The sequence below is a fragment of the Hominibacterium faecale genome, assembly GCF_020734085.1.
Lineage (GTDB): Bacteria > Bacillota > Clostridia > Peptostreptococcales > Anaerovoracaceae > Hominibacterium > Hominibacterium faecale.
Map to the genome: position 1 here is coordinate 1 of NZ_JAJAGH010000015.1, position 45,701 is coordinate 45,701.

Sequence of the window (45,701 nt, forward strand, 5' to 3'; positions counted from 1 at the left end):
CGGTCCAGGATGAGATTGAGCACGGCGATCAGCGCCTGTTTGCATTCCTCATCTTCCCGGCCATAGACGGCTTTGAACAAAAGATCGTTTTTTAAATTGAGTGCGATATGTAAGTACCCCCTTTCTTAATTGGTATATTTTTACTTTAACATATTTTACATATTTTGTCAATTCACAAATGTAATATATTTCCACTTTTTGCAAACAAAAAGCGGATAACCTCCTGGCTGGGAAAGGAAGGGCTTATTGAAAAGGCGCCGGATACTAGAAAACTGCTTCAAACCGGCAAAGCATCACATCGCGAAAAATCCATGAGACGCCGGATTGCGGGCAACCGCTTCAAGTCCACAAGGGACCAAATTGCGGAAAGCTTTTGGAAAAAACGGCATCATTTTCGCAAAGTTGTAGGTCTGCAGGGTCTGTTTCTGGCAGAAAGCGGCAGTGCAGATCTTTCAAAACGATCATTGCCCATATTTCCTGCGCACCATCAAAAAGGCCCCATAGGTGGATACGGGGCCTTTTGTTAAAACATTTCTTATTGTCTGCAGTCTAGTTTAGTTTCTGCAAAAGCTCCCTCATCTGCTGAATGCCTTCCTCCTGAGAAACAATAATCGCAGTCAGAATCGGCTTTAGCTGGGGGCATATATCAAAGTCAAGGGCATTTCTCGACATCCGCACAGCTCCCATATGGTGGGGAATCATTTCCCGCAGAAAATCGCAGTTGATGCAGTTGTCTGCTCCGGTATTGATCATTTCTGAAAACATCACTTGTATGATGGTGTTCACCTTGCACTGGTATCGGTTTAATTCCGTTCTGCCATTGATCTGTCTGCCGCAGGAACATGCGATGTCCCGCATATCTTCGATGCTCTCCGTCTGGCTTGAAATAATCCCTCTGGCAATCTCTTTCAGTTCTTCATTGTCCGTATATCTGAGAATATTTCTCGACATGGCAATGGCGGCCTGATGATGGGGAATCATCTGCGCGATGAAATTCTCCGATATGCTGTCCGCAGGCCTGACGCCGCTCATGCCCAGCATCATATCAATTAAAATTCCTTCATATGCGCACAGATACATTTCGGCAGCACAGCTCAGCCCTGTTTGTTTATTCATAATGAAACCCTCCTCAGCTTACTATATGCCCGTTTGGGGTCAAAGGTGAGAAGGGCGTTTACCTGGGCTTTCTTTCATGAGAGACCCGTTTTTCTATTTTTCCACCGGATATTTTCCCATCGTTTCTTTGTTCAATTCCAAAGGCGGGCATAGATCATCCGGCAGCTGGCATTCATAATCCTGACCGCCTTTTCGCTCCTTAAATTCCTCCTTGGCCTTTTGGATGAGCTGAGGATCAGACAGCAGGTCAACCGCTGTGCAGGTCAGCAGTTCGACCGCTTTGTCCATGCACTTGACGCCCATGGAGTTGTTGGCGCAATAGGCCACGCCCCAGTTATGCCACCCGATGTTCTCCGGCGCCAGAGTGATCCAGGCCACTGCATACGGCGCATTCCAACTGTACTCGGATGTATCGCAAACGATAGAATATCCGCCGCCAAATGGCTGAATGTCTGTGGCAAGGCCAGTTTCTGAGATGCCGAAATTCTTTTGGATTTCTTTTGCCTGACGCTGTTCCTCTTCTGTAAAGTCCGGCGGTCCAATCTCCTGAAAATTTTTATGCATGACTTCCGCCAGGGTTTTGTTTCGCAGCTTATGATTGGTAAAAGTTATCAGTTCGCTCCTCACTTCTGTCTCTGTAGCCATAGCAGCGCCTTTTGCGCAGTTGGTAATTCGCCGCAGCCCTTCCTTGGCGTCCGCCACCGTTTCATACCGCCCCACATACCAAATCGATGCCCGGTCCGGTACTACGCTGGCAAATTCAGGACCTGTATCTGAAAAGGTATAGTTAAAAGTATTGGCGCCGTCCGGCGGGTTGCCGGGATAAGTATGCTCCCGTAAATATTCACTTGCCGTTCCCATAATCATCGCCGCATCAAGCGCGCTTCTGCCGTGCCACGGCGAATTTCCATGACTGGTCTTACCTTTAAAATGGAATTTGACGTTGAAATATGCCAGACAGCTGTCATAATCAGCCCGGTTACTGGACCAGGGATGCCAATCCAAAATTACATCCATTCCTTTCAAGGCTCCTGCTTTTCCTAAAAAAGGCTTTCCCACGCACATTTCCTCTGCCGGAGCGCCGATCACTTTAATCGTGCCGCTGATCGTTTCCTCCTCCAGCAAATAGCGCAGTGCAACCGCTGTCTTCAGCGCTGCCGTTCCCAGCAAATTGTGTCCGCAGCCTTGGCCAGGGGCACCTTCTGTAATAGGATTTTTGCTGGTTGAGCAGCACGATTGGGACAATCCCGGCAGTGAGTCATATTCACAGTTGATGCCAATCACTGGCTTTCCCGTTCCATAAGAATAGGTTGCCAGGAACGCAGTCGGCATCCCGCCTGTGCCTTCTTCCACTGTAAAGCCCTCCGCTCTGAGTTTGTCTTTGATCAATCCGCTGCAATGAAATTCCTGCATGGAAAGCTCCGGATGATTCCATATATCGTCCGCTATTTTCAAGTATTCTTCAGCATGAGCGCCGGCCCATGCTTTGAGCTGCTGTTTCATTACTAGACTATTCATCATTCCACCTCATTTCTCTGTTGCAATTTGTTAAAAATAGAGCCTGCCGGGCAGGCTCTATCTGATCAATACTAATTGGAAGCTTTATTTAAATGGAATCGCAAAAGGTGTAATCGGCGCTGCCGTAGCTCCCTGCAGCCCGAGTACATTGAGGAAGAAGCCGCATTCGTAAACTTTGTCTCTTGATAGCTCGTTCAGATTCAGAACCTCAATGATGGGAACACCTACTTCTGAGAAAAGATAGGAATGTACCGGGAAGTAGTTCTGGTCATTTTCCGGTGATGGCAGCTGTTCCAGGGCGATATTGTCCGCACCGATGATCATTGCTCCTTCGCCTGCCAGGTATTCGGCCGCATCGACTGTAATGCCCGGTTCCCAAGCTTCATATTTTGCGCAGTCCGGCCATACATTCTGTCTGCCTGTACGGATCATAACCGTATCTCCCTTGCTGATGGAGACGTTCTGTGCTTTCAGGACTTCCTTGATTTCATCCGCTGTAATACCGTATTCATCCGGCAGCACATCTACGCCTTTATATGCGGTAACATCGATCATGACAGCCTTGGAAATGATCAGAGGGAATTTGTCTACGCCGCAGACGGTCCAGCCTCTCGCACCCAGGTACTCTTCTTCTTTATATCCGTTCCAAATTGTACCATTGTAGCCAAAGTGGCTTAACGCGTCGATATGTGTTCCGCAGTGCGTATACATTAGAACCGTATCTCCGGAGTAAGCATTTAGCTGCTTGGCTTCCTCAGTGGCAACCAGCTGATCTTTAATCCGTGTTCCGTTGGGCGTATGGGTCATCCAAATCTGATAATGAACGTCTCCCGCCGCCTTCCATGACGGCATTCCCATAAACCAGTCGTTACAGAGGCTGTAAGTTTTTCTGGGATCGATGGACCTCAAAACATCTTCTCTGCTAACGTCCGTAAGTAAATTCAATCTGCCGATTTCATCGGTTTCACCCCATGGGCTTTTTGCACATTTCAGGTCTCTTGGTTTAAAATTACACATCTTGCTTCTCCTCTCTTTTTCACGATCAATGTATACGATAACGGTTCATATGTTTTAATAGTTGCCAGATCAGCTGCTCTGCTGATCTTCCTCTTTCTGGTCCGCCGGCACCTTTTTAGGAAAGGTCAGGGTCACATTGAGCCAGCCCAGCACCCAGCCGAAATAGCACATGGCAACGGTCCACAGCCAGGATAAGATGATCACCCAGTAGATGTTGTCCAGCGGGCCCACCTGGGGATAACAGCCTGTGCCGTATACTCCCAGAAACAGGCTGAATCCGTTGAAGGTAGCCAGCGTTCCTTCGACCCACGGCTTCCATTTGTTCATGGTAAAGATCAGACCCGGAAGCCAGATCGGCGTTGTCAGAAACATTCCCCAGAAGTTCTGTTCCTGCATCCATACTGGTAAAAATCCTTCCACGACAGCCGCGCAGATGCACCATCCGACTCCCATGGCCGCTCCGAAAGGAATCGACGGAAAAATCAGCTTTGCAGTGGCTGGAGTTGCTCCCAGTACAAAATACTCAGCCCATACAATAAAGGAGATCCATAAGGAAAAATTGTAGGTGCCGAGAAACGATCCGAACGGCAGCGATATCATTACAGTAATGCCAACCGCCCACATCATCGGAATTCGTTCTACCGTCTTTACAGAGTTTTCACTCATTGGGATATCCTCCTTCCTGTCCTCACAACCGGCATCGTCTTTAAATCATGTAATACTCGCCGGTTGCGCGAACGGTGATATCGGAGATGGATACGCCCAAAGGCTGATTGATGCAGTAGATCATGGAATCAACAAGAATATCCGCGCTCAGTACAAAGTATTTCATGCTTTCCGGGTCGCTGTATTCCGATTCCTTGCCTTCGTTAATGCTCTGTTCAATTGCGAAATAATCATCCAAGCTGCTCTCTACCAGAATCCCTTCGATCGCTTTCGGATTTACCACCTGCCCAGTCAGTCCAGTGGGTCGGCATCCGGTCGGCCGTACCGTTGTAACGTTGATCTTGCCTTTGCTTTCCAGTCTGAGAGCATCTGCCAGGAAACCGTTGCCATTCTTCGTCATACCGTATACGGCCGCTCCTCTGGACGGCCAGTTTCCATAAATGGAGTCCAGATTGATAATATGTCCGTGACCCTGCTTGATCATTTGATCATATACTGCACAGATTCCGAACAGAGTTCCTTTTGTGTTGGTGTCAATACATCTTTCCCATTTTTCAATGGCTTTATGGTGATCCTCAAAGAATGCCAGCGGCATAATACCTGCGTTATTTACAAGGACATCTACCGCGCCATAGGTTTTGACTGCAAAATCGATCATGTGTTCAACCTGTTTTCTGTCGCTGACATCAGTAACGACATACTCGGCGGACTGGCCTTTTGCCTTGATTCCGTCCACGATTTCTTTCAGTTTTTCTTCTCTTCTTGCCGCACAGACAACCTTTGCTCCCATTTCCGCTGTTTTCTGCGCAAGCGATCTGCCAAATCCCTCGGACGCGCCTGTGATAACGATTACTTTACCATCCACATAATTCTTCATTAAAGTTACCTCCTGGTTAAATTCACATCGAACAAAAACTGTTTTGTTATTACCTCCTTTCATCGATTCTGGCATGATTTTGAATGTTCAAATAATTTCAAGTACTCATACTCAACGCAACTGCTGTGCCAAACGATTCCTGTTTCTCTGGCCGAAAACGCTTAAAGCGCTCAATTTCAATAAAAAACAGGGATCATCTTTTTTCGATGTCCCTGTCTCTTTTTGATTTGTCCAGCCGTTTAAATTGGAACGGACTGAAATAAGTCATTTGCAACTTAAAAAGGCTTATCCTTTCGTTTTCAATATCTATGAGGCTTTTTAAGTCTAAATCAACTTAACATTGCCTTTACCTGCCAAAGAACTATTTGCAGCAGTATTTTTTGATCAGCCGATAAGCCTTTGATTGGCTGACGCCCAGCTCGGCCGCCACTTTATAGCTGCTGCGATATTTCTCATAAAGTTCTTTGATGACCTTACCTTCCACAACTTCCAAATAGCTTTGCAGTTCATGGAACTTATCGTTTTTGTTGGAATTAAGCAGTTGATCGTAATCGATGGCTTCAAAGTCCATCGCCGCCTGCCCATCCATATGGAGGACTCCATCTTTGGACGTGAGGACAGCCCGCTCGATGTAGTTTTCCAGTTCCCGCATATTCCCCGGCCATTCATAGTTCATAACCGCGTGCATAAATTCTTTCGTACATTCCACCGACCGGTTATACTTCCAGGAAAATTTTTTAATAAAATACGCGACAGCGGCGTCAATATCCTCCTCTCGATCTTTCAACGGCGGGATTTCAATTGGTATCACGTTGAGCCGGTAAAAAAGATCGGCCCGGAACGCACCCTCTTTTACCAGGGCCATTAAATCACGGTTGGTCGCTGCGATGATCCTTACATTTACTTCTTTTGGCACCATGGAACCGATGCGCATGATCTGCTTGTCCTGGATGACTTTCAACAGCTTGACCTGTAAGAGAAGCGGCAGTTCGCCGATTTCATCAAGGAGCAGCGTTCCGCCGTCCGCTGATTCGATCAGCCCTTCCTTTCCGTTGGCGCTGGCCCCTGTGAAGGCTCCGGCAGCGTAGCCGAAAAGCTCGGACTCCAACAGATTGTCCGGTATGGCGCCGCAATTTATTTCCACCATCGGCCTTTTGGATCTGCGGCTGATATTATGGATGTACTTGGCCAGAACGCCTTTCCCCACTCCTGACGGGCCAGTGATCAGGATGGTGGCATCCGTGTCCTTGATTTGTTCAGCGACGATTTTAATGCGTTTCATCGGTTCGCTCTCCATAATGACGTCATCGGAAAAAGCCTGGATTTCCTCTTTTCCCTTTTTCTTTTTCTTGTCCACATAGGCATACAGCCCTTCTATGTCTTCTGCCCGCCGGGCATTGGAAAGCAGCATTTCCGGCTTTCCATCTTTATCAGTTATGGGCACTCCGGTAACAATAATGTATTCCCCGTGCTTGCCAATCTGCAAAACGGAAATGGGCCGGTTTTCTTCTTTCACCAGCCTTAAAACAGAGGGGCGAAAGATGCCTTGCGCTTCCAGCTCGCTCACATTTCTTCCCACCACTTCTTCCGCAGCGGCGCCTACTGTATGTTCAAAGGCTTTATTCACTGCCAGCATCTTTCCATCGGCATCGGCCAGACAAATGCTGTCGGGGGAATAAAAAAAGACGTTGACCAGCCTGGATGAAATGCGAACCAGTTCGTCAACGATCTCCAATACCCCCTCCTCGCCGCTTGGGTTTTCCAAATCAAATTCATAGTTAAACCCGACTCGATCCAAGATTTCCGTAAATTCCTGGATCCGATCAACCAGCTTTGTCCCCATGTCTTTCATGTTCCGCCTCCATAATGCAATTCCATTCAAACAGCAAAATATTCATATATGCCCTCATTATAATCTGCTGTTTGCAGTTTATCCATTACAGGAATTCGAATAGAACATTCAAAAATTTGGGATCTTGCATCGGATCCTGTTGCTATTGATCCGCTTCTTTTTTTGTGGCACAATAGAAAAAAGTTGTTTTAATGGGTATATCGAGGTGAACCCTTATGAAAAAACGTCTGAATTTGGAATATTTGAACACATTTTTGATCGCTGCTGAGACGGGAAAATTAAATGCGACCGCAGAGCTTACTTATCGTTCCCATTCTGCGGTGAGCACACAAATAAAAAAGTTGGAAGAGCAGATCGACGCGCCTTTATTTATCCGCAGCAAGAACACATTGATTCTAACCAAGGCCGGTGAAACCCTTGTCGATTACGCACAGCGCATCTTGGCGCTCAATGATGCCGCTTTCAATTCTATGTCCGATTCGGATTGGGGCGGTGACATGACGCTGGCCATTCCTACCGATTATTCGCGCCTGTTTCTACAATCCTTTTATCCCAAGATACAAGAAAAGCTTCCTCATTTTAATTTTTCTACTGTGTTTTCCAGGAGCAGGGAAATCCGAAAAAAAGTTGATGAAGGGAAGATTCAATTTGCCATTGCAGCCATGGAGCCGGAATATGGCGAAGAGGTGCTTCTTTGGGAAGAAGGGCTCTATTGGGTCTGCAGCAAACAGTTTGAGCATGAACCCGACGCACCAATCCCCATCGCACTGTTTTCCGATGATTGCATTATCAACAACCACTCTCTTTATTGCCTGAAAAAAACCAGACTTGATTTTCAAATACGATTTACAAGCACTGTCATGGACAATATTGCCGATTGCGTCCGGTCCGGACTTGCCGTTTCACTCCTGCCAGAGTCGATGATGACGGATGAATTTCAAGTTCTTTCTCCAGAGTTTTTGCCCTGCGCCTTTACCTTAAAGATGGGATGTATTTGGCAGGAAAAAGCCGATACCAACATTGTCAACACCCTGATCGAATCCATTAAAGCACAGGTTAAGCAGCCGGATTTTATGAACAGCCTGAAAATCCTGTCAACCGGCCGCAGCAACGGGAAAAGCCCCCTAGCTCCGTAGGTCGTCTTTCGGTACATGCATATGTTTCTGCTGTCACTCTTTTTTCTCCAGCCTTCTGGCCTTCTTGTCCTGCTGCTTCCGCTCACGTTCGTTGACATAGTCAATTTTATCCTGCCGCCTGGCAGCCTGCATTTTCAGCACATTTTCCTCCCTGGCCTTTTCCACATCCGGAATCAGCTCAACAAAGATGCTATCAAATTCTTTGGACAGTTCCTCTGTAATCTGTTTGTGGGCCTCCTTTAATTTGGAAACGCTGATCCAATCCTCGTCTAAGACGATATAGACCTCCGCCCAGATCTTTCTTCCAGTCTTGATAATATCGAGAAAGTTAATGTAGTATCCATATTCTTTCAGATGTGCCTCGCAGGTTTCCTTTACTTTATTAACAATGTCCTCTTCCGGTGCAAAGAGCACCAAACTTTTCAAGGAATCAAGGATCATGATCACCGGCTCTTTCAACAGAATCAGCGCCAGAAGAATGGCAATACCCGGATCCACATAAGGCCCTATGATAGACAGAGGTGTATGGTCCAGCACCAGCTTGATGAGGAAGGCGGCTCCAACTCCCAAGGTACTAAGGGCATCCAGCTTCCAGATATAGATTTCCGCCTTAATGGACGGGGACGAATATTTTTTATTGATGCGGCTCAGTATTATGTACATAGCCACACATGCCGCAGAAACCACCAGTTCAAAAATGGCGATGATCGTTGCGTTGACTTCGTTTCCTCCATCGAGAACGAGGTGAACACTGTCGATAATCAGGATGATGTCCACACCCATCAGCAAGGCATACTTAATAATAACAAACAAAGATTCTACTTGGGAAAACCCGTAGGGTCTTTTTTCTGTAACAGGCTTGTACAGCAGCGGCACTAATACCATAAAGGGGCCAATCATGATTAAATCCGCGATATCAAAAACACAATCCATTAAGATTGCATTGGAACCTGTTATGACTGCGAAAAAAATCTCCGCCAGCAGAAATGCAGCGCTTCCTGCAAAGGATAAATTTAGAATCTTTTTTTCCAACTTTAAATTCGTTTCCACGATTTCTACCTCCTAGTGCATGGCCGCATCGACGCTGGAGGAAAACGCGGGAAAGAAATTTTCCCAAACGTCAGTGAAACAATACACTAATAATAAGGTACCACTATCGGAGGAAACTATGTTGCTGTTTTCAGGTGGTTATTTTGCGGATAGAAAGGAATCCCCTGCGGTCAAATATCTTTTGTACGATCTTCGATACACTCCTGCAGCACCTCAAGCAGCTTCTCTATTTCGATCGGCTTGGAAAGATGTCCGTTCATGCCGCTTTCCAAAGACTTTTTGGAATCCTCGTCAAAGGCGTTGGCAGACAGGGCAATGACGGGAATGGTTCTGGCGTCGGGCCTGCCCGAGGTACGGATACGCCGGGTGGCTTCCAGACCGTCCATCACGGGCATACGGATATCCATGAGGATTGCGTCAAATCGGCCCGGCGCTCCATCACGGAACTGGTGAAGGGCCTGCTGCCCGTCGGCTGCACATTCTACAGTGAATCCGTTCATTTCCAGGAGCGTCTGGGCAATCTCCCGGTTGAGCTCATTATCTTCTGCCAGCAGAATGCGCCGGCCGTGGAAATCCCTCCCCAAAGCCGCTTCTTTTATTGCGGGTTTTGGAACCACCTCAGAAACATAATCAAAGGTTAAGGTGAAGAAAAACTCCGAACCTTTTCCCATCTCGCTTTGAACTTCCAGAACGCCTCCCATCATCTGGACCAATCGGTAGGCAATGGACAGCCCCAGTCCCGTGCCGCCCCGGCGAGAAGCCGTGCTGGCTTCCGCCTGTTCGAAAGGATTGAAAATACGAGATAAGACTGCAGGATCGATTCCGATACCGGAATCTCTGACGGAAAAGCGCAGGACGTTCTTGGGCTCGGTCTCCAGCTCCTCCACGCGTACGGACACGCTTCCTTGATCTGTGAACTTAACAGCGTTTCCGATGATATTCACCAAAATCTGGTTGAGCCGCAGGCTGTCTCCCCGAAGCAGTCGATTCTCAACTCGGTTGTCTTTCACGCACAGGGTAATTCCTTTTTCCAAAGCTTGAGCATGAAACAGAGATTCCAGACTGCCCAGCATTTTTGCAAGATTCAGCGTACTCAGGCTCAACTCCAGTTTTCCGCTCTCAATGCGGGACATATCCAGAATATCATTGACCAGGTTTAAAAGATATACGTTGGACGACTCGATCTTTTCCAGGCAATCCAGCAGTTTATCAGGTTCGTTGACAACGCTCTTAGCGATGGTGGTCATGCCGCTGATGGCATTCATCGGTGTGCGTATCTCATGGGACATCCGGGAAAGAAAATCTGTCTTGGCCCTGCTCACTGCATCTGCTTTCGATTTCATAATAAAGGATGGAACAATTTTCACCAACGACTTAAGAAGCTCCCGGTGCGCCTTCGTCCATGTAAATCCTTCCCGATCCACTTCAAAACTCATGGAGCCCGCATACTCGCCGTAATCCCAAATGCCGGCATGGAGGCAGGAGGCGATTTGGGAAATGCCTTCCCGTACATTGTGGTCGGCAAGGCCGTCCTCATCGTACATATTTGAGCAAATATCAAAGTCTTCGTCAGAAACGTAGAAGTCTTCGCCCAGCTGCAGGTCGCTGCGCCGTCTTGCCCATTGATAGGAAAAACGATATGTTAAGTACGCTCGATTGGCTTCGATGATGGAAACTCGATCAAAGCTGCAAGTCTTGCCGATTCGCGCCAGCAGCAGACTGACCGCGTCATCCAGATTTTTCGCTTTTCCCAAAAAATCCAAAGCAAACGACGCCAAATCCTCGCCCGCATAGGCAGAATCAGGCTCGATATCGTTGACGTTGTATTCATCGGTGTATAGCTGTGTCAGCAGCATGCCCGCTTCATGGGAGGTGTCTAAATAGCAAGCCGCCTGCCCCTTTCCATGTTCCTTGACGTACCTGAGCGTACTTTCGGCGCATCGATAAAGGGCGTTGTACTCCCCTGTCACCTGGGTACTGCACATGCCGATGCTGACAGAAACGCGGATATTCCGCTCCGTGTTTGCCAGAATGTTTTGAACAAGCCCGGCGATTCGCGGGCCGATGACAGCAGCGCCGGCCTTATCGCAGCCTTTGAGCAGCAGCATGAATTCATCGCCGCCCAATCGAATCTGGATGTCGTCCGTTCCCGTCTCAGTCAGCAGCAGATCGGCCACTTCTTGAAGAATGACATCTGCAAAGGTATTGCCCTCTTTTTGATTGATGCTTTCAAAGTCGTCCATATCCAGCAGCATCAGTATGCCGTGTTCGTCTGCCGGCCGATTGTTGAGATACTGCTGAACGAGCTGAACTCCTGCTTCCTTGTTGAAAAGGCCGGTCAGACGATCCCGCGATCTGGCTTCATCCAGCTCTTGTTCCATCTCCTTTTGACGGGTGATATCCTCCACAATACCGATGACCAGCTGAGGCGCGCCGCTCTCACTGCTGCGGACGACGGAAAGTGTTTCACGGCACCAGAAAGCCCCGTTCCATCCCCGAAATTCACAGGAAGCGGTGCGCTCTCCCCGGTGAATGCGCTCATACATTTCATAGAATGCGGGGCGGGATTTTTCGTCCACTGCCTCCAGGGCAAAGCTCCCGGGCATATCCGTGTATCGGTTCCGGCAGTGGTAAATGGCGCAGGTTCTCTCCGGCATCGTGCAGATACCGGTCTGTGGATAATAATAAAACTCGCAGGTCGTCGTATGCTCCAAGGCCAAATGAAGGATTTGGTTGCTGACCTCCACTTGTTCGGCCAGAAGCTCGCTTCGCTGTTCTACAAGCTTCCATTCGTTGATGTCCATGAACACGCTCTGAAACACCTGTTCACCGTCTGTGTCTAAAATAATTTCGGCTCTGCCGATGATCCAGCAAGGGGTGCCGTCCTTTTGGATCAACCGGTATTCGAAGGGGTTCATATCGCCCGGATTTTGAAGCCTTCCAATTTCCGCCAATATGCGTGTCCGATCTTCCTCTGCAATCAGGCTGGGAAGATCCCAGTCTTGTTTTGCCCAGAACTCCTCCGGCGTATAGCCAAAGATACGAATTGCCTCCAGGTTGGCATTTTTGAATGTCACTCCGCGATCGTTCACACGATATTGTACAATACCGGTGAGCACGGATTGAAACAGACGGTCATAACGGGCAGCCTGCTTTTCCAGCCGCTCCCGCGCTTCAACCTCAGCCGAAATATCCCGGATAACGCTGATGCAGATTTCCCGCCCGTCCTCGGACAAGTCTTTTTTCCCCACATCATTGACCCAGATATAGCTGCCGTCCTTTTTCAGCATTCGGTACTGAATTTCATAGGGCTTTCCCTCCTGGAACGCCTCATCAACTTGGGCATCGACCTGCGCCCGATCCGCAGGATGCATGCAGTTAATAACCAGTCCATCGATCGCGTCCACAAATTCGTCGTAAGTATATCCCAAATAGTCAAGCATATAGTTGTTCACATAATAAAGTGGAAATCCCGGCTCCAAGTAGCCGCCCATCATGCCGCCGGGGATATTCTGGCCCAGGATATCCAAAGATTTTACACCCATATTGTGTTCCATCTCACGCTGGCCCAGGGGATTTGTCGGAAACATATCCTTTTCATCCTTGCCGCTTCCCGGTGCCAGGCCATTGATAGAGACAATCCGCCATTTTCCGTCCCCATCCTCAATACAAACGGTATATGCTGTAAGGCGGATAGTCCCGGCTCCTTTTGACGGCGGATAGACTGATGCTGTAAGCCGTACTGCTGCGCAGCCATCTGTAATCAAAGTTTCCTCAATATGCTCATATTCAACTCGGCAGGACTCCGGCGCTGATGCAAACTCTGCGCACAGTGCCTGTTCCGCCTGTACACGCCCATCGATCAGTTCTGATTTTCCCATGGCTCCCCATTGTACGCTCTCTGTCAAACAGGCAAGGGTGTCGTCCACGTCCCGCCGCACCAGATAGGCGTCGAAAAATGTACGTGTTATTTGGGCCGCGTTGCTATTCTGCATCTTCTGCACCTCTTTCCATTATTCCCGCCTGGCGGGGGAGCCGCTGATCCGCTTTACTGGGCGGTGGTTATTGTCGTTTTGCCCACTTGAGCAGCTTTTATTATAGTTTATCAAAAGAGGCGGGAAATTCCAAGGTGTTTCTAGCTTTTATACAGTTTGGATGTTTTTCCCATGTGTGGAGGTAGGCTGCTGCTTTGCCTTCTAACCGCTACCGCCACTGATTCTGGGAAACCTCAAGGCGGCCTGCGGAAAATTTCTGTAAAAACCGGCATTTTTTTCGCAAAGTTGTGAGGTCGCGGGGCCTGATCCCAGAAGCTCGCGGCCCGGGCGGCCTCCTGCCAAATTTGAGTGGCCTCTATCGTTGAAAACTGCGTAAATTCTCGCTTCATTTTTCGATTTTTTCCCGAGCAGTTGCCTGGAACTAGCGTCGGGAACTGACACCAGATAACTAGAACCGAGAACTGGCGCTGGCCGCACTGCTACAGCGCGGTCCCCTTCTTAGGCACAAAAAATCCGCTCACATCCACGCCTTCCAATTTCAATAGCTCGATTTTTTTATCGATCCCTCCGGCGTACCCAGTAAAGCTTCCATTGGTGCCCACAACCCTGTGGCATGGAATGATGATCGAAATGGGATTATGGCCTACTGCTCCTCCCACAGCCTGAGCAGACATGGTTTTCTTTCCTGTGCGCTGCGCCACTTTTTTAGCGATTTCGCCGTAGGTTGTCGTCTGGCCGCTGGGGATTTCACAGAGGATCTGCCACACCATTTGCCGGAACTCGCTTCCTGCGGGAGCGAGTGAAAGCTCTTCAATTTCCGGCGTTTCCCCATCAAAATACCGGTCCAGCCAGTCCGCAGCTTTTTTCAAGATTTCCTGGATCTGTGGATTCTGCCCCTCGCTGGCGGAAATAAAGCCTTCGGCTTTTGCTCTGGCCGTAGCTTTGGCATCTCCCATATCCTCAAAATACTTCTGCCCTTCCAGCCAAAGCCCGGCGATCCCCCTTTCATCCGCTGCGATAACGATTTCCCCCAGCGGCGACCTATACTCTGTCGTGTAATACATACAATCCTCCTATGTAAATTATCGTTCAAAATAACGGTTGGAATCCAAAGGAGCTTCATCTCTGGCATCCATGATTACATTTTTCATTATCTTCCAGACTGTTCCACAGCCCCATCACAGCATAACTCCTCCAAGGACTCCATTCCGCCGACATGGCTGCGATTTCCTTTTTCGTATATCCCTCCATCGCTTCTTTCACACCTGCGTCTGTTTCCAAAAAGGCATCCGGATACCCCAGCGCCCGCATGGCGATATAATTGGCGGTCCAGGGTCCGATACCCCGAATCTCCATGAGACGTTTCCTCACTTGATCCGGATCGGCCATAAAGCCCCACTCGATTTCATGTTTCACAAAGATTGACGCGATTTCTTCAATCGCTCTGGCTCTGGAAGCGATGATGCCCAATGGCCCCAGCTGGTCTTCAATGGGCTTTGCCAAACTGGCCATATCCGTTGGAGCTGGAAAAACATACTCCAATCCGCCGATCCCGGTTTCAATCTTTTTTCCGAAGGCGGCAGCAACCCTTTTCGCGAGAGTCCGCGCCGCCTTGACTGTGATCTGCTGTCCCAAAACCGCCCGCAGGCACAGCTCGAATTCATCCATGCAGCCGGGCAGCCTGGTCCCTGGCAAGAAAGCATGCTCCTTTACCTGATTCAGTCCTTTTAGTCGCTCATAGATGACATTGGGATCGCAGTCAAGGTCAAAGAGCATCTTCACCCGGGATAAAACCTGCGATAATACAGGCAGCAGGCTTTCGCTCAGGGTAACGGCAAGAACGCTCTTTTTTTCCACATGCTCAACGCAGATCCAGCCATATAAAGGGCGGCCATCCTTGTCCGTTTGCCGGACAGTCCGATAATATTTCTGATCTTTGACCACTTCCACGCCGTCGATGGCCCTTTCTCCGAGGAAACGCAGGATCCTCTCCCACTGGTATGGAGCCCGGTACCCCAGCCCCACCTTGATTTGCCCGCCGGTGCAGGCAGCGGAATTCTGCTTTTTCCTCAGAGCGGTTGGCGATAATTTGTACTTGTTTCGAAAGGCATCGTTGAGCCGTCTCACGCTTCCAAAGCCGGAAGCCATCGCCGCATCCAGCACAGACAAATCGGTTTCAGTGAGCAGTTTTTTCGCCAAAAGCAAGCGGCAGGTCTGAAGGTATTCGACGGGTGTAACATGATAAGCTTCTTTGAACAGCCTTCTCAAATGCCTGTCCGAACATCCCAGCACAGCAGACAGCTCCCTGACCCCGATCCCCCTGCTGCAATTTTCCTCTATGTATTTAGCGGCGCAAACGGCCGTTTCGTTCAGATTGGCGCAGGAATGATCCGGAGCAAGCTCCGGCCTGCAGACCAGACACGGCCTGTACCCGGCCTGCTCCGCTTCCGCCGCTGTTTTGAAAAAGGTACAGTTTTCAAACTTGGGCATTTTGCCATGGCAAACGGGCCGGCAGTAAATTCCGGTGGATGAAACTGCGACAAAAAACTGTCCGTCAAATCCGGCGTCCTGCGATTTGAACGCTTCATATAATGCTTTTTTCGAATTGATATCCATATCATCACCTCTGTGATTTATTGTAAACGATTGCCGGTCTTATGTCTCGCCATTTTCGGACATGAATACACCGGGCCGCATTACCGTTTCACAAAGGCTATGAAAAAAGCTCCGCCAAAGGAAATGACTGCCATCAGCAGGATGCAGGACATGAGTCCCCAGCTGTCCATGACAAACCCAAGGGCGGCTCCTGCAAAGGATGCTCCCATGTAAGACCAGCCGTTGATAATGCCTACACCCGTGCCGCCAAGCCTGGTTCCAAGGATATCTCCCGGCAGATTAAAAAGCGGCGCCTGAACCCCCTGGATAAAGCCGCCCGCAAGGAACAACAGCAGCGCAAGAAGAACGGTTCCGCCCTGCAGATCAAGAAGCTCATATCCCCAGAAATAAATCGCCAGTAGACTGCCGCCGCTGATCACAAACCCCATTAAGATGGTCTGCCAGCGGCTGCCCTTGAATACTGTGTCAGATAGGTATCCCAGCCCTATGGAAAAGAGCGCTCCGCCCCAATGCATCGAGGAAGCGATGATCGTAGCCAGCACGAGGGCGATTCCAAACCCTCCGTTATCTGCGTCCGCAGTGAGGATTTTGATGATCCAGTTGACCAGGCCCCATCGAACAAACTGGCTGCACACGGCAGACAGGGAAACTAGGATGATCAGTGAGTTCTTTAAAACAGCAGCATAATCTTTCCAGGTTACTGGTTCTTTTAAAAGATCCTCTTCCCACTCCACGGTAAAACCGTACTGCTGGGGCGTGTCCTTTACATATAGGAAGAAAACCACCGTCCATAGAATTAACAGGGCTGCCGGAAGAAGGAAAGCCGCCCGCCAGCTCAGGTAGGATATGGCAAATCCGGCGACCGGATAAATAATGATGCCCCCAAGAAATGCGAAGGCATCAAAAAACCCCATGAAAAGTCCCCACCTTTTTTTCGGTATCCACCGAAACAGTATGCTGCACCCGGGAGACCAGCCCATGGCCAGGGATACGGCGTTGATCGCCCATAAAATGGAAAAGGCGGTCATATTGGAGGAAAGGCCAAAGCCGATGTTGGCGCAGGAGGCTCCTATGGCCCCTATGAACATGAGCATCTTTGGGCTGTATCGATCCCCAAGATATCCGGAAACAAATTGTCCCAAGCCAAAACCAAGGGTAAAAATCGTGAACAGTACCCCGAACTGCGCATTGTTCAGGCTGAAGCTCTGCTGTATTTCGCTGGCAGCAACGCCCAGATTGTTATTGCACGTAAAATAAAAGGTGTACAGGGTTATCATGACGAAGAACACCCTGAGCTGTACAGGGTGAAATTCGTTATCCTTTAAAGTTCGCGATTTTTTTGAAAGCATCTTCTTCTCCTTTAGGGCCTGTCAAATATTATTTCATATTTTTTCAGGATCGCTTTTATCTGATCGTGAGGGATGCCGTAAGATTTGTTGCGATTGCGTCCTTCCATGGTTTCCGCCGCCACCATGGCATTTAAAATCGCCTCCTCAACGGCCTGGGCCACGGCTCTGTAAAAAGGATCAATCTGTTCATCGGAAAGCATCTCCACCTTTACGGTATCCTTGCTGAAAGCTCCGGGGTTTGCAGTGGAAAAGGCCAGGAAGATATCCCCCGATCCGTTCTGGCACCCTGCGCCGAGGCTTCCGATCCCCAGGGGAACTCTTTTGCAAAGCTTGGAAAGCTGCCAAGGCATCAGAGGACCATCGGTGGCAGCTATGACAATGATCGAGCCATCTCCCGGTTTGGGACCAAGGCCCGGTAGTTCCTGTTCAAAGCCTTTTATCTCTTTTCCAAAGGGGATTCCCTTGATACGAAGCTCTTCTCTCGTTCCGTGATTGGCCTGAACCAATACGCCCACCTTGTACACTCTGCCCGGGATATCTGTTATCACACGGGAAGCTGTTCCTGTGCCGCCTTTAAAGCCATGACACCGCATTCCTGTTCCGCCGCCTACATTGCCTTCCTCGATCGCTCCGCCGCGGGCATTTTCAATTGCTGCAAGGGCATGCTCTTCTTTCACCTTAAAGCCGTTAATATTGTTCAGCACGCCGTCAAAAGTTTCTCCCACAACTGGGTAAAAAAAACCAAATCCCGGTACTTCTTCTCCATCATACCACAATGGGAAGAAATAATCATTCTTAATCATCCATTTGGAAGCCGCTTCACGCACGATCCCAACGCTGTGGGTATTGGTGATCATAATGGGACCGTGGAGGAAGCCGGAATCGTCTACCCAATGGGTCCCGGTCAGCTCGCCGTTTCCGTTGAGATCGTGTCTTCCTGCGAATACTGCGCTCCTCTGCTTTCCTCTGGGAAGTATGGCCGTTACCCCGGTCCTGGCAAAATCCGAATCATAAGTTGTATCTTCTGTGGATTCGCCGCTGATAATGGTCGTGTAGCCCACCTCCACTCCGGCGACATCCGTAATCGCGTTGTTTTCACCGCATATCCCATCAAAGGGTATTCCTAAATCTCTTGCTCTCATTGTTCTTCCTCCTTTAAAAAATATCTTCAAAGCCTTCTGTTGAGTATTCTTCACCTTTTTTCTTGCGTTCCAGCGCCGCAAGCAGTTTGCGATGCTTGATACGGTTGATCGGGAAGCGAATCATAAGGATCAGCCCGATCAGCAGGATCACAGCCGGGACAGCCGTCATCAGCGTGTTGATGCCGATGAGGACCTTGCCGGACTGCACTTCTACAGCCGCGTCATATCCTATGATCGTAAGTCCCGCGCCTGCCATCCAGCCGCCGATGGCGTACCCAACTTTCTGACAGAGGGTAAAGAGTCCCACGATTCCGCCGCTTTTGTTCTCGCCGTGCTGAAACTCTACAACTTCCACGCAGTCATATGCTAAGGAATATCCTATGACCCAGAAGCACACATTGGCAAAGGCGAAAATTACCTGGTATCCCACCAGAACGGCGAAGGACGAAATCTGAACAACTGCGAATATCAGCGCAAAGGCGATCATCAGCGCCCACATCAATATAAAGGTGGTCTTTTTGCTGAGCTTGTTGGCAATGAGATTGAGCACAGGCAGCACTGCATAATTCAAAACTGCCGCAATGGTCCAGAACAATGCCTGCATAGCCGAATCCAGGGTCAGGTTATTTGCCATAAGATATACAAAGCCCGTGGCCTTTACTGCAAAGAAGGTATTGTAAACCAGCGCCATAAGACAGATGATCCGTACTGATTTTGTTTTCAGCAAAAGCTTATAGCTGGCATAAACATTTTTGATCGCTTCCCCCAGACCTCTCCGGTTTTCAGGAAGTTCTTCTTTAATTTGGGTTTTTTCCACACCTTTTGTCATAAACCAGCATAAAAATGCCGCAAGCGTTCCAATCAGCCCCATGAACAAAGCCGCATAAAACCAGGTTGTCTTCTCGCTTATGCCCATACCCGCTGTAATGGACTGGATAAATTGGGGTCCTGCCGTAGCGAGCCAAACTCCGAAATAGAGAAAAAAGCCGCAGATTGTCTTCATGTTATTTCTTTCGTTTGTATCCGTTACAATTTCAGCTCCGAAAGAATTGAAGGGGATGCTGTAACAGGTATAGGATGTCCAGAACAGCAGTGTTGCAACTAAATAATAAGGGAACTTCAACCATTCCGGCAGTTCAAACGGCGCAAAGAGCAGCAGCATGCAGAGCAGCACCGGTATTGCCGCTCCTAGAATAAAGGGCCTTCTCTTGCCTCTTCCTCCACGGAGGTTATCCGAAATATACCCGACTGCCGGGTCGGTAATCCCATCCCAGATAACGGCGATAAACAGAATCGTCCCTGCAACAGCCGGATTGAGTCCCGCCATATCCGTCATAAATAGCAGCAAATAGTAATTGATAAAGTTATAAGGTATCCCATCTTGTATTTGCCCTACGGCATACGAAAAATAGGTTTTGAATTTTAATAAGCGCGATCTTGAACCTTCCATGATCCACTCCTCCTTTACGAATCCTGCGATAACCATCGTTTGCAAACTACCAATATCATACGCAAGGTCCATGCCAATCTTCCGATGTCTGAAAAGATTGAAATTTCAGCATCTATTTTATACAGCAAAAATCAGGTGTCAGAAAAAAAGACACCTGATTCTCGCTTTCTATATGTTTCTAATTCTTTTTGAGGTTTTGGCCAGGTGTATTATTTTCTTACACTGCAAGAAAATAGCACACTACTCTAATCCATATTTGTTGATTTTATGGTAGAGATTGCCCCGCGTAATTCCAAGCTGGGCGGCCGCTTTACTTTTATTCCCCTCAAAAAACGCTAACGTCCTCTTAATTGCCTCTCTTTCCGCTTCATCTCTTATGGCCTGAAGGGTCTTTCCTTCGGTGCTCTGCGAGGACTTTATGATCTCAAGGAACAGCTCGTCAAACTCCTTAACCGTAATTTTGTTGTTGACCGACATGGCAAACCCTCGCTCCAGCAGGTTAAATAGTTCCCTGATATTGCCCGGCCAGCTGTAGGCATAGAATAATTCGAAAACAGTCTCGTCCAGCTCCTTCTTGTATCCGGCCTGTCTGTTAAGCCTCTCCAGATGCTCCCTTACTAGCAGCCGGATATCTTCTTTGTGCTCTCTCAGGGGCGGAGACTCAATCTTGATCACATTCAAACGATAGTATAGATCCTCCCGAAAAGCTCTATCGGCTACCATTGCTTTCAGGTCCTTGTTGGTGGCTGCGATCACCCGCACATCCACCGAAACTTTCGCTCCGCCTATGCGGTCCACTTCGCCTTCCTGCAGCACCCGCAGAAGTTTTGGCTGGGCATGGTAAGGGAGCTGATCAATTTCATCCAGAAAGAGAGTTCCCTTGTCTGCCATTTCAAAGAAACCCTTGCTGCCTTCCTTTCGAGCCCCGGTAAAGCTTCCCGGTTCATATCCGAACAGCTCGGATTCGATGAGGGATTCGGGGATCGCGGCACAGTTCACTTCGATCAGTGGTCCGTTGGCCCGCCTGGATAAATGATGGATGGAGTTTGCGATCAGTTCTTTTCCGGTTCCCGTCTCGCCTCGAATCAGAACTTGTGAATCGGAATAGGCGGCTCTGCGTATCTCCTGTTTTAATTCCATCATCCTGGCGCTCTGCCCTATGATCGTATCGATGTTGTATCTTGTTTCTTTCTTCTCAAGGGATTTATTCATCAGCGCCAATAGATTTTCCTGCAGGTTCAATCCGCCGCCTGTCGATGCCTGCTCCGTGCTTTTGATAAACCCCTCCCAATCCTGTGAAGTAAGAAGGTCGTAATCTATGGCCCCGATCAGGTTCCCATCTCTGATCAGAGGCTTGATCCTGGCCATATTCGGCAGTCCGGATGCCATGTAAAATACGATTTCTTCATCCCCGTCTTCTTTCAATGCGCTAGTTATTTTTGTCATCGGGTGAATGGACATAATGTCTGTTCCGATATAATCCGTATCATCCGAAAAAGCGCCGAAACGTTTCAGCCGCTCCTTCATATCCGGGGACAAATATTGGGTACGTCCCTTTTTATCGATCACAACCAATCCCTGTATATGATCCAGAATCAACAGGCAATCTTCAAGTGTAAGGTTTTGTTTTTTATCCATATTCCTGCCGCCTCATGTATAGCTGCTCTTTTCTCTAACGATTATATCTATAGTATATCATATTTGGCGCATTTTTCATAAAAAGGGGCTTGCGGGCGGGAGTATCTGCTTGGGGTTTTGGTTAGAATTCGTCCCCTGGATGCATTAAAAAATTGCACTAATTCTTCAAAAATCGCAGAACTAGTGCAATCGCAGCTGCCGAAAGGCCCTTTGAGGCCTTTCCTTTTTTTCGTAGACGCAGATCGGCTTATTGAATGTTACTTCTTAAAGGCCGTCCGCCTATCCTTCGTAAATCACCTTGCCTTCCGAGATGGTCTGGCACACTTTCACCTTGTAGATATCATCCACCGGCTGGTCAAAGAGGTTCTTCTCGAGAATGACCATATCCGCGCATTTGCCTTCTTCAATGGAGCCTGCAATGTCGTCCAGCCGGCAGGCATAGGCGTTGCCCATGGTAAAGGCCCTCACCAAATCCGCAACAGACACCCGCTCTTCCGGTGCCAAAACCCAATCCATATCCGAAGAATCCTCATCCAGCCCTACTCTCGTAACGCCGATCTGGATGCCGCGCAGCGGTGCCGGTATGGGCGTCACGTTATAATCGCTGGCAGCGCCAAGGCGGATTCCCGCATCCATCAGGCTCTTCATGGGATATTCCCGATACGCCCGTTCTCCCAGATAAGGAACCTCGATGTCCTCGAAGAATCCTCTATATTTAAAGTGCCAGTAAGGGTTGGTCACCGCCGTAACGTTAAGCGCTGCAAGGCGTCTGTAATCCGCCGCATCCACCACCTGCAGGTGTGTCATGACCGGCCGCCGCTCCCGTTTTGGATTATCCTGTTCTATACCTTCCAGAACATCCAGGACCATGGCCGCAGCCGCGTCCCCGATCACATGGAAATGAAGATCCAGACCTAAGGCGTCTGCCTTTTTGCAGAACTCCGCCAGCACATCATAGTCCCAAATGGGATCGCCCCGATATTCCTCTTCGCCAGTGTACGGCTCTTTCAAATACCCGGTCTTTCCTTCGATGACTCCATCGGCCATGATTTTCATCTGATTGAGCTGGAACATATGGGAATCGGCCGCCGCGCTGGTCTTTTCATAGAGATCGATATGTTTATAGGGATCGTTCTCAAAGCTGCGGTATGCGCCTCTCATCTTGCAGATCAGCTCACCGTCTTTGCTCATTTCCAGCAGAGCCGGAATGCTGTTCTCGTCCAAATCCAAAATCGGATCCAGCATGGAAGTGATTCCGTATTGGGCCAAATGCTTCTGCACCCAAGTAATGGCTTGCTTATAGTTTTCTTTTGAAAATACCGGTTTGATCGGATCCACCAGAGCGATGGCCGCGAATTCCCTCAGAGTTCCTTTGGGCGTTCCGTCCGCTTCTCGTTCAATGATATTACCGGCCGGAACCTGGGTATCCTTGTCGATTCCGCACACTTCCATAGCCTTGGTATTGACCCACAGGGAATGCTTGTCGTGGGACCACATCATCATCGGCTTGTCGCTGCAAATTTCATCCAGCAGTTTGCGGGACGGCCCTGTCTTTTCGAACATGGGGTTTTCCCAGCCCGCGCCTTCATATACCGGAAGGTCCGGATGGTCCTCCACAAACTTCCGGATTGCCGCCAGATAATCGTCCGCGCATTCCCCGCCGAACAAGCTTACTTTGAACACCGCATCGATGGATGCCCAGGTCACATGAGCATGGGCCTCGATAAAACCGGGGAGCACCATTTTCCCCTCCAGGTCGACCACCTTTTCGGCCTTTATGGACTGGGCCTCTTCATTGCTGCCGACAAAGGTGAACTGATTGCCCTTGATGGCGACAGCCTGCGCCCAGCTGTCCTTCTCATCCACGGTATAAATCATTCCGTTCTTGAATAAAACATCCTGTACATCATTCTTTGACATCTTTTCACCCCGTTCCTTATCTATATTTTTTATTTAAAACGTTGGCGAAACCTTCGGTATTGTATTCTTTGCCCGCACGTTTATTCTCCAGCTGAGTGTACATCTTCTTGTAAACATCCTGTTTCAGAGGATAGAAGAAGATTACAACACCGCTCAGCACGAAAGCGATTCCCGATACCAGACAGAACATCATCTGAATGGCGTTAAGTACGTTCTCTGGGTTGGCTGCTCCCAGGGTTTCGTCGTAGCCGACGTTGGCCAGCACTGCGCCGATGGCAGCGGCCGCGATGGCGTATCCGGCCTTCTGGCACAGAAGATATACGGAAGTCATGGTTCCTTCTCTTCTCTTTCCGCACTGGAATTCGTCCACTTCGATGGAATCGTACATGATCGGCATGTTCATGGACCAGTATGCGGAAGAACCGATTACATAACAGGTAGCCAGAAGGCATGCGATTCCAATGGAATTGACTTCAACAAAATTGAAAATGATCATGGCGATTCCCGATGCGATGACCAGAACGCAGTACAGCTTGGTCTTATCGATCCGTTCCACCAGTTTCATCAAAATGGCGATAACGATAATTCCGCCGAAGGAAATGATCATGGTGCACATACTCATCTGCATTTCGCTGAGGGCCACTACATAGAGGAAGAAGTAGGCCATCGTTGTCAGGAACAGGCAGTAGCCGATACGGAAAAACAGAGAGGACAGTGTCATCAGCAAGTAAGGCTTTACTTTCAGCACTTCAATATAGTCCTTGAAGAATCCGCTCTTTTCTTCTTCCTCCGCTGTTTCAAACTTGAGCTCGATGCCCTTGGTGGACAGGAATACGATAATCAGGGTCAACACGCACAGCGCGCCTTCGATCCATGCCGTATAATGCCACGCATTGTAGTCGGAGAATCCATATCCCTTGAAAAAGGACACGAACATGGTGGGGGCAACGGTGGAGAAGAAAACGCCCACGTACTGAATAATCTGGGACAACATTCTGATTTTGGTCCGTTCCTCGTTGTCCATGGTCATGGATGCGCCGATGGAATAGTAAGGAATGCAGAAACAGGAATAGGACATCCAGAACAGCAGGGTCATGATCAGGAAATAGATATTGGCCGTTCCGGTACTAAAGCTTTCTATTCTTGTGAATAACAGTAAATAAGAAACAAAAATAGGTATGATTGCGATCAGCAAGAAAGTCCTCTTTTTTCCAAATCTGGTCACCTTTGCCCGGTCGGCCAGGTTCCCGATGATCGGGTCCATAATCATATTCCATACAACGCCGATGGTGATGATGCTTCCGGCCCATACCGGACTCACCCCTGCGAAGTCTGTCAGGAAGAAGAGCAGGAACGCAGCAATAAAGTCATATGCCAGCGTATCCGTCGCGCCTCCCACACTATAGCCGATTTTCTTTCCAAAGGATACTTTTGGAGCGTTTTGTAATTTTTCCATTAAGACACCTCCCAATAATGAACTGTTAAGAAATATTTCATATTCAACTAGTCATACTCATTTTATATAATCTTGCAACTTATTGAAATCATTCACTTGTTATATTTCGTATTTTTCTGACTATTCTCTCTTCTTTTCTCCATATCTTGACCATGTATTATGATGCATTATCGCAACTAAGACCTATTTTTGCGTAAGCTGAAAGGAGAGTACGGAAGTTTCAACTCAAATTTGAAAAATGTTTTCTGTTGTTGACAATAATACGATTTCGTATTATAATTTAGTAATCCGAAATCGTATTATAACAAAAGAGAGGTATGTACTATGAATAATATACGGGAAATGATGCGGAAGTTTACGGTTGCGCTGAATAGTATTGATGAAGCCTACTGTTCCAATACAAAAATAATGGGCGTCAAGGAATCAGAATTGTGGCTCCTTTATGCCCTGGATGACGATGACGCCCATTCTCAAAAGCAGATTTGCGAGGAATGGGGGTTCCCCAAAACAACGTTGAACACGGCCATCAAGCAGGCAGAAGCGGCGGGTCATCTCACCATGACCCATATCCCCGGCAAGCGGCGCGAAATGAATGTATGCCTGACCGAAGAAGGAAAAGCATATGCCAAACAAGTATTAAGCCCCATCTACGCAGCGGAAAAGATGGCGCTGGAGGCAACGATCCGTCGTTATTCCATCGATTTCATAGAGGTTCTCGACTATTTCGGCGCCTGTCTGAAATCCGCTTTGGAAGATAATATGAGAGAACGGAAGGAGCCTGACCGATGAAAGCCTTATTACGATTTCTAAAACCATATAAAGGTATTTGTTTTTTTACCCTGCTGGTGATGCTGGTGGATGTGGCCGGCGCATTGTACATTCCTACCCTGGTTGCTGACATGATTAACATCGGTGTTGGCAGCGCCAATATGAACCTCATGATACAAAAGGGAATTCTGATGCTGGCAGCGGCGCTGATTTCTGGTGCGGGCACACTGCTGGGAAGTTTCCTCTGCGCCCGCCTTTCGGCGAGAATCGGCAGAGACATACGCAACGCCCTTTATGATAAATCCCTTGCCTTTTCCGCCTATGATTTTGAACAGTTCGGCACTGGTTCCATGATCACCCGGACGCTGAACGATGTCAACATTGTTCAGCAGGCTTTCGTATGGACCATCCAGATGGTCCTGCCGGTTCCCATGATGTGCGTCATCGGTGTCATCATGGCTTTTTCCATCGACCGGTTCATGGGATTCCTCTTAATCGCCATGACGGCCGTTGTCATGATTGCCGCAGTCTTTATCACCAGAAAGGCTTCCATGATCTTTGAAAAGCTGCAAGCCTTTCTCGACCGGATCAATGTGGTGCTGCGGGAAAACATCACAGGCGTACGGGTCATCCGGGCCTTTAACAAAGAGCCTTACGAGGAAAAGCGGATGCGCCGCTCCTTTGAAGATTACGCGGAATCGGCCATTCGGGCCAATCGGTTGTTCTTTGCCCTGGAAAGTCTGGCCTTCTTTACTATGAATATTTGTATTGTAAGCATCCTCTGGCTGGGAGGCAATCGGATCGGCGCCGGTATGATGGAAATTGGAGACATCACCGCTCTGACGGAGTACGCTCTGCTGATCCTCTTTTATCTGATCATGGCCCAGATGGTCATTATCCTCTTGCCCCGGGCCAATGTATGTCTAAAGCGGATCCACGCGGTCCTTTCCCACCATCCGGAAATCCGCGACGGCGCCAGGGTGCTCCAGGCGCCGTCCCCTCACCCTACGGAGGTGGTCTGCCGTTTCAGACAAGCCGGCTTTCGTTTTGCCGATGCCGAGGAAGCGACTCTGCAGGGCCTTGATTTTGCTCTGCGCCGCGGCGAAACCACTGCTATTATCGGCAGCACAGGCAGCGGTAAATCCACCATCGCAAAACTGCTGCTGCGCTTTCACGATGTGACGGAGGGCGCTGTGCTGATCAATGAAGAAGATATCCGCAATATGGCCCAGCAGGATCTGCGCCGGCACATCGCATATGTACCCCAGAAAGCATGGCTGTTTTCCGGCACCATCGCAGATAACCTGCGCTATGCAAAGGAACAGGCAACAGAAAAAGAGATGAATCGCGCATTGGAAATCGCACAGGCCGATTTTGTACATCAACTGCCCGACGGCCTGCAGACCCGTGTCTCCCAGGGAGGGGCCAACTTTTCCGGCGGCCAGAAGCAGCGTCTTTCCATTGCACGGGCTCTCATGAAGGAGGCTGACCTTTATATCTTCGACGACAGCTTTTCCGCCCTGGATTTCAAAACAGACGCCAATCTGCGCCGTGCCCTGGCCTCAGCGGTAACAAACAGCGCCGTGCTGATCATCGCCCAGCGTATCAACACCATCGTCAACGCCGACCAGATCCTGGTTCTGGAGAACGGCAGAATCGCGGGCCTGGGACGCCACGATGAATTGCTTCAAAGCTGCCCTATCTACCAGGACATCGCAAAATCTCAGACAAAGGAGGAAGAATCCAATGGAAAACAATCGTGATAACCGGCCGGAGCAAAATAACGACACTCTTTTCGGAGACGGTTTGGATGTGGCAAAGCCCAGCCACGGGCTCCACACCCTGAAACGGCTTATGCATACCGCCAAGGATCAGCGCCTGCGGCTGATTGTGGTGCTGATTTCCGTTGCCCTGAATACAACCCTTTCCATTGCTGCCCCCTGGTACAGCGCCGGTATCGTCAACCTTCTGTGGGAGAATATCAAAGCCTCCCAGGCCATCGGTCAAGCATTTCGCATCACCTGGCAGCAGGGGGGACTGGAAATTTTTCTTTTGTTGCTTATGTATATCGGCGCTTGGGTCTTTTATACCCTGCAATCTTTTTTAATGCTCAGTTTTGCCGAGCGGCTCAGCCTGCGTTTCCGTACGGAACTGAGTAAAAAACTCAACCGGCTGCCCCTGTCTTTTTTCGATACCAATAAAACGGGCGCCATTCTCAGTCGTTTTACCAATGATTTGGATAAAATGTCGGAAGCCCTGCAGACCGGCGTTCTAAAGCTATTTACTTCTGTGGGGCTCATCGGCGGTTCAATCGTGATGATGCTGCGTTACCATATTGGAATGACCCTGATTTTCATTGCTTTCATGGTGCTTTCCATGGTGGTGACCCGCTGGTTTTCCAAATACACCCTCAAATATGCCGGAGCCCGTCAGCAGACCATGAGTACGGTGACCGGGCTGGTAGAAGAGTATTACACCGGGCGGGCCATCATAAAATCCTTTAACCAGGAAGAGGAAAGCGCGAAGCGGATGCACCTGGCCAATGAGGAAATGGCTCAGGCAACGGAAAAAACCGATTTTGCTATGAATGCCATCAATCCGGCTATCCGCATGGTAAATCGGTTCGGTCAGGTGTTGATCGCTGTCTTTGCCGGAAACCTGCTGATCAACGGCATGCTGACCGTGGGCGTGTTCCAGGCGTTTTTCCAGTATCTCAACCAGGCGGCGGAGCCGATGACCGAAGCCTCTTATGTGGTCAACTCCATGCAGTCGGCGCTGGCTTCCGCAGAACGGGTCTACGATATGCTGGATGAATTGGAAATGGAAAAATCCCCGCCAAAGCCGCTAAAAATCACCGATGCACGGGGATTGGTGGAGTTTCGCAATGTGCGTTTCGGATATTCGAGGGGGAAAATTCTGATGGAACATATCAGCTTTACGGCAAAGCCGGGGCAGAAAATCGCCATCGTCGGCACAACGGGAGCAGGAAAAACAACGTTAATCAATCTCTTAATGCGCTTTTACGAAGTCAATGGCGGCAAAATCCTTTTAGATGGAACGGACACGGCGTTCATGACCAGGCAAAATCTGCGCTCCAACTTTGGAATGGTTTTACAGGACACCTGGCTGTTCAGCGGTACCATCGCGGAAAACATTGCTTATGGAAAACCGGACGCGACTATGGATGAGATCGTCGCGGCCGCCAAAGCCGCAAGGGTGGATTTCTTTGTCCATACCATGCCCAAGGGCTATGACACTATCCTGGGCAATGACATGGAAAACATCTCCGCGGGCCAGCGTCAGCTCCTGACCATCGCCCGGGTGGTGCTCTGCGATCCGGCCGTGCTCATTCTGGACGAAGCCACCTCCAGCGTGGATACCCGCACGGAAATCGAGATTGGAAAAGCCATGAGGAATCTGATGCAAAACCGCACCAGTTTTGTCATCGCTCATCGTCTCTCTACCATCATAGATGCTGATTTGATCCTTGTCATGGAGGAGGGAAACATTGTGGAGCAGGGAAATCATCATCAGCTGCTGGCCGCAGGCGGAACCTACGCTGAACTTTATAACAGCCAGTTCGCGGGGTCGTGATTTAGGAGATGGGAGTAAACGCCCAATTTGGGCTTTTGCAACTAAAACGGGCTGAATTTATATGGACATTGGTTTCAAATCACTGCATTTCGAACGGTCGCTGCCCCGGTCGTTTTGAGGGACCAGGCATAGACTGGGGCAAAGCAGCAAGGCCACGGGTTGAATATCGTGAAATGTTCTGCCAATAATGGGGAAAAAGCCATCTGCTGAGGCGAAGTTTGCGTTATAATAAAAAGAAAAAAGGAGTGATCGCATGCTAGAAATCGAATTAAAAGCATCTCTTTCGGGGATCAATACCGGCCAGCTGAGAGATGCGTTAAAAGAAACAGGCTTCACCAAGGGTCTGCGCAAAGAAGAAACCGATTTATACTTCAATGGAAACGACCGGGATTTCCGCAAGACCGACGAGGCTCTCAGGCTGAGGCAGAGTCTTGTTTTGTCTGCGGACAGTCCGGCTGCTAAAACCTTCATTACCTATAAAGGCAGCAAAGTGGACAACCGCTCCCAGACCCGCCCGGAACTGGAAACGGCCGTGGGCGATTTTTCTGTCATGAGAGAGCTTTTGAAAAAACTAGGGTATACGGAGGTCATGACTGTGCGAAAGAAGCGGGAATACTATCACCGCGAAAACATCACCATCTGTCTGGACCAGGTAGACGGTCTTGGCTCTTTTATCGAACTGGAACAGGTAGAAAAAGATGAAACCACAAAAAAAGAAGCGGTCATCGATCAGCTTCTCGATTTACTCGCCTCTTTTCAAATTCCGAAGGAAAACCTTCTGCGGCAATCCTATTTGGAGCTTTTGATGGCCGCCGCCACATCGTAAAAGTCATTCCATGGCGTATACGAAATTCCTTTTTGGTCCAGGATTTCCGCCAGCTTGTCCCTGGCAAAGACCACGTCGGCCTTGGCCGCCATGTTGACATCCGTATAGCTGTCCCCGATGCACATGGCGGTTTTATAGTCGTAAAGGGCCATGACCCTGGTCTTTGCCAGAATTTCCGCGCCCTCTTCATAGTCGGAACGAAGCTGCATATAAGGGCCGGACAAATCCAAATCCACATAATGCATACCCAGCAGCCGATCTTTCAGGTGACCGATCTTCCTCTCAATCATCTGCCGCAGCCCGCCTGAAATAACTACTACAGGGATGCCCCGCTGATCCGCCGTGTCCAAAAGTTCCGTAAAGCCCTTCCTTATTGGCACTGTGTCCAGGTACTCCATAATTGCCGGAAACTTATCCGACGGAATGGATTCAAATCCTTCCCGCACAACCTGGGCCAGCGTCAATTTCCCGGACATCATCTGTCTGGCCCGTTCTTCATACAGCTCCCTCGGCGCCAGTCTCCGGAGAACCCCGTCCAGGGTTTCTTCCGACGTAATGGTCCCATCAAAGTCTATAAACAAAATTTTATCGTACATATGCTCTCCCTTTTTTCAACAAAACGGAAACAAGAATTTCCTTGTTTCCGTTACTATGTGTTGTTCGTTTCTGATTTATACCTTATCTGTGATTGTTTTATGTAGGATCTGCCTTTTACGAAATCCCTTTTTCCTTCTCCTCTTTCCTCTTCTCCAATTTGACTTCTTTTGCGAAGAACATCAGCACAATGTAGAAGATGGTGACCGCAATCATGGCGAACATCAGCATTCTATGGTTTCCGCCGAAGAGAGCCGCTCCGCCGAGGAAGATAACGCCCGCCACATTTCCGGCAAACATCAAAAGTCCTTCCGATGTGCCTTCCGAGGTCGGATAGCAGGACTCCGCAGCAAAGGTCAGGGTCAGCGGCGCGCCTCCTACGATAAAGAATCCATACAGAGCCGCGGCCACAGTCAATCCGCCGAATCCTTTCATAGCCAGGAAAAGGGCGAAGCCGATACATCCTATAATATTGACGATGATCATATAGGGCAGCCTCTTGTGCAGCTTATCTTTATCGGAAATAAGCGAAATGATCAAGCTGCCAATAATGCCGATTCCCAAAATAATGACACCGATGATTCCCACCTGAGTCGCATCTACGCCTTCGTTGGTCAGGCTGCGCAGGATCGGTTCAATCATGGTAAAGAAGGTATTGAAGACGCCGAATACGCAGAAGAACATCAGCAGGGCCAGAATAAAGTTCTTTTTCTTGAGGGCGAAACGAATGCCTTCTTTAAAGTCGGAGCGCACGGCCTCATCCTCAGAGCACGGCGGTGTCGGCGGCTTTTCCTTAACAAAGATGACAAACAGCGCCGCGGCCACGATGCCGACCGCCCCATAAGTGAGCAGCATCTGGCGGATGGTCATACCCGCCTCCAAAAGAAGCGGTGTTAAAAGCAGTCCTACGCACATACCAAAATAGCTGCACAGCAGTCCTACGCTGTTGGCCGTAGCCCGCTCCCGTTCGGGGAACCATTTGCCTGCAACAAGTCCCGGTGAATTGAGCAGGAACGGCTGGGCAATGGCAAAGCCGATGGTCACAGCCAGAACCAAAGCATAGCTTTCTCCGAAGATTCCTCTAAGCAGGGCGCAGATTCCGGTGAGAACGACGCCAAATCCCACCGCTTTTTTAAACCCGAACCGCTCGAAGGCAGCCAGGGACGGGATGGAAATGATGATCATCCCCGCCATAAAGATGATGGACAAGAGACTGATGGCGCTCTCGCCTTTGGTCGCATCGGTAAAACCGTAGTATTTCCATGCGTCTGTGGTGATTGAGAAAAACGTCGTCCACATCAGCTGGATGACGCCGGTACACAATCCGTAAATCGCCAGAACTACCCATCGATAGCCATATACACGGTAATCTTGTTCTTTCATTGTTATTCACTTCCCTCCAGAGGGGTGAGTCCTCACTCCTCTTTTCTGTTCCAATCATAATCCAAGTCTTTCGCAGCCCTGCATAAAGCCTCAAACCTGTTTAAATTTTCAGTTTAATTATACTGTAGTCAAAATTTTGTGTCAAGTACAACATTGGATGTTGTCTCGCTTTTTCATTTGGTGTAAAATAGCTGTAAAAGCAGCGCAGTATTGGGAAGGCTTCGTTTTGTCTCCGGTTGAGATACGGCTGGTTGCAAAGGATTGTGAAGCTGAGGGAAGGGAGGCGCGTCCGCCTATGACAGAGCAATTATCTCGCAGGGCCTTGAACAAGAAAAAGTGCCGTGCGCGGATCCTCCGGGAATCACGCCGGCTGTTCAGCAGCAAAAGTTATGAAAATACAACGATTGAGGATGTGGCTGACCGGGCGGAAGTGTCCAAGGCCACCCTCTATAATTACTTTCCCAGCAAGGAAAGCCTGTTGATCGGAATCGCCGAAGAGGAGCTGGGGCAGATTCGGGATTTGGTTGCCAACGATCTGGCCCATGAAAAAAACGCAGTCGAAAAAATACGCCGCGTTCTGGAGGTGTTTATCCTTGATGCCATCCCCTACATCAGCCTCTCCCGGAAGATCACTTATTTGAATTCCTGCGAAGGAAGCCCCCTGTACGCCACCAGAGTCAATATGATCCGCATCTTCGAGGAGCTGGTCCGGGAGGGCCAGACCCAGGGCTCCCTGAGAAACGATATCGAAACGTCGGACATTGTCGATATCATTATGGGCGTCTACCTGATGTCCCAGTTTGAGTGGTCCAACATCGATCAGTACACGCCTGAATTCTGCCGCAAAAAGCTGAATCGGATTTTGGACGAGGTGCTGGAGCTTCAGATCGCTCAGCCCGGGCACCGTCCATAACCCTTTTTTCATCCACAACCGAGGTCCCGGGGCCGGGAGCAAATCATCGCGATTTGCTCCTGACAGCCTTCCCAGCGATGATTTCTGGCCTTTTTTGCTGCCAATCTGCCTGAAAACAGCTGGAAATTATCGCTTTTCCAGCTGTTTTTCTTTTCCCGCGATGAAAAATCATCGTAAACTTACACCAGAACAAGCTCCAGCGATAATTTTGCTTTTCACCTTTTATGAATCCGAGCCCGCTCCTTCGGGCCCGAATGCTTCGTATTCCCAGCAGTTCACAAAATGGATCATTCTTGCGGCTGTTTTTCCAGAACAAAGGACTCTACCTTCGGCCGCTGGTCCTTAGGGTCGAGCTTTCGATCAAGGATGATCAAAATCACTGCGATGACCGCATATGCGATGGATATCCAAAGGATGCCCTGGGTGATGACTTGATAGGCGTTGGCGAATCCATAGGTTTCCGCATAATATTCAGGGCCCCAGGAGCCTTCATATATCGGCATAAAGAAGTAAGCGATGATGCCCAATACGACGAATACGATGAAAATCAGAGCAATCCTGAACAAGTCGCCGTAGCAGAGCTTGGTTTTGGGATTGATGGGATGCCTTACCGGATCCAGCTTATGCAGCCCTCCGCAAACCCGCTTAATGATGATATAAAGCACTGGCACCAGCGCCAATCCCACCATGCCTCCCAGGAAGTAGTCGGCGCCGTTGATCAGCAGGGAGAATGCAGCGATGAGGATTCCCGGCGTGACCAGACATACAAATGCGGTCGTGTTTCCTGGTACTTTGAAGGGTCTGGGCAGATCTGGCTCTTTGATTCTGAGACGGATTCCCGCGATCCAAATCAGCACATAGTCGACGATGACCAGCGTGACGGTAATGGTGATCAGCATGGTAAAGGAATACTGAACGGAAATCAGGGTAAAGATGGAGATCGTTAAGGTCGCGAATACCGGGATCCCCTTCTTTTTGCTTACTTTGGTCAGTACCTTTGGCGCCAGGCAATCCTCCGCAATGGCGTAAAAGCCTCTTGAAAGGGTCGTCATGGCCGTATTATAAGTAGAAACATTGGCAAGGAAAGCAATGATGGCAAAGCCGATTCCAAAGGCCGGTCCCGCAAACTGGGCGGCCACGGTCATATAGTTGACCCCGTCCGGTCCCCAGTCAGCCCACTGTCCCACGGATCCCAGGGTAGCGATAGTCGGAAGGAAGTATACCGCGGCGATCAAAGGAATCCCGATGAGCAGCCCCTTCCAGACGACACTCTTATCCTTGCAGTCTCCGGCCACCGTGGAAACAGATGTAAATCCGGAATAAATCCACATAGCCACCGCCAATGAACCCGACAGACTCCAGACAAAGCCTTCATCCACATTGTAGAATGGTTCAAAGGGGCTTTGGTTCCAGTTCATAAAACCAAGGACGGTCACGGCTGCGAAAGCAACCAGTACTAAAATCGCGATGCCGGTGGTTACGGCCCCAACATCTTTGATTCCTCTAAGATTGATAATGGTAATGATTATGATAACAGCGGCTTTCACCATATACGCCTGGGCTTCGGTCATCTCCACCGCCAGACTCAAATAGGAAACGCCCAGGACAACATATCCGCCCATCTCAAAATACTGAGCCAGAGTCCTGCACCATCCTGCGCAGAAACCCCAGAATTCTCCCAGCCCTCTCTGGATCCACTTGTAAAATCCGCCTGTGTAGGGCAGCGCTGAACCCAGTTCCGCCGCCGTAAGGGCCTGCGGCGCGGCCCAGAATATGGGCAGTATTAAAATCAACAGCAAGCCCAGGCCCGGTCCGCTGACGCAAATTATATCCTCAATGCCAAAACATCCTCCGCAGCAAAAGCTGAATATCAAGAATACCATGGTGTACAGCCGGACATTTTGAGGGACAATTTTACTGTTGTCATATATGTTGACTGCTTGCTCCTTCGTAGGTTTACTCATGGTAACCTCCTCTCTTTAAAAATCATGCACATATGCCTGCAAAGCATCACGATCCAGGCCGTCAATGCCCATATCGGCTTTGGTTCTCACCATATCGGCCATGTCGTATCCGATTAAAATCGAGCCCAGCATCTGAAGCGACCGCATAACCGGCACATCGGCGGACAGCAGATCGGCAAGGGCGATCCAGGCCGTGAGTCCGTAAGGAATATCTTCCGTAAAATATCGGTTCTTCAAAGAAGTGGGGCCTTTAATGAACTCGAGGCTCTCGCAGCCGTTCACCTCTTCCCAGATGCTTCTGGGCTCGCGCCCCTCCGCCAACTCTTCGGCCAGGGACATGAAGGGATAGCCTAAAGTTTCCACAAGGGCTTTCCGCTCTTCCTCAAATTGCTCCATGACCTTTGCTACACAAGGGGTAATTCCTTCTTCATATAGATAGAACTGGCCCTTTGAACGTTCAATGCGGGCCGAGTTGAGGATGCAGCCGGGTATATGGAGCACCGGATTTAAGCTGTGCAGCCCGCAGGCCAGAACGTCATCCACCTTTTTCAGAGAATAAAAGCTGGATGCCAGTTTGTATGCTTCATCAGTCTTGCTGGAAGGCATCACCCCAAACAGCAAATCGGGATTGGTCGCAAATACATGGATCCTGCCCGGCTCCTCGATGCGCGTATCATACGCCAGTGAGCTTGTTTCGCAGATTGCCACATCGGCGGTCACGCCTTTTTCCTTGAAGATCCGCTTGAAGGTCAGACTGCCCAAAGTCCCCGGCATCAAGACGATCACCTGTCCGTCCTTCACATGATCGGCAAGAGCATTGGCATAATTTCTGTGGGCCGATGCGGGCAATGGGATGAAGATGATGTCCGCATCCCGGATCGCTTCAGCAAGATCGGTGGTCATACAGTGGATTTCTGCTCTTCCTTCAAGAAAGCCGCTGAGTGTGATTACCTTGTTTTTAAAAAGGGTCTGCAGCGGCCCTGCAAATTCAGGCATTTCATACAGGGATACCCGATGTCCCTGGAGGGTCAGATCAGCGGCCATGGTCTGTCCGCCGTTGCCTGCTCCTAAAACTGCAACATTCATAAGATCACCTCTTTCTTATAACATCTTCGTGTCAAACGGTGTGTAGTCCATATTATGGGTATCAGCGATATCCTTATGAACCAGTACTCCGCCGACAAAACTCATGGATCTGGATAGTTCTTTGCTGTCCAGACATGCTTGTTTGATGCCTTTGTTAGCAATGGCTTCCACGTAGGGATAAATGGAGCTTGCGAACAAATCGCTGGAGGTTTTGGGAACCAGCGCCGGCAGGTTGTCGATGCCGAAATGCACTACGCCTTCTTCCACGTAAGTGGGATCGCTGATTGTGGTATATTTGACCGTTTCGATAATATCGCATCCGACCAAATCGACGATCAGGGATTTTTTCTTCATCGTTTTCACCATCTCTCTTGTGATCAGCGGATATTCCATGCCCGGATATGGATAGATGGTATTGATCAAAACATCGCAGTCTTTGATCAGCTCGGCGCATTCATCGGTATTCCAAAGCAGCAAATTAGCCTGCGGCATCAGATCCTTCAGCTGATTGATTCTGCTGTATTGGGATTCAAAAATGGTGACATCCGCATGCAATCCCAAAACCACATCCGCTGCCGCGGACCCGCATGTGCCTCCGCCTAAAATGATGACTTTGGGCTTCTGGGTTCCGCTGATGGCCGCCAGGCTGATTCCGGCCCCTCCATCAGAAAGCATGCAGTGCTGGCAGGCGCACATTACCGCCACTCTTCCTGCGATTTCACTCATGGGCATGATGATGGGCCTTGCTCCTGTATCCGTTTGGATCAATTCCAGAGATACGCCCGTTACCTTGGATTCCAAAAGCTTATCCACCATGGGCTGATCCGGTTCCACTTCTCCCAGGTGGAAGAAGCATACGATGATCTGTCCCTCTTTAAACGGCAGATTCCGTTCCGACGGCATGTAATCCTTCAGTTTTACGATCATATCGCTTTTCAGATAAACTTCCTCAGTGGTCGGTAAAATCTCCGCGCCGGCATCCAGGTACTGCTGGTCTGCAATGCCCGCTAGATGGGCCAGGCCTTTTTCAATATAAACGGTGTGCCCCTGCATGGTCAGTTTTTTTACCCACTTTGGAGTTAACCCTACTCTGGCTTCCTGATCCTTTTTTTCCTTTGGAATTCCGATAATCATAATGACCTCCTGTCTATGCGTCAAACAATATGTTAGTAACTAAATTATCATAATTATCAAAGTATTCAATTATTTGTTTGCCCTTGGATTTTCACGTTTTTAGTCCAATTTATCGGGTTTGTTTTTGGCCGAGCGACCCTGCCCGGAAAAATCGCAAAAACATTAAAAAGGGCATAAAAAAAACGCAAAAACGTAAAATTTCTACGTCAATGCGCTTAAAAATAATCCTTGTTCATCATTTTTCCAAGAGGATCAGCTCGCTGCCGAAGCGGGGCAAGTGGATGAATAAATCCGTTGTTCCCTCCAGTGTGATAACTTCATAAGTCACTTCCGGGAATATGCTTTTTTCCAGCAAAATGGTTTCTGATTTTGTCAGTCCTTGGGGAAATCCCATGGATGCCCATTTATAGAATAGGCAGCATTCATCGCCCAACTTGAGTCTGGTCATTTTGTAGGTTCCCCGCAAATGGTTGATTTCCACAATGTATTCACTGCTTGGGACTCCTTCTTCAAAAATCCCGGAAACCTCTTCTCTGCTGGTGAACGACTTAATTCTTTTATACCCTTCCTGATAGTAGTCGTAGAAAAGCAGCTGGTAACTGTCTTCTTTACGGGTAATGATATAGTCTTGGTTCTCTGCCGTTACTTCCTCTCCCAGCATGGCATAAAATAAGCAGGCAAAATAGGCGGCTTTTTTCAATCCGTTCCATGCTGTCAGGCCGCTTCCTCCCGCTAAAATGTCGGCAGACGGGCTTTCCCCATCCACCAGGGGGCATATGGTCCTTTTATCGCCGCGCAGTAGATCGTGAAGCAAATAGGGAGTCCCGCAAATGGAATCAAACACATAACTGTCATGGTCCAGCATCAGGTTCTCGCAGCAGATCGGCTCCACCGAGAAAAAATCGTCGAGCGGCGTATTCTGTTCCAGATAATCCAGCAAATACTGAAAATTTCCCGGGGACGAGCTGTTGTCCGCGATAAACAGGGTAAACTTTTTTGTGCCCGGGCTATGAAATTGCATCATTGTCGCCAGTGTCTCAAAGAAGTTGATATGGTTCTGCATATTTTTATCATTGTTGAACAGGTAAATGGCCTTATCCAAGTGTTCTTCATCCATGAACTCCAGTGCCTTTGACAGCTCCTGCTGCAGCTTGCCGCTGACAGTGGAAATCAGTACTCCGATCTCAAATTTGCTGCGCAGAATGTCAAAGAGGCTATCCCGGATCAAGCCGGAGGTTCCCCATTCCCTTGTGATGAAAATCAGATTGTTTCGATTGAGCTTTTTCTTCATCCTGGCCGACTGGCCGCTGAAAGGAATGACTTTTGAATAGAAGTCCCGCAGCAAGGGGTTGCCCCGGTATCGCTCTTCTGTCCGCTCTTCACTGATGCAGTCCAGGATCGCCTGCAGCGGCAGCACATCCCTCTTTATTTCCGCTTTTGCATGGCTGAGTCTCTGTGTCCGGTATTCTTCCGGGGTCTGACCGTACCAATTTTCGAAAGCCTTTACATAATACCGAGTCGCGGAAAAACCGCATGTCAAAGCCACCTCACTGACCCGCATGTCGGTTTCCAGCAAATACTTTTCGGAAATCTCCACCCTGGAAAAATTAAGAAGTTCCTTGAAGGAGATGCCGATAAAGTCCTTTATGATATGGGAAAGATAATACATGCTGAAGTGTTTTTCCTCGGCCAGCTCTTGAAGGGTGATTTTTCTATCGTAGTTTTCGTATATGAACTTATAGATTTCCCAAATGCGGTTCACATTGGCCGGATTATCCTTTAAATCCAGTTTGTTGATAAAATAGCGGTTTTCATAAATGGAGAAATATTCGAAATTGCTTTTCATATAGGTGAGCAGGTCGATTGATAATGAGGTCAGCTTTTTCGAGAAGCCGGCCCCTTTTTTTACATACAGCTGGATCAGCTGCTGGATCTTTGAGGTCAAGGTTATGTTCAAATCTTCGATCTTCTTGCCGTCCAGATAGGTTTCGCACATCATATAGGAAAATTCCAGGCTTTCCACATATTGGACAAAGAAGTTCAGGTCAAATTGGATGGTAAGGATTTTGTTGGCAGCGCCGGAGTACATACTGTGGAGTTCATCTTCATTGACAATGAACACGTCCCCCTTTTTCAGCAGGATTGTCCGGTAGCCAATGATCAATTTGATGGTTCCTTCCATCACGACGATCAGTTCCAAGTCGTTGCCGTGGTAATGGATGGGATATTCCTCAATGGAACTCATAATAACGTTTATGGGTATACCCTGGGGGTACTGCACTTTTTCTTCCAACATCATCTTGGGTCCTCCTTACAACTTATCCACTTACCTGCTTGCTCGCTGCCGCATATATATTATTTCATTGATTATATCAAAACATAGTGGTTATATCTATATAATATGCCTTGTGGCCATGAAAAAACCCGTAAGCATGGCCGCTTTACGGGGTTTTCATTGGAATGTGGAAAGATCGCTTTTGGGCAATCAGTAGCATTTGGCGCAGGGTTCGTATCCTTGTTTTTTTGCATCGCTCAACAGAATTTTCTGCGGACTTGCCATATTGCTGCAAGTGGCAACTCTATGGTATTTCCTGCCTGTGGCTGACACATATACATAATCGGATGCCGGATTGACCGCAACTTCTTTCACGGTAACAGAACAAACTTTCGATGCGCCGTTCATTTTGACCGTAACTTTGGCGGTTCCGGCGGCTTTGGCAGTTACAACGCCTGAGGCATTTACTGCCGCAACAGCTGGATTGCTGGATGTCCAGGTCGCTTTTTTGCTTTTGCCGTTGCTGCTGGCTTTCAGCGTATAGCTGCTTCCAACTTGGAGAGTCAGACTTGTTTTGTTTAGCTTGGTGGTGGGATTCTTCACTGTTATTTTACACTGATATTTCTTTTTGCCGATTTTTGCTGTTATCGTCGCCTTTCCTGGTTTCTTGGCGGTTACTTTGCCCTTTTTATTTACGGTTGCGATGGATTTTTTACTGGAACTCCATTTTACCTTTGCTTTTGTTCCTTTCATCTTGAGCTGTACGGTCTTTCCTTTGACCACAGTAGCTTTGGTCTTGCTGATCTTTACCTTCGCCGCTGCATAGGATTCCAATGTGCCCATATGGGCAGGAAGTGTAAACGCACAGCCTACGAAAAGCATCAAACAAAGAGCAGCCAACCTGGTTAACCGTTTCATAATTTCCTCCTTTTCATCATTCCGGATAATTCTCCAACCCCTTACGGACACCCCCCTGATCATTATAGTAATCGTAACTGTTTGGATTTTCAAGGAAAAAAGATATAAAAGGCAAATAAGCTGGCCCCCAATTTGGTAATTTATCCCATTTCTATTCGAAATCGAGGTTTTTGCCGCCAATGTCCATAGAAATTTGGCCTTTTGAGGCCAAATTGAGGCTACAATCCAGCGGACATGCGCCTTGGCAGGTCAATTTTGTGCAAACTAATTCATATGTACCTGCGAATCAGAGCAAATTAATATCTAACCTGCAATTTTTCTATGGACAAGCATCCTGTTTTTGCCCATATCGAATAGAAATCGGCAAAAAAACTGAAATTCGGGGTCTGGACTTGACTCTGAGCTGTGCCCGCCTGGGGCTGCCTGCTGAAGCAAATTTCAAGCATCATCGATTTTTCGGAAAAAAATTAAAATGAATTCAAGTTTTTACGCAATTTGCAACGGCTGCGCCCTCACGATAATAGCAACAAGGAGCAATATCTGCTTCTTCACAATATCAGGCCTCGCAAACCTTGAAGTTTGCGTAAAAAGCAAAACATTTCAATAAAATTTTCCCGATTCAACTCAATCCGCCGCAAAGGCGGAATTCGTGCGAGAAAGGAGCTGACCGCATTCGTCACCTATTTGAATACGGCAGCTCCTTTGCATTTCTAAATCAATTATTCTCCGTCTTTTGGCATTGGCAGCCGCCTTTTTTCCAGCGCTGCTTTAACCAGTTTGATATCTCTCCATATAATAAACAGCCATCCGATCAGCCCCACATAACCTACCGCAGGTGTTACGATGTTGACCAGCGTTTCGAAGGGCAGATAGGAGCCGAAGAAGCCTAAGACTGCGATGATGACGCATACAATGGCGAACTTCATTGTCTTTTCTTTGGTAAGTCTGGCTGCTACAGACCACATCAGCGGTACTGCCGTGGTAAAGATGGCCAGCGCAAGAACGACGGCGTAAATCACGCCCAGGATTGGCGACAAGGATTGCGCCATTGCCAGTGCCGGAACGGAAATATCGGCAATCAAATCGATCTGGGAACCCTCTGCCAGTACCAGGCATAGGCCGCCCGCAGCGAACAACACGTTCCCTAATACCACGCCTGTAACTACTTCTGTTTTGTTTTTGGCTTTCGAACCCATGGCCGACATGAAGGGCAGACACATAACAATGTTCCATAATGCGTATAAAATCCCCGCCATTACCCAGGAGCTGGAGGCTAACAGTACATCGTGGGTGGTGATGTAATGATTCCAGTTGGCAAAATCCACGCCATGTTTTGCGATTACGCCGATGGCCATCACCATGGTCACGACGATGATCGTCGGCCCTATGAATCCAATGGTGTCAATGACGCTGGCCAGCCCCAGCAGTACAACGAGTGTTACAACTACTGCAAGGATCAGAGAACCCAGCCATTCCGGCCCGCCGAACACTTGATTGAAGGTGGAGCCGAATCCGGCCATCATGGTCATCAGCGTGAGGAACATGAAGAGAGGGACAAACCAGGACAACAGCGTTCCCACATATTTACCGCATAAGTTCTTGTAACATTCCAGCCCCTGTACGTCTTTACTTTCGTTTCCCAGATTCATAACTGCTGCTGACGTCCATGCGCCAAGCAGCGCGTTGATGGTCATTACCCCGATGGCTTTGCCGATTCCGTAGTTGGTGAAATACTGCATGATTTCCTGGCCTGTAGCGAATCCCGCCCCGATCAGGAATGCGCAGAACGCACCAGCCAGTTTGATCACCATACTGATACGCACTTCGCTCCTTCCAATTTTTATCATAACAATTTCCTTTCTTCCTTATTTGGATGATAATTGGTCAGAATGTGGCGTTAAAGATTTCTTGTATAAATTAATCCAACATTGAAAAGTCAAACTCCGTATATGGCATTTCCTGGTTAATTCCAATTTCAGGATGAACGATCTGTCCGTTAACCGTACTGATGCATCTGCGAATCGCGGGATCGTCCTCGGCCGCTTTTTTCAAGCCTTTGTTGGCAATATTGAGGATGTAAGGACCGGTAATCATCAGCAGTGCTTCGGTTGCTGTCCTTGGACAAAGAGACGGCATGTTAGGCACACAGTAGTGGAGAATGCCCTCTTCTGTAAAGGTCGGATCTCCCAGGGTCGTATAATGGGAAGTTTCCACGATTTCAGCTCCTGCTATATCCATAATCAAGGAACACTTCTTCATCTTTTTTACAGTTGAGCGCTTTACCAGCGGTTCTCTCGTTCCCGGCTCCGGGGAAGGGTATATGCAGTTGATGAAAACATCACAGTCAATCAAAATCTTTTCCAGGACGTTCTCTTCGAACAAAACCACATCCGCTTCTGGAAGCGCGGCTTTCAAATAGTCGATCCGGTCCCAAGAAGCCTCGACTATAGTAGTCTGCAATCCCAGTCCCACCGCTACCTGCGCGGCATTGAACCCCGCATGGCCTCCGCCCAAAACCACGATCCTCGGTGTGGGGAGTCCGTATACTTTTCTCAAAAGAAGCCCGGTTCCGCCATTCATAGTCTGACAATATTTAACCGATTCCAGCATAGCCAGGCTGCCAGCGATGTCGCTCATGGGTTTCATGGTCGGCCTTGATCCATCGTCGAGAACGATCAGCTCCATGGACAGGCCAATGCTCTTTTGATCTACTAATGCCTGCGCCATCGGCTTATCGTAGTCTTCTGCTAAATGAAACCAGGTCATAATCATCTGATCTTCTCTGATCAGCTTGTATTCCTGCGGCTGCAGTTCTTTAACTTTGGTGATAAACTCCGCTTTTTCATAAATTTCTTCGGCGGAATCAGCCAGGTTGACGCCGACGGCCGTATAAGCTTCATCGGCAAAGCCGCTGTTTTCGCCCGCGCTTTTCTGCAGCCAGACTTCATGCCCCGCACCCACCAGTCTCTTGGCCCAATTGGGGGTCATTGCGACCCTGGTTTCATTTTCTTTTACTTCCTTTGGTGTTCCTATGATCATCCTGTTACCTCCCATATCATCATTGTTGTTGTAGATTAACAGCTGTTACCCTTTATAAGTGCAAGCAGCGTGCCATGTTAGGTCCATGATCTAAAATGTTGAAATTTCAATATTCTGTTTTTTTCATCAAATTCGGAACGTAAAAAAGCGGCGCATTCGTGCACCGCTGGGGACAAACTGCGCCGGCAGAACCTTCAATCGATCAAGGCGTTTTTTATCCCGTATTTTTTGATTTTTCTGTTCAAGGTGGATTTGTCGATTCCCAGAGCTTCCGCCAATTCCCGGCTTCCCTTATAGTAGTCCATCTGAGACATGATCAGGTTTTTTTCGTATTCTTCAACGCTGGTACGCAGATCATTGCAGAAGAAAAGGCCGCCTGACATGCCCACGTCGAAATAATCCAGCTGTTCTGCCACCTGGGGACCGGTGACTTCGTGCTCATCGGAGATGATGACTAGGCGTTTGATGATGTTTTCCAACTCGCGGACATTGCCCGGCCACTGGTATTTGTACAAAACGTCCCATCCGCTTTTGTCAATCTTTAAGTTGGAGTCAAATTCCTCGTTGTATTTTTGCAGAAAATACCTGGCAAGGGGAATGATATCCTCCTTTCGATTTCGCAGAGGCGGGATGACAATGGGCACCACATTCAAGCGGTAGTAAAGATCCAGCCTGAAGTCTCCTGCTTTGACGGCGTTTTTCAAATTGACATTGGTCGCCGCTATGATCCGCACATTGATGGGAATATAGTCCTTTCCCCCTACGCGGATGATTTCCCTGTTTTGAAGGACTCTGAGGATTTTGCCCTGGAGCGACAGCGGCATGATTCCGATTTCATCCAGAAACAACGTTCCCTCGTTGGCCAGTTCAAACAGGCCGGGCTTACCCTTTTCCGACGCTCCGGTAAAGGCTCCTTTTTCATATCCAAAGAGCTCAGATTCGAACAGAGTTTCGGGAATCGCATCGCAGTTTACTTTTATGAACGGCTTGCTGCGCCGATCGCTGGATTGATGGATGTAGTTGGCGATCACTTCTTTTCCCGTCCCCGACTCCCCCTGGATGAGAACCGTTATATCTTTTTTCGCCACTCTGTCCGCCATGGTGATTGTGTCCTCCATCTCTTTGCTGTCGAATATGATGTCTTTTAAATTTTTCTTCTCATTCTCCTTATATCGTTCCAGCTGGGTCTTATACTTTTCTACTAGTTTTTTATTTTTTCGAAGTTCCCTTTCCAAACGGTTGATGTTGGTCACATCCCGCTCAGTTACGACTACCATTTCCACTTTGCCGTTCTTCAAAAATGGGATTCCTGTAACCGTAAGCTCGTGCTCGTCGTTTTCCCCTTTTTGTATGAGACTTTCTTCCTTGCCGCTTTTAATGCATTTTAATGAAACAACTTCATTTTCTTCAAAATAGCCTTCTTTGATCAAATCTTCCACATTCCGGCCGATTAGTTGTTCCTCTTCATACTCGCATAAATCCGCGGATGCTTTGTTTAACAGCAGGATATTTCCGTCGCCGTCCGTGATAAAGATGCCGTCGCTGATGCAATTTAAAATGTCGCTGATTTCCTTGTAATTAATCCCCCGCATGGTTTCCAACTCCTTCACAAATTTTCATACATGTATCCATTACATCGAAAATGGCAGTTCGATGGGAGAACGTTTTATTAAATATAACAATGATTTATTATCATTATATTTAGATATTATATCGCATTACAATTGGGTTGGGAGATAAAAATAGAATTCTAGGTAGTATTTTTAGACTTCCCTGGACCATGTCTTTTGCCCGAGCGCCAAGAGGAGTGGGCGGACGGTGGGGCTGGGGAGTGCCGGAGTGCGTGGGAGTTCCTGAACGGAAAAGCGGAGAGTGCTTGGGATTGCCGGGGTGGGGAAGTGAAGAGAGCGCAGGAACCAGAAAGGCCAGCGCGGTAATTTCATCCTTTATCAATTTACTGCTTAGCTGCTGGGCAGCGTTTGGGACGCCATTGGGCAAACTATCAAAAGGAGCGGGTTCTATCGGGGATTCAGACAGTTTTGTCCCAATCAGCCAGTCGGCACGAAGGGAAACTATCGGAATTTGAGAAAAACCCTCCATTTACTGATCGTTTCTTTCATATCAGCTTTTGGAAAAGTCGATAAAGTATCAAGTCGGGCCTGGTGTTGTTACCATAAATCACGGGGTGCAGACATCCTTCACTTTTGTGCGCCAGCCTTGGCCCTACTAAATTGTGCCTTCCTCGAATCGTCTGATTTTATTCCTTCACGAAGACACCTTGAAGTTCCAATGGGCTTTGTGGCATGTTATAATCTACGCAAGACCATTGTAGCGGCGTTGCCGTAAGGTTGCGTAGTTTGAAGCATGCTCGACTGTGCTCGCATGTTATAATCTACGCAAGACCATTGT

The 45,701-nt window shown here is 48.6% G+C and carries 32 protein-coding genes; 6 read left to right on the forward strand and 26 right to left on the reverse strand.

All coding sequences use genetic code 11. The annotated features are described in order from the left end of the window. Positions 1 to 549: 549 nt before the first annotated feature. The 6 genes from LG211_RS17885 to LG211_RS17910 form a co-directional block, all read right to left on the reverse strand. The gene (locus LG211_RS17885; RefSeq protein ID WP_253020096.1) at positions 550 to 1,116 is read right to left on the reverse strand and encodes a DUF305 domain-containing protein; all 567 of its coding nucleotides are present in this window, start codon (positions 1,114 to 1,116) and stop codon (positions 550 to 552) included. Between the two features lie 93 nt (positions 1,117 to 1,209). Further along, entirely contained in the window at positions 1,210 to 2,637 is a 1,428-nt protein-coding gene (locus tag LG211_RS17890; protein ID WP_269478133.1) for an amidohydrolase, read from the reverse strand. Positions 2,638 to 2,718: 81 nt separating this feature from the next. Continuing rightward, a complete protein-coding gene (locus LG211_RS17895; protein ID WP_269478134.1) occupies positions 2,719 to 3,651 on the reverse strand; it encodes a cyclase family protein in 933 nt (310 codons plus the stop codon). 69 nt (positions 3,652 to 3,720) lie between these two features. Beyond that, complete coding sequence (locus LG211_RS17900; RefSeq protein ID WP_253020099.1) at positions 3,721 to 4,317, reverse strand: DUF1097 family protein; 597 nt, start codon at positions 4,315 to 4,317, stop codon at positions 3,721 to 3,723. Positions 4,318 to 4,357: 40 nt separating this feature from the next. Beyond that, a complete protein-coding gene (locus LG211_RS17905; RefSeq protein ID WP_269478135.1) occupies positions 4,358 to 5,194 on the reverse strand; it encodes an SDR family oxidoreductase in 837 nt (278 codons plus the stop codon). A gap of 361 nt (positions 5,195 to 5,555) precedes the next feature. Further along, positions 5,556 to 7,046, reverse strand: a complete 1,491-nt coding sequence (locus LG211_RS17910) for a sigma-54 interaction domain-containing protein (protein ID WP_148397246.1) — start codon at positions 7,044 to 7,046, stop codon at positions 5,556 to 5,558. 215 nt (positions 7,047 to 7,261) lie between these two features. Here LG211_RS17910 and LG211_RS17915 point away from each other — a divergent pair, with 215 nt between their 5' ends. Continuing rightward, positions 7,262 to 8,182: a LysR family transcriptional regulator gene (locus LG211_RS17915; protein ID WP_148397245.1), complete on the forward strand. Its 921-nt coding sequence runs from the start codon at positions 7,262 to 7,264 to the stop codon at positions 8,180 to 8,182. Between the two features lie 33 nt (positions 8,183 to 8,215). Here the strand turns inward: LG211_RS17915 and LG211_RS17920 are convergent, their stop codons facing one another. The 10 genes from LG211_RS17920 to LG211_RS17965 all read right to left on the reverse strand — a co-directional run bounded on the left by LG211_RS17920 (position 8,216) and on the right by LG211_RS17965 (position 24,798). Beyond that, the gene (locus tag LG211_RS17920) at positions 8,216 to 9,232 is read right to left on the reverse strand and encodes a cation diffusion facilitator family transporter (RefSeq protein ID WP_253020103.1); all 1,017 of its coding nucleotides are present in this window, start codon (positions 9,230 to 9,232) and stop codon (positions 8,216 to 8,218) included. A gap of 170 nt (positions 9,233 to 9,402) precedes the next feature. Beyond that, entirely contained in the window at positions 9,403 to 13,227 is a 3,825-nt protein-coding gene (locus LG211_RS17925) for a PAS domain-containing protein (protein WP_269478136.1), read from the reverse strand. Positions 13,228 to 13,706: 479 nt separating this feature from the next. After that, entirely contained in the window at positions 13,707 to 14,291 is a 585-nt protein-coding gene (locus LG211_RS17930; protein WP_148397242.1) for a methylated-DNA--[protein]-cysteine S-methyltransferase, read from the reverse strand. A gap of 55 nt (positions 14,292 to 14,346) precedes the next feature. After that, on the reverse strand, positions 14,347 to 15,843 hold the full coding sequence (locus tag LG211_RS17935; protein WP_269478137.1) for a DNA-3-methyladenine glycosylase 2 family protein: 1,497 nt from the start codon (positions 15,841 to 15,843) through the stop codon (positions 14,347 to 14,349). Between the two features lie 80 nt (positions 15,844 to 15,923). After that, on the reverse strand, positions 15,924 to 17,192 hold the full coding sequence (locus LG211_RS17940) for an MFS transporter (RefSeq protein ID WP_269478138.1): 1,269 nt from the start codon (positions 17,190 to 17,192) through the stop codon (positions 15,924 to 15,926). A gap of 11 nt (positions 17,193 to 17,203) precedes the next feature. Continuing rightward, entirely contained in the window at positions 17,204 to 18,334 is a 1,131-nt protein-coding gene (locus LG211_RS17945; protein ID WP_148397239.1) for a DmpA family aminopeptidase, read from the reverse strand. A gap of 13 nt (positions 18,335 to 18,347) precedes the next feature. After that, the gene (locus LG211_RS17950; RefSeq protein ID WP_253020106.1) at positions 18,348 to 19,784 is read right to left on the reverse strand and encodes an MFS transporter; all 1,437 of its coding nucleotides are present in this window, start codon (positions 19,782 to 19,784) and stop codon (positions 18,348 to 18,350) included. A gap of 240 nt (positions 19,785 to 20,024) precedes the next feature. Further along, positions 20,025 to 21,422: a sigma-54 interaction domain-containing protein gene (locus LG211_RS17955; protein WP_148397237.1), complete on the reverse strand. Its 1,398-nt coding sequence runs from the start codon at positions 21,420 to 21,422 to the stop codon at positions 20,025 to 20,027. Between the two features lie 279 nt (positions 21,423 to 21,701). After that, complete coding sequence (locus tag LG211_RS17960) at positions 21,702 to 23,342, reverse strand: amidohydrolase (protein ID WP_148397236.1); 1,641 nt, start codon at positions 23,340 to 23,342, stop codon at positions 21,702 to 21,704. 16 nt (positions 23,343 to 23,358) lie between these two features. Then, positions 23,359 to 24,798 (reverse strand): MFS transporter, encoded by a 1,440-nt coding sequence (locus LG211_RS17965; protein WP_148397235.1) that lies wholly within the window; start codon positions 24,796 to 24,798, stop codon positions 23,359 to 23,361. A gap of 324 nt (positions 24,799 to 25,122) precedes the next feature. Here LG211_RS17965 and LG211_RS17970 point away from each other — a divergent pair, with 324 nt between their 5' ends. The 4 genes from LG211_RS17970 (at position 25,123) to cyaB (ending at position 29,986) form a co-directional block, all read left to right on the forward strand. After that, the gene (locus LG211_RS17970) at positions 25,123 to 25,587 is read left to right on the forward strand and encodes a MarR family winged helix-turn-helix transcriptional regulator (RefSeq protein ID WP_253020107.1); all 465 of its coding nucleotides are present in this window, start codon (positions 25,123 to 25,125) and stop codon (positions 25,585 to 25,587) included. After that, positions 25,584 to 27,329, forward strand: a complete 1,746-nt coding sequence (locus LG211_RS17975; RefSeq protein WP_148397233.1) for an ABC transporter ATP-binding protein — start codon at positions 25,584 to 25,586, stop codon at positions 27,327 to 27,329. The genes LG211_RS17970 and LG211_RS17975 overlap by 4 nt, the downstream gene beginning before the upstream one ends. Next, positions 27,313 to 29,160 (forward strand): ABC transporter ATP-binding protein, encoded by a 1,848-nt coding sequence (locus LG211_RS17980; protein ID WP_253020109.1) that lies wholly within the window; start codon positions 27,313 to 27,315, stop codon positions 29,158 to 29,160. The genes LG211_RS17975 and LG211_RS17980 overlap by 17 nt, the downstream gene beginning before the upstream one ends. A 253-nt stretch (positions 29,161 to 29,413) precedes the next feature. Beyond that, on the forward strand, positions 29,414 to 29,986 hold the full coding sequence (cyaB, locus tag LG211_RS17985; RefSeq protein ID WP_253020110.1) for a class IV adenylate cyclase: 573 nt from the start codon (positions 29,414 to 29,416) through the stop codon (positions 29,984 to 29,986). Here the strand turns inward: cyaB and LG211_RS17990 are convergent. Together LG211_RS17990 and LG211_RS17995 are read right to left on the reverse strand one after the other, a co-directional pair. Further along, a complete protein-coding gene (locus LG211_RS17990; RefSeq protein ID WP_253020111.1) occupies positions 29,950 to 30,582 on the reverse strand; it encodes an HAD-IB family phosphatase in 633 nt (210 codons plus the stop codon). The genes cyaB and LG211_RS17990 overlap by 37 nt on opposite strands. Positions 30,583 to 30,697: 115 nt before the next feature. Beyond that, the gene (locus LG211_RS17995) at positions 30,698 to 31,963 is read right to left on the reverse strand and encodes an MFS transporter (RefSeq protein ID WP_148397229.1); all 1,266 of its coding nucleotides are present in this window, start codon (positions 31,961 to 31,963) and stop codon (positions 30,698 to 30,700) included. 295 nt (positions 31,964 to 32,258) lie between these two features. Between LG211_RS17995 and LG211_RS18000 the strand changes: the two genes are divergently transcribed. Beyond that, positions 32,259 to 32,876 carry a TetR/AcrR family transcriptional regulator gene (locus LG211_RS18000; RefSeq protein WP_148397228.1) on the forward strand — a complete coding sequence of 206 codons (618 nt, stop codon included), beginning with the start codon at positions 32,259 to 32,261 and terminating at the stop codon, positions 32,874 to 32,876. A 287-nt stretch (positions 32,877 to 33,163) separates the two neighbouring features. On the opposite strand, the gene LG211_RS18005 is transcribed toward LG211_RS18000, so the two are convergent. The 8 genes from LG211_RS18005 to LG211_RS18040 form a co-directional block, all read right to left on the reverse strand. Then, the gene (locus LG211_RS18005) at positions 33,164 to 34,840 is read right to left on the reverse strand and encodes an APC family permease (protein ID WP_269478139.1); all 1,677 of its coding nucleotides are present in this window, start codon (positions 34,838 to 34,840) and stop codon (positions 33,164 to 33,166) included. A 15-nt stretch (positions 34,841 to 34,855) separates the two neighbouring features. Further along, a complete protein-coding gene (locus tag LG211_RS18010) occupies positions 34,856 to 35,926 on the reverse strand; it encodes an NAD/NADP-dependent octopine/nopaline dehydrogenase family protein (protein ID WP_269478140.1) in 1,071 nt (356 codons plus the stop codon). Positions 35,927 to 35,941: 15 nt separating this feature from the next. Beyond that, a complete protein-coding gene (locus LG211_RS18015) occupies positions 35,942 to 37,060 on the reverse strand; it encodes an alanine dehydrogenase (RefSeq protein ID WP_148397225.1) in 1,119 nt (372 codons plus the stop codon). A 235-nt stretch (positions 37,061 to 37,295) separates the two neighbouring features. Next, the gene (locus LG211_RS18020) at positions 37,296 to 39,359 is read right to left on the reverse strand and encodes a helix-turn-helix domain-containing protein (RefSeq protein ID WP_148397224.1); all 2,064 of its coding nucleotides are present in this window, start codon (positions 39,357 to 39,359) and stop codon (positions 37,296 to 37,298) included. A 186-nt stretch (positions 39,360 to 39,545) separates the two neighbouring features. Next, positions 39,546 to 40,253: an Ig-like domain-containing protein gene (locus tag LG211_RS18025; RefSeq protein WP_253020114.1), complete on the reverse strand. Its 708-nt coding sequence runs from the start codon at positions 40,251 to 40,253 to the stop codon at positions 39,546 to 39,548. 719 nt (positions 40,254 to 40,972) lie between these two features. Next, positions 40,973 to 42,100, reverse strand: a complete 1,128-nt coding sequence (locus LG211_RS18030; protein WP_269478141.1) for a YkvI family membrane protein — start codon at positions 42,098 to 42,100, stop codon at positions 40,973 to 40,975. A gap of 70 nt (positions 42,101 to 42,170) precedes the next feature. Beyond that, a complete protein-coding gene (locus LG211_RS18035) occupies positions 42,171 to 43,292 on the reverse strand; it encodes an alanine dehydrogenase (RefSeq protein ID WP_253020115.1) in 1,122 nt (373 codons plus the stop codon). A gap of 194 nt (positions 43,293 to 43,486) precedes the next feature. Then, positions 43,487 to 44,884 (reverse strand): sigma-54 interaction domain-containing protein, encoded by a 1,398-nt coding sequence (locus tag LG211_RS18040; protein ID WP_253020116.1) that lies wholly within the window; start codon positions 44,882 to 44,884, stop codon positions 43,487 to 43,489. Positions 44,885 to 45,701: the final 817 nt, after the last annotated feature.

Excerpts from the sequence above, each read along its gene's own strand:
- LG211_RS17900 (WP_253020099.1), bottom strand. The coding sequence starts at position 4,317 with ATGAGTGAAAACTCTGTAAAGACGGTAGAACGAATTCCGATGATGTGG.
- LG211_RS17940 (WP_269478138.1), bottom strand. The coding sequence starts at position 17,192 with ATGCTTTCAAAAAAATCGCGAACTTTAAAGGATAACGAATTTCACCCT.
- LG211_RS18015 (WP_148397225.1), bottom strand. The coding sequence starts at position 37,060 with ATGATTATCGGAATTCCAAAGGAAAAAAAGGATCAGGAAGCCAGAGTA.
- LG211_RS17895 (WP_269478134.1), bottom strand. The coding sequence starts at position 3,651 with ATGTGTAATTTTAAACCAAGAGACCTGAAATGTGCAAAAAGCCCATGG.
- cyaB (WP_253020110.1), top strand. The coding sequence starts at position 29,414 with ATGCTAGAAATCGAATTAAAAGCATCTCTTTCGGGGATCAATACCGGC.
- LG211_RS17890 (WP_269478133.1), bottom strand. The coding sequence starts at position 2,637 with ATGATGAATAGTCTAGTAATGAAACAGCAGCTCAAAGCATGGGCCGGC.
- LG211_RS18020 (WP_148397224.1), bottom strand. The coding sequence starts at position 39,359 with ATGATGTTGGAAGAAAAAGTGCAGTACCCCCAGGGTATACCCATAAAC.
- LG211_RS17990 (WP_253020111.1), bottom strand. The coding sequence starts at position 30,582 with ATGTACGATAAAATTTTGTTTATAGACTTTGATGGGACCATTACGTCG.
- LG211_RS17885 (WP_253020096.1), bottom strand. The coding sequence starts at position 1,116 with ATGAATAAACAAACAGGGCTGAGCTGTGCTGCCGAAATGTATCTGTGC.
- LG211_RS17905 (WP_269478135.1), bottom strand. The coding sequence starts at position 5,194 with ATGAAGAATTATGTGGATGGTAAAGTAATCGTTATCACAGGCGCGTCC.
- LG211_RS18000 (WP_148397228.1), top strand. The coding sequence starts at position 32,259 with ATGACAGAGCAATTATCTCGCAGGGCCTTGAACAAGAAAAAGTGCCGT.
- LG211_RS18040 (WP_253020116.1), bottom strand. The coding sequence starts at position 44,884 with ATGCGGGGGATTAATTACAAGGAAATCAGCGACATTTTAAATTGCATC.
- LG211_RS17975 (WP_148397233.1), top strand. The coding sequence starts at position 25,584 with ATGAAAGCCTTATTACGATTTCTAAAACCATATAAAGGTATTTGTTTT.
- LG211_RS18030 (WP_269478141.1), bottom strand. The coding sequence starts at position 42,100 with ATGATAAAAATTGGAAGGAGCGAAGTGCGTATCAGTATGGTGATCAAA.
- LG211_RS17955 (WP_148397237.1), bottom strand. The coding sequence starts at position 21,422 with ATGGATAAAAAACAAAACCTTACACTTGAAGATTGCCTGTTGATTCTG.
- LG211_RS17910 (WP_148397246.1), bottom strand. The coding sequence starts at position 7,046 with ATGAAAGACATGGGGACAAAGCTGGTTGATCGGATCCAGGAATTTACG.
- LG211_RS17980 (WP_253020109.1), top strand. The coding sequence starts at position 27,313 with ATGGAAAACAATCGTGATAACCGGCCGGAGCAAAATAACGACACTCTT.
- LG211_RS17945 (WP_148397239.1), bottom strand. The coding sequence starts at position 18,334 with ATGAGAGCAAGAGATTTAGGAATACCCTTTGATGGGATATGCGGTGAA.
- LG211_RS17995 (WP_148397229.1), bottom strand. The coding sequence starts at position 31,963 with ATGAAAGAACAAGATTACCGTGTATATGGCTATCGATGGGTAGTTCTG.
- LG211_RS18005 (WP_269478139.1), bottom strand. The coding sequence starts at position 34,840 with ATGAGTAAACCTACGAAGGAGCAAGCAGTCAACATATATGACAACAGT.
- LG211_RS17970 (WP_253020107.1), top strand. The coding sequence starts at position 25,123 with ATGAATAATATACGGGAAATGATGCGGAAGTTTACGGTTGCGCTGAAT.
- LG211_RS17935 (WP_269478137.1), bottom strand. The coding sequence starts at position 15,843 with ATGGATATCAATTCGAAAAAAGCATTATATGAAGCGTTCAAATCGCAG.
- LG211_RS17950 (WP_253020106.1), bottom strand. The coding sequence starts at position 19,784 with ATGGAAGGTTCAAGATCGCGCTTATTAAAATTCAAAACCTATTTTTCG.
- LG211_RS17965 (WP_148397235.1), bottom strand. The coding sequence starts at position 24,798 with ATGGAAAAATTACAAAACGCTCCAAAAGTATCCTTTGGAAAGAAAATC.
- LG211_RS18035 (WP_253020115.1), bottom strand. The coding sequence starts at position 43,292 with ATGATCATAGGAACACCAAAGGAAGTAAAAGAAAATGAAACCAGGGTC.
- LG211_RS17915 (WP_148397245.1), top strand. The coding sequence starts at position 7,262 with ATGAAAAAACGTCTGAATTTGGAATATTTGAACACATTTTTGATCGCT.
- LG211_RS17960 (WP_148397236.1), bottom strand. The coding sequence starts at position 23,342 with ATGTCAAAGAATGATGTACAGGATGTTTTATTCAAGAACGGAATGATT.
- LG211_RS17925 (WP_269478136.1), bottom strand. The coding sequence starts at position 13,227 with ATGCAGAATAGCAACGCGGCCCAAATAACACGTACATTTTTCGACGCC.
- LG211_RS18010 (WP_269478140.1), bottom strand. The coding sequence starts at position 35,926 with ATGAATGTTGCAGTTTTAGGAGCAGGCAACGGCGGACAGACCATGGCC.
- LG211_RS17930 (WP_148397242.1), bottom strand. The coding sequence starts at position 14,291 with ATGTATTACACGACAGAGTATAGGTCGCCGCTGGGGGAAATCGTTATC.
- LG211_RS18025 (WP_253020114.1), bottom strand. The coding sequence starts at position 40,253 with ATGAAACGGTTAACCAGGTTGGCTGCTCTTTGTTTGATGCTTTTCGTA.